Source organism: Modicisalibacter xianhensis (assembly GCF_900113605.1).
Classification (GTDB): domain Bacteria; phylum Pseudomonadota; class Gammaproteobacteria; order Pseudomonadales; family Halomonadaceae; genus Modicisalibacter; species Modicisalibacter xianhensis.
Genome location: NZ_FOPY01000006.1, coordinates 203,582 through 260,191 on the forward strand (window position 1 = coordinate 203,582; position 56,610 = coordinate 260,191).

At 63.0% G+C, this 56,610-nt stretch carries 51 protein-coding genes, 2 tRNA genes, 1 other RNA gene and 1 pseudogene (2 of these 55 only partly in view); 36 read left to right on the top strand and 19 right to left on the bottom strand.

Going from position 1 to position 56,610, the window contains the following annotated elements; translation table 11 throughout:
• A protein-coding gene (gene yihA, locus BM194_RS08940) for a ribosome biogenesis GTP-binding protein YihA/YsxC (protein ID WP_092845862.1) crosses the window boundary here: on the top strand, positions 1-425 show its 3' portion. 244 nt of this gene lie to the left of the window's left edge; only the last 425 of its 669 coding nucleotides appear in the window; its start codon lies beyond the left edge, outside the window; it ends in the stop codon at positions 423-425.
• Here the strand turns inward: yihA and BM194_RS08945 are convergent.
• From BM194_RS08945 to argH, 7 genes and pseudogenes are all read right to left on the bottom strand, one after another.
• Positions 402-1,154: an HAD family hydrolase gene (locus BM194_RS08945; RefSeq protein ID WP_092845864.1), complete on the bottom strand. Its 753-nt coding sequence runs from the start codon at positions 1,152-1,154 to the stop codon at positions 402-404. The genes yihA and BM194_RS08945 overlap by 24 nt on opposite strands.
• A 10-nt stretch (positions 1,155-1,164) precedes the next feature.
• A complete protein-coding gene (locus tag BM194_RS08950) occupies positions 1,165-2,073 on the bottom strand; it encodes a tyrosine recombinase XerC (RefSeq protein ID WP_092845866.1) in 909 nt (302 codons plus the stop codon).
• Between the two features lie 13 nt (positions 2,074-2,086).
• The gene (locus BM194_RS08955) at positions 2,087-2,803 is read right to left on the bottom strand and encodes a DUF484 family protein (RefSeq protein ID WP_092845868.1); all 717 of its coding nucleotides are present in this window, start codon (positions 2,801-2,803) and stop codon (positions 2,087-2,089) included.
• Between the two features lie 28 nt (positions 2,804-2,831).
• Complete coding sequence (gene dapF, locus BM194_RS08960) at positions 2,832-3,665, bottom strand: diaminopimelate epimerase (RefSeq protein ID WP_092845870.1); 834 nt, start codon at positions 3,663-3,665, stop codon at positions 2,832-2,834.
• Entirely contained in the window at positions 3,665-4,933 is a 1,269-nt protein-coding gene (lysA, locus tag BM194_RS08965) for a diaminopimelate decarboxylase (RefSeq protein WP_092845872.1), read from the bottom strand. The genes dapF and lysA overlap by 1 nt, the downstream gene beginning before the upstream one ends.
• A 104-nt stretch (positions 4,934-5,037) precedes the next feature.
• Positions 5,038-5,145: pseudogene (gene lptM, locus BM194_RS21120) on the bottom strand (LPS translocon maturation chaperone LptM); the annotation flags it as partial.
• A 1-nt stretch (position 5,146) separates the two neighbouring features.
• Positions 5,147-6,550, bottom strand: coding sequence for an argininosuccinate lyase (gene argH / locus BM194_RS08975; RefSeq protein ID WP_092845876.1), 1,404 nt, complete (start codon positions 6,548-6,550; stop codon positions 5,147-5,149).
• 201 nt (positions 6,551-6,751) lie between these two features.
• Between argH and hemC the strand changes: the two genes are divergently transcribed.
• The 5 genes from hemC to BM194_RS09000 all read left to right on the top strand — a co-directional run bounded on the left by hemC (position 6,752) and on the right by BM194_RS09000 (position 12,741).
• On the top strand, positions 6,752-7,687 hold the full coding sequence (gene hemC, locus BM194_RS08980) for a hydroxymethylbilane synthase (protein WP_092845878.1): 936 nt from the start codon (positions 6,752-6,754) through the stop codon (positions 7,685-7,687).
• Positions 7,687-8,478 (top strand): uroporphyrinogen-III synthase, encoded by a 792-nt coding sequence (locus tag BM194_RS08985; protein ID WP_092845879.1) that lies wholly within the window; start codon positions 7,687-7,689, stop codon positions 8,476-8,478. The genes hemC and BM194_RS08985 overlap by 1 nt, the downstream gene beginning before the upstream one ends.
• A gap of 6 nt (positions 8,479-8,484) precedes the next feature.
• Positions 8,485-9,981, top strand: coding sequence for a uroporphyrinogen-III C-methyltransferase (locus BM194_RS08990; protein WP_092845881.1), 1,497 nt, complete (start codon positions 8,485-8,487; stop codon positions 9,979-9,981).
• On the top strand, positions 9,978-11,201 hold the full coding sequence (locus tag BM194_RS08995) for a heme biosynthesis HemY N-terminal domain-containing protein (RefSeq protein ID WP_092845883.1): 1,224 nt from the start codon (positions 9,978-9,980) through the stop codon (positions 11,199-11,201). Before BM194_RS08990 ends, BM194_RS08995 begins: the two co-directional genes overlap by 4 nt.
• Before the next feature lie 175 nt (positions 11,202-11,376).
• Entirely contained in the window at positions 11,377-12,741 is a 1,365-nt protein-coding gene (locus BM194_RS09000) for an NCS2 family permease (protein WP_092845885.1), read from the top strand.
• Between the two features lie 70 nt (positions 12,742-12,811).
• Here the strand turns inward: BM194_RS09000 and ybiO are convergent, their stop codons facing one another.
• On the bottom strand, positions 12,812-15,118 hold the full coding sequence (gene ybiO, locus BM194_RS09005; protein WP_244890922.1) for a mechanosensitive channel protein: 2,307 nt from the start codon (positions 15,116-15,118) through the stop codon (positions 12,812-12,814).
• Positions 15,119-15,423: 305 nt separating this feature from the next.
• Between ybiO and BM194_RS09010 the strand changes: the two genes are divergently transcribed.
• The gene (locus BM194_RS09010) at positions 15,424-15,627 is read left to right on the top strand and encodes a hypothetical protein (RefSeq protein ID WP_092845889.1); all 204 of its coding nucleotides are present in this window, start codon (positions 15,424-15,426) and stop codon (positions 15,625-15,627) included.
• Between the two features lie 251 nt (positions 15,628-15,878).
• Complete coding sequence (locus tag BM194_RS09015) at positions 15,879-16,091, top strand: hypothetical protein (RefSeq protein WP_092845891.1); 213 nt, start codon at positions 15,879-15,881, stop codon at positions 16,089-16,091.
• 323 nt (positions 16,092-16,414) lie between these two features.
• On the opposite strand, the gene BM194_RS09020 is transcribed toward BM194_RS09015, so the two are convergent.
• Positions 16,415-17,383 carry a LysR family transcriptional regulator gene (locus tag BM194_RS09020; RefSeq protein WP_092845893.1) on the bottom strand — a complete coding sequence of 323 codons (969 nt, stop codon included), beginning with the start codon at positions 17,381-17,383 and terminating at the stop codon, positions 16,415-16,417.
• A 126-nt stretch (positions 17,384-17,509) separates the two neighbouring features.
• Here BM194_RS09020 and BM194_RS09025 point away from each other — a divergent pair, with 126 nt between their 5' ends.
• On the top strand, positions 17,510-18,451 hold the full coding sequence (locus tag BM194_RS09025; protein WP_092845895.1) for a sodium-dependent bicarbonate transport family permease: 942 nt from the start codon (positions 17,510-17,512) through the stop codon (positions 18,449-18,451).
• Positions 18,452-18,811: 360 nt separating this feature from the next.
• Here BM194_RS09025 and BM194_RS09030 read toward each other — a convergent pair whose 3' ends face one another.
• On the bottom strand, positions 18,812-19,612 hold the full coding sequence (locus tag BM194_RS09030) for a methyltransferase domain-containing protein (RefSeq protein WP_092845897.1): 801 nt from the start codon (positions 19,610-19,612) through the stop codon (positions 18,812-18,814).
• 197 nt (positions 19,613-19,809) lie between these two features.
• Between BM194_RS09030 and BM194_RS09035 the strand changes: the two genes are divergently transcribed.
• The gene (locus tag BM194_RS09035; RefSeq protein WP_092845899.1) at positions 19,810-20,862 is read left to right on the top strand and encodes an AraC family transcriptional regulator; all 1,053 of its coding nucleotides are present in this window, start codon (positions 19,810-19,812) and stop codon (positions 20,860-20,862) included.
• A 131-nt stretch (positions 20,863-20,993) separates the two neighbouring features.
• On the opposite strand, the gene ssrA is transcribed toward BM194_RS09035, so the two are convergent.
• Together ssrA and smpB are read right to left on the bottom strand one after the other, a co-directional pair.
• Positions 20,994-21,373, bottom strand: a transfer-messenger RNA (tmRNA) gene (gene ssrA, locus BM194_RS09040).
• A gap of 59 nt (positions 21,374-21,432) precedes the next feature.
• Positions 21,433-21,909 carry an SsrA-binding protein SmpB gene (gene smpB, locus BM194_RS09045; RefSeq protein WP_092845901.1) on the bottom strand — a complete coding sequence of 159 codons (477 nt, stop codon included), beginning with the start codon at positions 21,907-21,909 and terminating at the stop codon, positions 21,433-21,435.
• A 186-nt stretch (positions 21,910-22,095) separates the two neighbouring features.
• Between smpB and BM194_RS09050 the strand changes: the two genes are divergently transcribed.
• Both BM194_RS09050 and BM194_RS09055 read left to right on the top strand, forming a co-directional pair.
• Positions 22,096-22,530: a type II toxin-antitoxin system RatA family toxin gene (locus BM194_RS09050; protein ID WP_092845903.1), complete on the top strand. Its 435-nt coding sequence runs from the start codon at positions 22,096-22,098 to the stop codon at positions 22,528-22,530.
• On the top strand, positions 22,520-22,858 hold the full coding sequence (locus BM194_RS09055; RefSeq protein ID WP_092845905.1) for an RnfH family protein: 339 nt from the start codon (positions 22,520-22,522) through the stop codon (positions 22,856-22,858). The genes BM194_RS09050 and BM194_RS09055 overlap by 11 nt, the downstream gene beginning before the upstream one ends.
• Positions 22,859-22,878: 20 nt before the next feature.
• On the opposite strand, the gene BM194_RS09060 is transcribed toward BM194_RS09055, so the two are convergent.
• On the bottom strand, positions 22,879-23,316 hold the full coding sequence (locus tag BM194_RS09060; protein ID WP_092845907.1) for an outer membrane protein assembly factor BamE: 438 nt from the start codon (positions 23,314-23,316) through the stop codon (positions 22,879-22,881).
• A 74-nt stretch (positions 23,317-23,390) separates the two neighbouring features.
• Here BM194_RS09060 and fur point away from each other — a divergent pair, with 74 nt between their 5' ends.
• On the top strand, positions 23,391-23,852 hold the full coding sequence (fur, locus tag BM194_RS09065; RefSeq protein WP_092845909.1) for a ferric iron uptake transcriptional regulator: 462 nt from the start codon (positions 23,391-23,393) through the stop codon (positions 23,850-23,852).
• A 76-nt stretch (positions 23,853-23,928) separates the two neighbouring features.
• Here fur and recN read toward each other — a convergent pair whose 3' ends face one another.
• Positions 23,929-25,602 (bottom strand): DNA repair protein RecN, encoded by a 1,674-nt coding sequence (gene recN / locus BM194_RS09070; protein ID WP_092845911.1) that lies wholly within the window; start codon positions 25,600-25,602, stop codon positions 23,929-23,931.
• Between the two features lie 201 nt (positions 25,603-25,803).
• Between recN and grpE the strand changes: the two genes are divergently transcribed.
• The 4 genes from grpE to BM194_RS09090 all read left to right on the top strand — a co-directional run bounded on the left by grpE (position 25,804) and on the right by BM194_RS09090 (position 30,849).
• On the top strand, positions 25,804-26,442 hold the full coding sequence (gene grpE, locus BM194_RS09075; protein ID WP_092845913.1) for a nucleotide exchange factor GrpE: 639 nt from the start codon (positions 25,804-25,806) through the stop codon (positions 26,440-26,442).
• A 119-nt stretch (positions 26,443-26,561) separates the two neighbouring features.
• Positions 26,562-28,496: a molecular chaperone DnaK gene (gene dnaK / locus BM194_RS09080; protein ID WP_092845915.1), complete on the top strand. Its 1,935-nt coding sequence runs from the start codon at positions 26,562-26,564 to the stop codon at positions 28,494-28,496.
• A gap of 90 nt (positions 28,497-28,586) precedes the next feature.
• The gene (dnaJ, locus tag BM194_RS09085) at positions 28,587-29,735 is read left to right on the top strand and encodes a molecular chaperone DnaJ (protein WP_092845917.1); all 1,149 of its coding nucleotides are present in this window, start codon (positions 28,587-28,589) and stop codon (positions 29,733-29,735) included.
• 214 nt (positions 29,736-29,949) lie between these two features.
• Positions 29,950-30,849 (top strand): DMT family transporter, encoded by a 900-nt coding sequence (locus BM194_RS09090; RefSeq protein ID WP_092845919.1) that lies wholly within the window; start codon positions 29,950-29,952, stop codon positions 30,847-30,849.
• On the opposite strand, the gene BM194_RS09095 is transcribed toward BM194_RS09090, so the two are convergent.
• From BM194_RS09095 to BM194_RS09110, 4 genes are all read right to left on the bottom strand, one after another.
• A complete protein-coding gene (locus BM194_RS09095) occupies positions 30,827-31,576 on the bottom strand; it encodes an ABC transporter ATP-binding protein (protein WP_092845921.1) in 750 nt (249 codons plus the stop codon). The two genes, BM194_RS09090 and BM194_RS09095, sit on opposite strands and share 23 nt — an antisense overlap.
• Positions 31,570-32,640, bottom strand: coding sequence for a FecCD family ABC transporter permease (locus BM194_RS09100; protein ID WP_092845923.1), 1,071 nt, complete (start codon positions 32,638-32,640; stop codon positions 31,570-31,572). Before BM194_RS09100 ends, BM194_RS09095 begins: the two co-directional genes overlap by 7 nt.
• Complete coding sequence (locus tag BM194_RS09105) at positions 32,630-33,757, bottom strand: ABC transporter substrate-binding protein (protein ID WP_092845925.1); 1,128 nt, start codon at positions 33,755-33,757, stop codon at positions 32,630-32,632. The genes BM194_RS09100 and BM194_RS09105 overlap by 11 nt, the downstream gene beginning before the upstream one ends.
• A 129-nt stretch (positions 33,758-33,886) precedes the next feature.
• Positions 33,887-34,867 carry an esterase-like activity of phytase family protein gene (locus tag BM194_RS09110; protein WP_177223372.1) on the bottom strand — a complete coding sequence of 327 codons (981 nt, stop codon included), beginning with the start codon at positions 34,865-34,867 and terminating at the stop codon, positions 33,887-33,889.
• Between the two features lie 124 nt (positions 34,868-34,991).
• Between BM194_RS09110 and dapB the strand changes: the two genes are divergently transcribed.
• The 4 genes from dapB to greA all read left to right on the top strand — a co-directional run bounded on the left by dapB (position 34,992) and on the right by greA (position 40,969).
• Positions 34,992-35,813: a 4-hydroxy-tetrahydrodipicolinate reductase gene (gene dapB / locus BM194_RS09115; RefSeq protein ID WP_092845929.1), complete on the top strand. Its 822-nt coding sequence runs from the start codon at positions 34,992-34,994 to the stop codon at positions 35,811-35,813.
• Between the two features lie 251 nt (positions 35,814-36,064).
• Complete coding sequence (gene carA / locus BM194_RS09120) at positions 36,065-37,210, top strand: glutamine-hydrolyzing carbamoyl-phosphate synthase small subunit (protein ID WP_177223373.1); 1,146 nt, start codon at positions 36,065-36,067, stop codon at positions 37,208-37,210.
• Positions 37,211-37,265: 55 nt separating this feature from the next.
• Positions 37,266-40,496, top strand: coding sequence for a carbamoyl-phosphate synthase large subunit (gene carB, locus BM194_RS09125; protein WP_092845933.1), 3,231 nt, complete (start codon positions 37,266-37,268; stop codon positions 40,494-40,496).
• Positions 40,493-40,969, top strand: a complete 477-nt coding sequence (gene greA, locus BM194_RS09130; protein WP_092845935.1) for a transcription elongation factor GreA — start codon at positions 40,493-40,495, stop codon at positions 40,967-40,969. The genes carB and greA overlap by 4 nt, the downstream gene beginning before the upstream one ends.
• A 100-nt stretch (positions 40,970-41,069) precedes the next feature.
• On the opposite strand, the gene yhbY is transcribed toward greA, so the two are convergent.
• Entirely contained in the window at positions 41,070-41,396 is a 327-nt protein-coding gene (yhbY, locus tag BM194_RS09135) for a ribosome assembly RNA-binding protein YhbY (protein WP_092845937.1), read from the bottom strand.
• A gap of 210 nt (positions 41,397-41,606) precedes the next feature.
• Between yhbY and rlmE the strand changes: the two genes are divergently transcribed.
• From rlmE to pnp, 15 genes are all read left to right on the top strand, one after another.
• The gene (gene rlmE / locus BM194_RS09140) at positions 41,607-42,236 is read left to right on the top strand and encodes a 23S rRNA (uridine(2552)-2'-O)-methyltransferase RlmE (RefSeq protein WP_092845939.1); all 630 of its coding nucleotides are present in this window, start codon (positions 41,607-41,609) and stop codon (positions 42,234-42,236) included.
• A gap of 88 nt (positions 42,237-42,324) precedes the next feature.
• A complete protein-coding gene (gene ftsH / locus BM194_RS09145) occupies positions 42,325-44,307 on the top strand; it encodes an ATP-dependent zinc metalloprotease FtsH (protein ID WP_092845941.1) in 1,983 nt (660 codons plus the stop codon).
• 85 nt (positions 44,308-44,392) lie between these two features.
• Positions 44,393-45,256, top strand: coding sequence for a dihydropteroate synthase (gene folP / locus BM194_RS09150; RefSeq protein WP_177223374.1), 864 nt, complete (start codon positions 44,393-44,395; stop codon positions 45,254-45,256).
• Positions 45,253-46,602 carry a phosphoglucosamine mutase gene (gene glmM / locus BM194_RS09155; protein ID WP_092845945.1) on the top strand — a complete coding sequence of 450 codons (1,350 nt, stop codon included), beginning with the start codon at positions 45,253-45,255 and terminating at the stop codon, positions 46,600-46,602. Before folP ends, glmM begins: the two co-directional genes overlap by 4 nt.
• A gap of 73 nt (positions 46,603-46,675) precedes the next feature.
• Entirely contained in the window at positions 46,676-47,425 is a 750-nt protein-coding gene (gene tpiA / locus BM194_RS09160) for a triose-phosphate isomerase (RefSeq protein WP_092845947.1), read from the top strand.
• Positions 47,426-47,429: 4 nt separating this feature from the next.
• Positions 47,430-47,789 (top strand): preprotein translocase subunit SecG, encoded by a 360-nt coding sequence (gene secG / locus BM194_RS09165; RefSeq protein ID WP_092845949.1) that lies wholly within the window; start codon positions 47,430-47,432, stop codon positions 47,787-47,789.
• Between the two features lie 92 nt (positions 47,790-47,881).
• A tRNA-Leu gene (locus tag BM194_RS09170) sits at positions 47,882-47,968 on the top strand.
• A gap of 109 nt (positions 47,969-48,077) precedes the next feature.
• Positions 48,078-48,154: transfer RNA gene (locus BM194_RS09175), tRNA-Met, on the top strand.
• A 141-nt stretch (positions 48,155-48,295) separates the two neighbouring features.
• The gene (rimP, locus tag BM194_RS09180; RefSeq protein WP_092845951.1) at positions 48,296-48,760 is read left to right on the top strand and encodes a ribosome maturation factor RimP; all 465 of its coding nucleotides are present in this window, start codon (positions 48,296-48,298) and stop codon (positions 48,758-48,760) included.
• Positions 48,761-48,787: 27 nt separating this feature from the next.
• Positions 48,788-50,281 (top strand): transcription termination factor NusA, encoded by a 1,494-nt coding sequence (nusA, locus tag BM194_RS09185; protein ID WP_092845953.1) that lies wholly within the window; start codon positions 48,788-48,790, stop codon positions 50,279-50,281.
• A gap of 27 nt (positions 50,282-50,308) precedes the next feature.
• Positions 50,309-52,858, top strand: coding sequence for a translation initiation factor IF-2 (infB, locus tag BM194_RS09190; protein ID WP_092845955.1), 2,550 nt, complete (start codon positions 50,309-50,311; stop codon positions 52,856-52,858).
• 24 nt (positions 52,859-52,882) lie between these two features.
• Positions 52,883-53,284, top strand: coding sequence for a 30S ribosome-binding factor RbfA (gene rbfA / locus BM194_RS09195; protein WP_092845957.1), 402 nt, complete (start codon positions 52,883-52,885; stop codon positions 53,282-53,284).
• Positions 53,284-54,231, top strand: a complete 948-nt coding sequence (truB, locus tag BM194_RS09200; protein ID WP_092845959.1) for a tRNA pseudouridine(55) synthase TruB — start codon at positions 53,284-53,286, stop codon at positions 54,229-54,231. Before rbfA ends, truB begins: the two co-directional genes overlap by 1 nt.
• Positions 54,232-54,330: 99 nt before the next feature.
• Complete coding sequence (rpsO, locus tag BM194_RS09205) at positions 54,331-54,600, top strand: 30S ribosomal protein S15 (RefSeq protein ID WP_092845961.1); 270 nt, start codon at positions 54,331-54,333, stop codon at positions 54,598-54,600.
• A gap of 152 nt (positions 54,601-54,752) precedes the next feature.
• A protein-coding gene (gene pnp / locus BM194_RS09210; RefSeq protein ID WP_092845963.1) for a polyribonucleotide nucleotidyltransferase crosses the window boundary here: on the top strand, positions 54,753-56,610 show its 5' portion. 266 nt of this gene lie beyond the right edge of the window; 1,858 of the gene's 2,124 nt are visible here — the first part of the coding sequence; it begins with the start codon at positions 54,753-54,755; the stop codon falls past the right edge of the window.

Genomic DNA, 56,610 nt, shown 5'->3' on the forward strand with positions numbered 1-56,610 from the left:
TCAGCGTGGGCGACGACACGCAGTGCCGCTTGGTCGACCTGCCCGGCTATGGCTTTGCCAAGGTGCCCGAGAAGGTCAAGCTCGAATGGCAGCGCCACTTGGCGGCGTACCTGCAGCGGCGCGAGTCCTTGCAGGGGCTGGTGCTGCTGATGGACGTGCGCCATCCGCTGACCGAGTTCGACGAGATGATGCTGGGCTGGGCCGACGAGCAGGACATGCCCGTGCACATCCTGCTGACCAAGGCCGACAAGCTCAAGCCGGGGGCGGCCAAGAACAGCCTGCTGCAGGTGCGCCGGCGCCTGCGCGAATGGGAAGACCTGGTCAGCGTGCAGCTGTTCTCGGCACTCAAGAAGCAGGGGCTGGACGAGGCCAGGTCGCGCCTGGACGCTTGGCTGGCGCCCTCAGCGGCCGAGCCGCTCGAGTAGCGCTGGCAGTTCCCGCACATGGGCGAGCCGGTAGACGCCGTCGGGTAGTGACGCCGGTCGCTCGTTGCGCTTGTCGATCCAGGCGACGCGCATGCCCAGCCGCCAGGCCGGCAGGACGTCCTCGTTCCACGAATCGCCGACATGCAGCGCTCGCGAGGGCGTGCTGCCCAGGCGGGCCAGCGCCGCCAGAAACGGTCGTGCATCGGGCTTGGGCGTGAGCATCTCCCCCGCGGCGATAATCACCGAAAAGTGATGGGCCAGTTCCAGGCGCCGAAGGTCGGCGTTGCCGTTGGTGATGGCCGCCAGCCCGTAGCGAGAGCGCAGGTCGTCGAGCATCGGCACGACCTCGGGGTAGGGGGTCAGCTCGTGGCGCAAGGTCAGGAAGCGCTCGATGGCCGCCGCCGCCCACAGGTGAGCGGCGCTGCGCGGCAGGCCGAACTCCTCGAGCAATTCGACCAGCGCGCGTTCGCGCAGCCAGGTGAAGTCGCCGCGTCGCAGCGGATGCCGCCGGGCCACGTCCAGGCGGCGCTGCAGATAATGCTCCAGCGTATAGCCCTCGCTGTAGCGGCCCAGCCGGCGTATCGCCTCGTCGACCACGGTCTCGTCGAGCCAGGTGGCCAAGGCGTCGTCGAGCCAGGCATGGTGTTCGTGCTCGGCGCGCTCCATGACCGGGTGGTTGTCCCACAGGGTGTCGTCGAGGTCGAAGGTCAGGGTATCGATCAGTGCCATGGTAGGGGCCTCAGGCAGTCGGGTCGTCACCGGGGGTTCGGCGCTGGCGGCGGGCCCGGGGATGAGCGGCATCGTAGGCGCTGGCCAGGTGCTGCCAGTCGAGCCGGGTGTAGACCTGGGTAGTCGCCAGATTGGCGTGGCCCAGCAGTTCCTGGACGGCGCGAAGGTCCTGGCTGGACTCCAGTAGATGGCTGGCAAACGAGTGGCGCAGGCGGTGCGGGTGCAGGTGTTCCGGCAGGCCTCGGGCAATGGCGCAACCGGCCAGTCGCTGCTGAATGGCGCGATGACCGAGGCGCCGGCCGCGTTGGCCGACGAACAAGGCCGGCTCCTCGGGGCCGGCAAGCTCGCCGCGCACCTCGAGCCAGGCATCCAGTGCCTGGCGCGCACGCTGGCCGAGCGGGACCTGGCGCGGCTTGCTGCCCTTGCCTACTACCCGCACGCGACGTGTGTCGAGGTTGCCGAGATTCAGCGCGGCAAGCTCGGCCAGGCGCAGGCCACAGGAGTAGAACAGTTCGAGCATTGCCTGGTCGCGGATCGCCAGTGGCGTCCCGTCGTGCGGCGTATCGAGAAACCGCGCCAACTGGTCGACGTCCACGGGACGTGGCAGGTGCTGGGGCTGGCGGGGTGTGCGGATCAGCCTGACCGGATTGAGTGACAGCACGCCCTGGCTTACCAGTGCCTCGGCGAAGCGCGCCAGGGCAGCACGACGGCGTGCCAGGCTGCGTGGGGCCAGGCCACGACTGCGCTCCCTGCCCAGAAAACGCCTGACCCAGGCGGCATCCAGCCTCTGCCAGTCGTCGACTCCCTGTTCCGTGAGGTAGGCCTGCAGGGCGTTCAGGTCGCGGCGATAGGCGTCCACCGTGGCCGGGCTGGCCTGCCGGGCCAGCTGGGACAGGAAATGCTCGACGGCGTCATTCATAGATCACCGGCATTCACTGGCCGGGCGTCTGCCGCACCAGCAGGCGGACCACGACATCGCCGAGATATTCGGTGAACAGCGTGTCCAGGCTAGCGCGGAAGTGCTCGGTATCGTGGCTGGCCAGAATCAGGTAGCCGAGGGGCTCGCCCAGGGTCAGGCGCGTCAGCGCGCAGGAACCGGCCTGATTCGGCGGTTCGATATGCGGCAGCAGACGCTGCCAGTCCTTGCGTGACAGGCGCCGGCAGCGGCTGGTGCGGCCATCGAGCAGCGCGGCGAGCCGGGTGCCGGCGGTCTCATCGAGCACGAAGCGCGGCGGCTGAGGGGGCTGCGGCTCACGATCGGTCAGGCTCGGGGCACACCACAGTGCCACCGACTGGGTCCGGAAACGCTCCGAAAGCTGGGTCGCCAAGGCCTGGCCCAGCGCATCGCTGTCCTCGGCCTCGAGCAGCGCCAGGATCAGCTCACGGGTGCGTCGGTACTGCGACTCGTTATGGCGTGCCGACTCGAGCAATTGTTCCAGGCGCCATTCGGCACCCTCGGCCCGTTCGCGCAGATCGAGCACCAGGCGCTCGAGCAGCGAAATCGCGCCCTGGGTTTCCGGGTGCGGGACCTTGAGCTGCTGCAGCAATCCCTCGCGCCCGACAAAGAAGTCGGGATGCCGGGCCAGCCAGCGGGCCACCGCTTCCGGGGACAGCGTCTGACGGGGATCAGGAGCTTGGGCTTGGGACATGATGGTTACCTCATGATCGTGCGGCACTTCAGCCGAGCGGCACTCGACCGTCGAACACCCGCACGGCGGGGCCGGTCATGAACAGGGGCTCGCCGTCGCCGGCCCACTCCAGGGTCAGTGAACCGCCGGGCAACTCGACATCCACCGGGCTTTCCAGCAGGCCCTGGCGAATGCCGCTGGCAACGGCGGCACAGGCGCCAGTGCCGCAGGCCAGCGTCTCGCCTGCACCGCGTTCGTAGACGCGCAGGCGTATGGCGTGACGGGACACGACCTGCATGAAGCCGGCATTGACCCGGCGCGGAAAGCGAGGATGGGACTCGATCGCCGGCCCCAGCCGCTCCACCGGTGCGCTATCCACGTTCTCGACCTGCAGGACGGCATGAGGATTGCCCATCGACACCACGCCGACGCGTAGCGTCTCGCTGTCGACCTCCAGGTCATGCAGCGGGCGATCCTCGGCGGCATCGAAGGGGACTGCGTCCGGGGCAAAGCGCGGCGCACCCATGTTCACGCGTACCCGACCATCGTCCTCGATGACCAGGGTCAACGGGCCGCCCTGAGTCTCGACGCGGATCTCGCGCTTGTGGGTCAGACGCTGATCGCAGACGAAACGCGCGAAGCAGCGCGCCCCGTTGCCACAATTTTCCACTTCGCTGCCATCAGCGTTGTAGATGCGGTAGCGAAAGTCCATGTCCGGGTCGCGCGGCGGCTCGACGACCAGCAACTGGTCGAAGCCAATGCCGAAATGGCGGTCGGCAAGCTGACGGATGCACGCCTCGTCGAAGCGCGCTCGCTGGGTGACCAGATCGACAACCATGAAGTCGTTGCCCAGCCCGTGCATCTTGGTGAAATGCAACAGCATCAGCGCATCTCCGGCAACAGCGTTTCTCCGGCCCACAGGTCCTCGAGACGCTCGCGGCGACGCACCAGGTGCGTACGGTCGCCGTCGACCATGACTTCCGCCGGGCGCGGGCGGCTGTTGTAGTTCGAGGCCATCACGAAGCCGTAGGCTCCCGACGAGCGTACTGCCAGCAAGTCATTGGCCTCCACGGCCAGCTCGCGATCCTTGCCCAGGAAATCGCCGGTCTCGCAGACCGGGCCGACCACGTCATAGGTGGCGGTGTCACGCGGCGCGCGAGTATCGACAGGGATGATCGCCTGCCAGGCCTGGTAGAGCGACGGCCGGATCAGATCGTTCATGCCGGCATCGACGATGGCGAAGTTCTTGGTCTCGCCGGGCTTCAGGTACTCGACGCGAGTCAGCAGTACGCCGGCATTGGCGGCGATCGAGCGACCCGGCTCGAACAGCAGGGTCAGGTTGCGGCTGCTGTCCCAGGCCGAGAGGCGCTCGAGCAGGGCGCGAGCATAGTCGAACGGTGCCGGTGGCGTCTCGCCCTGGTAGGGCACGCCGAGACCGCCACCCAGGTCGAGGTGCTCGATACGGATGCCGCGTTCCTTGAGCCGGTCAAGCAGCACCAGCAGGCGGTCCAGAGCATCGAGGAACGGCGCCAGCTCGGTGAGCTGCGAGCCGATGTGGCAGTCGATGCCCACCGGCTCGACGTTGGGCAGGGCCGCGGCGCGTTCGTAGACGTCCAGTGCCTGTTCGATGGCGATGCCGAACTTGTTGGCCTTGAGCCCGGTGGAAATGTATGGGTGGGTGCGGGCGTCGACATCGGGATTGACGCGCAGCGACACTGGGGCGACCTTGCCCAGGCTGGCGGCCACGGCATCCAGGCGCTCCAGTTCCGGCAACGACTCGACGTTGAAGCACTTGATGCCGACCTCCAGCGCGCGGATCATCTCGTCGGCCTGCTTGGCGACACCGGAGAACACCACCTTGGCCGGGTCGCCGCCGGCGGCCAGCACACGCTCGAGCTCGCCCTGCGAGACGATGTCGAAGCCGGCGCCGAGCCGTGCAAGCAGGTTCAGCACCGCCAGGTTGGAGTTGGCCTTGACTGCATAGCAGATCAGGTGCGGGTGGCTGCCCAGCGCTTCGGCATAGGCGCGGTAGTGGCGTTCGAGCGTAGCCCGTGAATAGACGTAGCAGGGGGTGCCGAAACGCTCGGCCACCTGGGCTAGCGGAACGTCTTCGCTGTAGAGCACGCCGTCGCGATATTCGAAATGGTCCATCGTCATTCCCTGACGCCGGACGATGAAGCGTCGCCGGCGTCTGCGTCGTTGTCTTGGTCAGCGTCGGGCTGCCCGTCATAGGCGGCACCCGTCGGATCGTAGGTCTCTGCGGCCTGCTCATCGCCCGGCAGATAGAGCGGTCCCTTCTGGCCGCAGCCGGCGAGCAGCGTCAACGCCAGCAGCAGGCCGGCCAGTACCGAGCGCGAGCGCATCTTAACCTTCCCCCGTCATGGCCTGCAGAGCGTCGCGGGCGCGCTGCGCGGCGGCGCGGACCTGATCCGGCGCCGTCCCGCCGATGTGGTTGCGTGCCGCTACCGAACCTTCCAGGGTCAGCACCTCGAAGACATCGTCGCCGATGGTGTCCGAGAACTGGCGGAGTTCATCCAGGCTCATCTCGGAAAGGTCCTTCTTCTGGGCGATACCGTAGGCCACGGACTGGCCGACGATCTCGTGAGCGTCGCGGAAGGCCACACCCTTGCGCACCAGATAGTCGGCCAGGTCGGTGGCGGTGGAGAAGCCACGCCGGGCCGCTTCACGCATGTTGTCCGACTTGGCCTCGATGGCCGGGACCATGTCGGCGAACGCCTTGAGGCAGCCCTTGACCGTGTCGAGCGTGTCGAACAGGGGTTCCTTGTCTTCCTGATTGTCCTTGTTGTAGGCCAGCGGCTGCGACTTCATCAGCGTCAGCAGGCCCATCAGGTGGCCGTAGACGCGCCCGGTCTTGCCGCGCACCAGCTCGGGCACGTCGGGGTTCTTCTTCTGCGGCATGATCGAGGAGCCGGTACAGAAACGATCGGGCAGATCGATGAAGTCGAACTGGGCGCTGGTCCATAGCACCAGTTCCTCGCTCATGCGCGACAGGTGCATGAGCAGCAGACTGGCGAGAGCGGCGAACTCAATGGCGAAGTCGCGGTCACTCACCGCATCCAGCGAGTTTTCGGCGGGGCGCTCGAAGCCCAGCAGTTCGGCAGTGACGTGACGGTCGATGGGGTAGGTAGTGCCGGCCAGCGCCGCGGCGCCCAGCGGCATCACGTTGACCCGCTTGCGGCAGTCGCGCAGGCGCTCGTGATCACGAGCGAGCATCTCCTGCCAGGCCAGCAGGTGATGGCCGAAGGTCACCGGCTGGGCCGTCTGCAGGTGGGTGAAACCGGGCATGATGGTGTCGGCTTCGCTGGCGGCCAGCTCGATCAGACCGTGGCGCAGGCGCGTCAGCTCGGCGTCGACGGCGTCGATCTCGTCTCTCAGGTAGAGGCGAATGTCGGTGGCCACCTGGTCGTTGCGCGACCGGCCGGTGTGCAGCTTCTTGCCGGTGATGCCGATCTTCTCGGTCAGGCGTGCCTCGATGTTCATGTGCACATCCTCGAGCTTGACCGACCACGGGAACTCGCCGGCCTCGATCTCGCGCTCGACCTCGGCAAGGCCATCGATGATGGCGTCGCGCTCGTTGGCGGTCAGCACGCCGACCCGCTCGAGCATGGTGGCATGGGCAACCGAGCCGCGGATATCGTGGTGATAGAGGCGACGATCGAAGTCTACCGAGGCGGTGAACTTCTCGACGAAGGCGTCGGTGGGTTCGCTGAAGCGGCCACCCCAGGACTGGTTGGTCTGCTGGCTCATCGGGCGTAAGCGTCCTGCGTTGTCACTGAAAGGGATGAGTGTACCAGAGTCGACGCGGCTGGCGAGGCCGGTCGGGGCCACGTCAGGCGGCGATTTTTCCTTGCTTCACGACTGCTTTATGATGAAAGGCAACGGGCCATGGCAATGGCCGCACCTATGGGTCGGCGCAAACGCCGTCCATTCCATTGCAGGGAGACTGACGTGTCCGCCATCACCAAGCTTCGTATCGCCACTCGCAAGAGCCTGCTCGCCCTGTGGCAGGCCGAATACGTGCGCGACCGCCTCATGGCACTGCACCCGGGTCTCGAGGTGGAACTGGTGGCGATGTCCACCCGGGGCGACAAGATTCTCGATACGCCGCTGGCCAAGGTCGGCGGCAAGGGCCTGTTCGTCAAGGAGCTCGAGGAGGCGATGATCGACGGTCGTGCCGACATTGCCGTGCATTCCATGAAGGACGTGCCGATGCACTTTCCCGAAGGGCTGGGGCTGTCTGTGATCCTGGAAGGTGCCGAGCCCACGGATGCCTTCGTGTCCAACCACTATGCCAGCTTCGACGACCTGCCCAAGGGCGCGCGCGTGGGTACGTCGAGCCTGCGTCGCGGCCTGCAGGTCAGCGAGGCGCGCCCCGACCTGCAGGTGCTCAACCTGCGCGGTAACGTGCAGACCCGGTTGGGCAAGCTCGATGCCGGCGACTTCGATGCCATCATCCTGGCCACGTCCGGACTGCGTCGGCTGGGGCTCGGCGAACGCATCACCATGGAATTGCCGCCGGAAATCTGCTTGCCAGCCTGCGGGCAGGGCGCACTGGGCATCGAGTGCCGGACCGATGCGCCGGAACTGCTTGCGCTGTTGAGACCGCTCGACCACCCCGAGACGGCGACCCGGGTGCGTGCCGAGCGGGCCATGAACACCCGGCTCGAGGGCGGCTGCCAAGTGCCGATTGCCGGACATGCCGTCCTGGAAGGCGATACGCTGTGGCTGCGTGCGCTGGTCGGTATGCCGGATGGCTCCCAGGTGCTGCGCGCCGAGGGCCGTGGCTCGGCCTACGAGCCCGAGGCACTGGGCATACGTGTGGCCGAGGATCTGCTCGACCAAGGGGCCGGCGAGATCCTGGCCAACGTCTACGGCGAGTATTGATGCCGCCGCGCCCCCGTGTCCTGATCACGCGCCCCGGCAAGCGGGCGCAACCGCTGCATCGGGCACTCGAGGCGGCGGGCGCCGAGGCGGTTGCGCTGGAGGCCATGCGTCTGGAGCCGCTGACGGAAACGCCCGAGGTGCGGCAGGCCTGGCTCGACTTCGATCTGTTCCAGCGGGTCGTGGTGGTCAGCCCCTTCGCCGCGGAATGCCTTGCCGATGGGCTCGACCGCTACTGGCCGCAACTGCCGTTGGGTCCGAGTTTCTACGCGGTGGGTGCAGGCACGGCCCAGGTGCTGCACGATATGCTGGGTGTGCGCGTTCACCTGCCGCCGGCCAATGCCGAGGACAACAGCAGTGAGGCACTGCTGCAACTGCCTTCGCTGCAGCGGCTGGATGATCAGCGTGTGTTGCTGGTCGCCGGCGAAGGGGGGCGAACCGTGCTGGCCGACAGCCTTGCCCAGCGGGGAGCAAAGCTGACCCGGTTGGCGTTGTATCGCCGCACCCCGGTTGAGCCTGGCGGGCCGGGCGCGCAGTATCTGGCACAGGGAGATTACTCCGCACTGGTGGTGACGAGCGGCGAATTGCTGGAACATCTGGCAGGATGGTGTTCTGGCAAGGCGTTGAACCAACCGCTAATCGTTTCCAGCCAGCGTTTGGCTACACTGGCCCACACGCTGGGCTATCTGCGTCCACATGTGGCGCAAGGCGCCACACCGGCCGCCCTGACGGCTGCCGTGGCCAACGCGTGTAACCTGGATGGCGCCGATCATGATGATCTTGAAAAGGGCTAGCGACAGATGAGCAAGCAAGAGCACGATCAGGACGAACAACGTGCGCCTTCCGGCGCGGGCAAGGGCGAGTCCCCTGGCGACGCGTCGAAAAAACCGGCTACGGACAAGGGGGCTGCGGCCCAGTCCGGCAATGGCAAGGCTGCGTCGACATCCTCGAATAACGACAAGAGCAAGGCGGCGGAACCTGCCGGAAAAACGGACAGATCCCATGCCAGCCGTCCGGCGACGGACAGTGCCAAGTCCAGGCAGGAAGGCTCGGCAGCACCGGCCAAGGCCCAGGAGGACGGCAAGCCCGGGAAGTCTCAGGACACCAAGCCGGAGCCGGCGAAGACGGGCATTGGTAGCAACGCTGGTACCAGCAAGCCCGGCGACAAGCCCAAGGACACGCCATCCAGGCCGGCCACCCCAGGCACCACCGCTACGTCAGGCAGCGGTAGTGCGGGGACGACAGCCACGCGACCCACGAGTGGCAGTGGCGGTGGGGGTAGCAAGGCCGGTGTCGTCGCGCTGGTCCTGGTCATCCTTTTGCTGCTGGTCGCGGTTATCGCCGGCTGGTGGGCATGGCAGAAGCTACAGGCCCAGCAGTCGCAGCTCTCCCAGGTTTCCCAGGTCCAGAGCAATACCAGTGCCAACGCCGACGCCATCGACGAATTGCGTTCGCAGCTCAGTGGACGCGACCAGCAGCGCCAGCAGGCCGTGCAGGAACTGCGCAACGAGATGCAGCAATATCGTCAGGAGATGAACCAGACGCTCGACGACGTACTGGCGAAGCTGGCCGAGGAGCAGGAAACCAACCCCAACGAGTGGTTATTCTCCGAGGTCGAATATCTGCTGCGTCTGGCCAACCAGCGCTTGCAGCTCGAGCGCGACGTCAACGGCGCGATTTCGCTGTTGCGCACCGCTGACGAGCGTCTGGCAGAGGCCGACAATCCCGCTCTGACCCCGGTACGTCGTGCCATCCAGTCCGAGTTGGGCGAATTGAAATCGGTACCCGACATCGACCGCACTGGCCTCTACCTGCAGCTGATGGCGCAGCAGCAGCAGCTTGCCAAGCTGCCGCTGCAGCAGGATATCGAACAGATTGCCGCCGAGGCAGGCGATACTTCGACGGTCGAGGGCGCCTGGCAGCAGCAGTTGTCGCGTCTGTGGCAGGAAATCAAGGAGCTGGTCGTCGTGCGTCGTCATGACCAGGCCCTGGAAGCCCTGATGACCCCCGAGCAGGAGTCCTACCTGCGCCAGAACGTACGCCTGCAGCTCGAGCAGGCCCAGTTGGCATTGCTCCAGGCCAATCCTGAGCTGTATCGCGCCAGTCTGGAAAAGGCGATCACCCTGATCGAGGGTTACTACGATACCGACAGTGACGGGGTCCAGCAGGTACTGGATACCCTGCGTTCGCTGATGGACAAGACCATCCGCCCCGAGCTGCCTGATATCAGCGAGTCGCTGCAGGCCCTGCGAGACTTCATGACGCGTCGCCAAGGCGGCGGGGGTGGTGAGGCATGAGAAAACTGATACTCATCGTCGTCATCGGCCTGGCCCTGGGGGCTTTGCTGGGCCAACTGATGCAGGCGCTGCCCGGCTACTGGCTGGTGCGTGTCGGCGACACCTCCTTCCAGACCTCGTTCTGGTTTGGCTTGGTGATGCTGTTGGCCCTGTTCGTGGTGCTGCATTTCGTGCTGCGCCTGCTGACGCGCATGCGTCGTCCGGTCAGTCGGCTCAAGGTCTGGAACAGCCGCAACCGCAACCGCAATGCCATGCGGCGTACCGTGCGTGGCCTGGTGGCGCTGGCCGAAGGGCGCTGGAAACGTGCCGAGAAGGCGCTGACCAAGGCGGCTGACGATTCCAGCACCCCGTTGGTCAACTATCTGTCGGCAGCCTTGGCCGCCCACTACCAGGGACGTTACGAGCAGGCCGACACGCTGCTGCGCCGGGCACATAGCAGCACCGAAGGCGCCGACACCGCTGTCGGCATGGTCCAGGCCCAACTGATGCTCGACCGCCAGCAGTTCGAGGAGGCGCTGGCGACGCTGACGCGCCTCGAGAAACAACTGCCCGAGCACCCACAAGTGCTCAAACTGCTCAAGCAGGCCTACCTGAGCGTCAACGACTGGGAAGGCATTCGGCGGCTGATGCCGCGCATGGCCCGTCAGCAGCTGGTCACGCAGGAAGAGCGTCACGAACTCGAGCAGCGTGCCTATCGTGAGCTGATCCTGCAGGCGGCGCGTCACCCCGGCGATGTCGAGCGGGTCCGCAACCTGTGGGCGGACATGCCCGATCACCTGCGTAGCGATGTGGAGCTGGTCGGCCTCTACACCGAGGCGCTGGTGCGTGGCAAGGAGGAAGGCATCGCCGAACGGCTGCTGCGCCATTCCCTCAAGGAGCGTTGGGACAGTCGCCTGGTGCTGCGCTACGGGCTGCTCAACGTCGATCCCGGTCGCCAGCTGGCTTATGCCGAGAAGTGGCTGCAGGAGCGTCCCAACGATCCCGATCTGCTGCTGACCCTGGGCCGTTTGTCGCTACGCAATGCCTACTGGGGCAAGGCGCAGGAATATTTCGAGGCCAGCCAGCGACAGCGCCCCAGCGGTGTGGTATGTGCCGAACTGGCACGGCTGTTCGCCAACCTGGGCGAACACAACAAGAGCCAGCTCTACTATCGCCAGAGCGTCGAGCTGCTCGACAAGTCGCTGCCGGCGTTGCCACAACCCAGCGACAGCAACCGCTAGCCCCGTTCCCTTTGCTCTCCTGGGCGCCGCATGGCGCCCTTTTTTATGCTTGCTGTAGGCACTGCTGCTCTACTTTTGTATACATGTGCCGTCAATCAAGTTGTCCATTTGGTCAGATTTGCCTACCCTGTAGACGAAATCAAACCCCTATCCACAACAATAATGGGATACACCAATGGACCAGAGCCCTTCCGTGCCCTACGACGAGGTGACCCCCGGCGTCCGTGACGAACGCTGGATCGAGCATTACTTCGGCATACGTCGTAGAGGCTCTACACTGCGCACCGAGATGCTTGCCGGTGTTGCCACCTTCCTTGCCGGGATGTACATCATTGTTGTCAATCCGGCCATTCTGAGCGATGCCGGCATTCCTTTCTCGGCGGCGCTGTCGGCCACGGTGATGATCAGCTTCCTCAGCAGTCTCGCCATGGGTTTGTATGCAAGAAATCCGATCCTCGTTGCACCGGGTATGGGGATGAACGCGCTATTCACCTATACCCTGGTGCAGGGCGCCGGCTTGCCCTGGCAGACTGCGCTGGGCTGCGTGTTCTGGTCGGGCGTGATGTTCGCGGTGCTGGCCATGTTCAATGTGCGCAAGGCGATCATCGAGGCGATACCCGACTCGCTACGTTTCGCGATCACCTGTGGTATCGGCCTGTTCATCACCTTCATTGGCTTCAAGAATGCCGGCTTCGTGGTCGCCAACCCGGCCACCCTGGTGTCGCTGGGCAGCCTCGATCCCTCACTGGTCACTTTCTTTCTAGGCATGATGGCGACGGCCATCTTCACGATCCTGCGCTGGAACGGAGCCTTGATACTCGGCATTGCCTTCACCACCCTGCTGGCCCTGCCCATGGGCCGCCTATGGGGTGACGAAGTGCTCGTGCAGTGGAGCGGGCTGGCGGCATGGCCCGACTTCAGTGCTGTCATGCAGGTGGATCTGTGGGGCGCACTCAAGGTCGCCTACCTGCCGTTCATCTTCGTCATGCTGTTTACCAATTTCTTCGATGCGCTGTCCTGCTTCCTGGCACTGTCCGAGTCGGCCGATCTCAAGGACAAGGACGGCAACCCGCGCAATCTCAAGCGCTCGATGACGGTGGATGCCTTCGCCTCGATGATTGCAGCGCCGCTGGGTACCAGTGCCGCACAGACCTTCATCGAATCGGGGGCTGGCGTGTCGCAGGGTGGGCGCACCGGGCTGGTCGCCGTGGTCATTGCGCTGTTGTTCCTGCCGTTTCTGTTCCTCTCGCCGCTACTGTCGCTGGTCCCGGCGATCGCCACGGCACCGGCCCTGATCCTGGTCGGGCTGTTCATGATGTCGCCGATCAGTCAGATCGATTGGAACCGCTTCGATCAGGCCTTTCCTGCCTTCCTGGCGATCATCCTGATGCCGCTGACCTACTCGATCACTCTCGGTATTGCCTTCGGCTTTCTCAGCTTCGTGCTGGTCAAGCTGTGCACCGGGCGGCTGGCCGAGATCAAGCCGGCGATGTGGGTCACGGCGCTGCTCAGCGTGGTGATGCTGGTGACTACCCAGTAGGGCATGTTCTTCCGGGCACAAAAAAGGGGCTGCCGATCCGGCAGCCCCTTTTCACATTCAGGCAACGCGGTCAGCGTGCCTGGGGTGCGTCCACGTCGTCCGAGTCCGGCTTGTCGTGGGACGGGTCGCTGACCCGGTAGGTCTCGGTGTCCGAGGTGGCGGGCTGTTCCGGCTGGGTCTCCACCGCCTGACGACGCTCCTCGGCCAGGCGCAGGTGAGCCGGCGGTGCCGTCCCATCCTTGTTCTCGCCGAAGTACAACGTGGTATGCGGGAACGGAATCTCGATACCCGCAGCGTCGAAGTGGATCTTGACCAGGCGGTTGTAGGCACGGCCCACGCCCCACTGGTCACCCGGCGTGGTCTTGATGATCACGCGGATATTGACCGAACTGTCGGCCAGGGCGGTAACCCCTGCCACGGTGAGCGGCGCCAGGATCTTGTGGCCGTGTTCCTCGCTGGCCTTGAGCTCCTCGAAGGCAGCCTCCAGATGCTCGATGGCGTGATCGATGTTCTCGCGATAGGCAATGCCGTATTCGCCGACGTGGTTACCGAACTCGCGCATGTAGTTGGATACCGTGTCGACGCTGGAGAACGGCACGATGTGATAGGTGCCGGACAGGTCGCGAATGCCCACCGAGCGGATGCTCAGGCGTTCGGCCGTACCGGTGACGCCACCCACCGAGACCACGTCGCCGGTGTTCATAGCATTTTCCACCTGGATGAAGATACCGGTGATGATGTCCTGCACCAGCTTCTGGGCACCGAAGCCGATGGCCAGGCCCAGCACCCCGGCGCCGGCGATCAGCGGTCCGATGTTGATGCCGATCTCGGCCAGCACGATCATGCCGGTCATGGTGATCAGGGTAATGGCCAAGGCGTTGCGGAACAGGCTGAGCAACGTCTTGGCACGGGCAGAAGGCTCGCCGGTGCCGGTCTCGGGGCTCAGGCGGTGCTCGATCAGGCTGGCCAGGGCGATCCACAGCGCGGCTGCCACGACCAGGATGATGATCACGTCGATCAGCTTGCTGACCGTGCCCGAACCAGCGTCGGTGGCGTACCAGGCGGCCAGGTCGAAGATGCCCCAGGCATTCAGCACCAGCAGCACGACGGTAATCAGGATGATGGCGCGAATCACCTTGAGGAAGGTGGGGATGTAAGCGTTCAGCCGCACTTCGAGCTTGGGCAACTTGCGACGCAGATCGTCGGATAGCGTGATGCGCTTGCCGATCAGTTGGGTCAGCACACCGGAGAGCAGCATGCCGATGCCGACAATGATCAAGGTCTGCAGCGTGGCCAGCATGACGCTGGGCAAGGCATCCTCGGGACGCACGATGCTCAGCAGCAACACGACCAGGAAGTAGGCGATGGCAAGCCAATGCCAGAGCTTGGCCAGCAGGTTCAGGGCAACGCGCGAGGCGCCCATGCTGGTTCTGGCGGCACGCGCCTCCAGGGCATGGCGCAGCTTGAGACGATTCTTGAGCACGAAGACCGTGGCATAGACGAACGCCAGCAGCATGACGACCAGCCCGAGGCCGCGACCCAGTGCCGGTGAGAGATAGTAATTGACGATGGGTACTGCAACCAGCATGCCGTAGCCAACGAAGCCGGTCAGCGTGGCCAGCCAGCGGTTCCAGTGTGCGGCTTCCCCGGCAGAGGCCGGCAGCAGGCGTAGTCCCTCGTAGCGGGAGGAGAACAGCATGCGAATCGCGGCCTTGACCAGCTCGATGATCAGGAAGGCGTTGAGGAACAGCGAGGCGCGCGTGGAAAGCTCTCCTGCTTCGCCGATGGCGAAAGTGGCGATGAGGCTACCACCGACGTAGGCCAGGGCTACGACGACGATATCGATCAGCGCGGCAATGGTCACGGCGGCGATGACGCGCAGCAGGGGGCTGCGCCCACTGCCTTGCTGCGACCAGCGGCTGATCTTCGAGAACAAGGGGCGGGCCAGGCTGCGCAGGATCAGGAACGCGGCAAAGGTCGCTATGATCACCAGGGCCAGGTTCAGGGCAGCGCTCGTGATCTCGTCCATGCTGATCCGAGGGCCGGTGTCGGCGCCTGTCGACGTGAAGAGGGCGCCTAGCGCATCGACCAGCAGGGTGAACTGATGGCCCAGATCGCTGGCCACTTCACTGGTGGTTTCGGCCAGTCGCCTGGCCAATGATGCTTCGGCAGGGTTTGGCTCGCCAGCGGCTTCCTGAGCCGCGATCTCGCCAGGGGCCTCGACACTGGTGTCATCACTGGCCAGGGTGCGTAACTGCTCGATCAGGCGCTGGCGGGTGGCATCGTTCTCCAGCAGGTCGGCCAGGGTGGAATAGGCCACGGTGTCGCTGGCGGTATCGCCCGCGGTAGTCTCTGCCTGTTGAGCCAGGGCCGGCATTGCCACCAGGAGCAATATGAGCGCAAGCCAATGACTCAACCGGGCTTTCAGGCGCGGTAGTAACACTACAGACCTCCATGTTGGCGGGATGATGGTCCCGCATTGTCTTGCTGGTTGATGTCAGGGTGAGTTCGGACAGGTGTCGGGACGGCAAGCGGGCCGTACTGCCCCATTAGCATGATACAGACTCTAGTCTGACGGTTTATTCGCGAATAAAAAAGTTTGCTTGTACGCAAGTTGTACAGTCAGCCGTCGTGCGGGAAGGTATAATGCGCTGGTCGCATTGTTTGGAAAAGGACAGCCCAATGCTCAAGGTAACCCTGGATTTGCGCTGCAATGTCTGTGGCGGAGAGCGCTTCATGATTCCCACCCCTAACGATCAGGAACAGGACGTTCGCTGTGCCGATTGTCATGCGTTCAAGTGCTGTAGCGATGCGCTCGAGGAGACGATGGCCAGTGCCAGACGGCGCTTGCCGCATCAGGATCAGTGGGGGTATCTGGCCTCCTGAGTGGCGCTGCCTTTTTTCCTGAAAATGACAAGTGGCAGCGATTGGCCTCCCGGTCGGGTGACCTTTTTGCATGATCGCCCTGCCTGGCAGCCATGTGAGTAGCCTGATTTTTAGCGTCCTCCTCAGTGCAGTAACCCTCGCCTTTTGCCATGAGCCGATTTCATCTCGACGGTTTGGCTTGCCGGTGCCACGCTTGTCATGAAGAAGCCAGAACCACTGGCCGATGAAAGGGAAATATCAAGGGGAATGCCATGAGTGCTGCCGACAGTCGCGCACTGTATGTCTGTCGTCATTGCCAGTGCATGGTCTACATGGATGCACTGACACCTATCAAGCCGCCGTGTCCAACGTGTCTTGCGATCGATTACGATGCTGTCAGCGTGCCTGCCTACACCCAGGCATCGCAGGCCATTACCTATATGCTGACCAGCATCAAGACAAGCTGGCAGCAGGGTGCCCACTGACAGAATGCCTACCAGGCCATCGACTACATGACCTATCGTCGATTTCCTACAAAGCATGCTAACGTGGATTAAACACGGGGCGTCCGTAATTTGGCAGAATGCATATCACGGGGTCACGGAGAGACCTCGCAGGCAAGGAAGCCATACCAGCCAGGACGGCTGATGTACCCAAGGATGCGTGGACAGGATGTCTGCGAAGGGACACAAGGAAAGTGGCGCTCGAAGCGCCCAGAAAGCCCGGCCGCTAGGCCGGGCTTTCTTGCGTCTGGGCCAGAAGTTTCCTGGCGAATTGCCTTGCCACATACCCGCCAACCCTTCCGTGGTCATACTTCGTCTACCGGCTTTTCCAATGTCCCCAGCATGACGTGCAACTCGTTGGCGAGAAATCGCGGTTCCACACATTCGTCGAGATGCCCCGCGGCAAAGCGCAAGAAGCCCAGGGCAGCATGAGACAGGCGCTGGTCGAGGCGGACGATGAACTGCCAGTAGCTTTCTACCGGGAAGTCGCGCACCGGCAAGATCGCCAGATCGGGATGTTCCGGTGGCAGCACGTGTTCGGACAGCACGGCCAGGCCCAGGCCCGCTGCCACCCCCACGCGGATCGCCTCGTTGCTTGCCATCTGCAATGTGGGGCCCAGCGACAGGCCATGTTCCTGCAGCCAGCTCTCGAACAGCATGCGGGTTGCCGACCCGGGTTCACGAAGCAGAAAGCGCTCATCCAGAAGATCATGCATCGCCACTTGCTCCCGCCCGGCGAAACGGTGGGTGTGCGGTGCCACCACGACCAGCGGGTTGCGCAAGAATCGGCCAGCCAAGGCCTGGTCCAGCGACGGTGGGTGGCTGAACACGTAGAGGTCATCGTCCTGATGCTCAAAGCGCGTCAGTACTTGGCGGCGATTGCCGATGTGAAGAGTGACGTTTACCTCGGGAAAGGACTGGCTGAAGGGGCCGAGCAGGCGGGGCAGCACATACTGCGCGGTGCTGACCAGGGCGATGCTGAAGCGCCCCCGCTTGCCGCCGCGTAGCGCTGTCAGATAATCCTGGAAATCATCGAAGCGACCGAGTACCTCGCGGCTGGCCCGATAAAGCTCCCGGCCTGCTTCAGTCGGCATCAGGCGGCCCTGGCTGTTTTGCAGTAGCGATTCGCCCACGGCTTCGGTCAAGCGTCGAAGCTGTTGCGAAACCGTCGGCTGGGTCAGATGAAGCTGACGTGCTTCTTCGCTGACCGAGCCTGTGCGTACTACCGTGGTGAATACTTGCAGAAGCCGGAAGGTAAGATGGCGGACGTTCATTGGCAGTTTCTATGTCGAGTCATAGAGTATTATCCATACTGGATTCGCTAGAAATTTATTAGGGTCAATATATCACGCTCTGCATAATTCGCGGGTTTGCCATTGCCTGCGACAAGAGAGTGATTCATGCCTGATATTGTGGTGATGTTCTTCCTGCTCGGCCTGTTGGCCGGCGTTCTGAAATCCGACCTGGCCATTCCCAAGGCTGCCTACGATACACTGAGCCTACTGCTCATGCTGACCATCGGCCTCAAGGGCGGCATGGCGCTTTACGGCAATCTCGGCTGGTCTGTCGTGCCGGAGCTGTTATCGGTGGCGTCTCTTGGTGCGCTGATCCCGTTGGCGCTGATGCCGGTGCTGCGTCGCGTCGTGCGTCTGTCGCCGGCTGACAGTGCCAGCCTGGCTGCCCACTATGGCTCGGTCAGCGCCGGCACCTTCGCCGTGGCTCTCGCCTTTGCCGAAGGGCGTGGCCTGCCTATCGGTGCGGAGGTCACCCTCTATCTCGTGATGATGGAATTGCCGGCGATCATGGTCGCCATCGCGATTTTCCGCCGATATCGCGGCAAGCATACCGGCGAGGCCATGCAGGGAATCTGGCACGAGACATTGACCAATCGCGGCGTGATACTGCTCGCAGGCGGTGTGGTCATTGGGGCCATGTATGGCCCGGCAGAAGGGGCCAACGTCACCAATCTTCTGACCGGAGCCTTCCATGCCGTGCTGGCCCTGTTTCTGCTTGAGATGGGGCTCACCGCAGCGGGAACCCTGCGTCCCATTCCTTGGCGGCACTGGCGGTTGCTTGCCTTCGCCCTGGCTGCACCGGCTGTGCTTTCCCTGGTGGGCATGTCGGTCGGGGTTATCCTGGGCCTGCCCGCCGGTTCGGTGCTCATCCTGACCGCGCTTGCCGCCAGTGCCTCCTACATTGCCGCACCGGCAGCAATGCGCACGGCCATACCCGAGGCGAATATCGGGCTGGCGATGCTTGCCTCCCTTGGTTTTACCTTTCCGCTGAACGTGATTGTAGGTATCCCGCTCTATCATCAACTGGTTCTGTGGGCTACGGCCTAGGGTCCGTGAGAAAGCTAGTTGTGAATTCGTGGCCGGTATGGCCTGCCAGAGCCATGCCGGTCCGGGGCATCAGCCGGTTGGGCTGTTCCCGGTATGGATTGGAATGCCCCGAAACCGGTATGTGGCCTCTTATATGTTTGTTGCTAACTCACCATTAGCTATTGCTTCCGTCAGCAGAACTAGTGCCCGGGTTGGCTTCAATCGTGAGACGTGGACCAAGAACAAGCACATTAGTCGTAAGATGCAAGCAACCATTCAATTTGTTTGCGACCTTTGCAGCCCCAGCAGAATGCAGTTTACCTGGCCCGTCAATAGCTTATGCCTGGCCTGGTGGTGATTCCTGGAACGCGTTGTCTTGCGTTACGGCGCTTTCTGCGCAGACACAATCAAGGCCGGCATAGTGAAGTCGATCCAGCCATTTTCATGCTGAAAGGGCAGCAGGGATACCTGAGCTTCGCGATCCAGACGGTCGAATTCCTCATCATCAAGTATCCCACCCAGCGTCCATGCGCAGGCGCGTTCTGTGGTGATCAGATCGCTGATGGAGGCAAAGTGTACGTTGCCGTCACGTCTCTCGATTCCTGCCTCGGAAAGTCCGGCATCCAAGCAGAGCATTTGTAGCCGATCCTGATCTCCCAGAATGAACGGGGCGCGAAAGGCGTCGGCGACCGGGGGGCCGAATAGGCGATGCAGCAATTCCACGAGCACAGCGTAGCCAGGCGAGTGGTCCAACGCATCGCAAACGGCAACGGCCAGCTTTCCTCCCGTGCGCAGTACACGCATCATTTCCCGAAGGCCTGCGGCAGGGTCATCGAAGAACATCAGGCCGAATTGACTAACCACACGGTCGAAGCTGGCATCGGGAAAGGGGAGCGCCTCACCTCGACCCTCCCGCCATTCGACAAGAGGATGCTTGAACGCCGCCACGGCTAGCATGTCGGAATTGGGGTCGAGCCCCACCACGCTACCTTGCGCCCCGGCACGTTCAGCCGCTGCGCAGGCGGCAACTCCGGTCCCGCAGGCAACGTCCAGAACCCGGTGTCCGAAGCCTACCGAGGCGGCCTCTGTCATCACGTCTCCCCACTGCTGAAACAGTGCGGGGACGAAAGCCTCCTCGTAGATCTCGGCGGGGGAGAGTGAGTGTTCATGTAATGCTGACATTGTCTGGTCTCCCTTTGCGTCGAGAGAACATATTGAAAGCGGTAATGACCACGACTATTCGTTTCACATGCTGTGGAGCATGGCGGGCTGGGCTTTCCACGCTCTGTCGCTCCTGTTATCCGGCGGGGCTGCAAAGAGACCAGGCCGGACAAGTACACCGAACGCCGACGGCCATGAGGGGAGTCTAGGAGGGCACGATGAACCGTCGCCATGATCAAGGGTCCGGATCGCCCGTCTCGACGTCCGAGACTTTATGGCCAGCGGCGGGTTGCAGAGATGACCCGTTATCCGATGCACTGGAGCATGTCCGGTTGCAGGGCGCCTTGTTCTTTGTCTGGGAGCCGTCATGGCCGTTCGTGACAGCGGTTTCCGATAGCGCAGGACTTCGTCGGGTCATCATGCCTGCCGCCGATCTAATCGTGTCCTATCACATCCTGGTCGAGGGGACGTGTTGGGTATCGGTCGCTGATCAGGAACCTATGTGGCTGGAGACAGGAGATATCCTCGTGATTCCTCACGGCGAGAAGTACGTCATGTCCAGCGTGCCGACACATCCTGACCATTATGCGTACGAGTCGTCTCTTGCTTTCTTTCGCCAGATGGCGGCAGGTGAGCTTCCCTCCGTGGTCGCGGAGGGCGACGGTGTACGGCGAAACAGAATCATCTGTGGCTTTCTCGGCTGCGCGACGCGCCCGTTCAATCCGATATTCGGCGCACTGCCGAGCATGGTTCGTGTGCCGGCTGTCGAGGCCGGCCATGAAGATACCGTTCGGCATATGGTGGATTTCGCTGTGAGAGAGTCTCGCTACAAACAGGAGGGAGGCTTTTGCGTGCTTCTACGGCTCAGTGAACTGTTGTTCGTGGAAATCATCCGCCGCTATCTGGCCCTGGACACTGCGGGAAAGCGAGGGTGGCTGGCCGCCTTGCAGGACCCGGTAGTGGGCCGTGCGCTGCAAGTTCTGCATCGACATCCTGCTGCGTCTTGGACGCTCGGACACCTTGCGCGGGAGGTCGGGACCTCACGCTCCGTGCTTGCCGAGCGCTTCATGCATGAGGTGGGGCTCCCCCCCAAAGAGTATCTAACACGGTGGCGCATGCAGATCGCTGCGCAACAACTGTTAGAGGGCGTGGACAAGGTCTATACCGTTGCCCGGGAGGTCGGCTACGACTCGGAGGCAGCTTTCAGCCGTGCATTCAAGCGCATCGTTGGCACATCGCCTACAGCTTGGCGCGCCCATCGACATGAGTGACAGGGCGGATGCTTCGGCTTGCCGGAAGTCGTCTGGGGCAACTTGCTGCGTTGTGGAGTGTAGCTCGGGCAGGTTAACTAACGGCCAGAAACGAAAAAAGCACCCGCAGGTGCTTGATTCGCAATCATGTTTGGTGGAGGCGGCGGGAATTGAACCCGCGTCCGCCGGTACTCGCTCTTCGGCTCTACATGCTTAGGTCCGTCTTCTGATTTAGCGGCATGAACTCCGACGGGCAGGATTCCATACCGCGATCCTTCTAAGTGTTAACGGTTAACGGGAAGGCGCCGTCAACCGCGATCCTATCAGCTTTAGCTCGTCTCCCCTCCACGATGGATAGGCACATCGCTTTGGGGCCAGGCTAACTACCAGCAGTTTTTAAGCTGCCAGAGCGCCCTGAGCGTAGTTTTCGTCGTTTGCGACTATTTAAATGTGATGTTGGATTTACGAGATACACCACGCTCTCGGCATGCACCTAGGAGGTTGTCACCGGCGTCGAAGCCATGTCGCCCCCGTTGGAACCTGTATATGTTATCAGGTGGGGCCGGGGTATCGCAAGTTCAAGCCCGACTCTTACTTGTTTTCACGCATGATACGTGCCTTCTGGCGATTCCAGTCGCGCTCCTTCTCGGTAGCCCGCTTGTCATGCTGCTTCTTGCCGGTCACCAACGCCAGCTCGCACTTGATCAGGTTCTTCTTCCAGTACAGCTTGAGCGGGACGCAGGTGTGTCCCTTGTCCTGGGTCCGCGAGAAGATCTTGGCGATTTCCTTGCGATGCAACAGCAGCTTGCGAGTCCGTGTCGGGTCGGCCACGACGTGCGTGCTGGCCGTGTTGAGGGGAGTGATGTGGCTACCCAGCAACCAGGCCTCGCCATTCTTGACCAGGATATAGGTATCGGTGAGCTGGGCCTTGCCGGCGCGCATGCTCTTCACTTCCCATCCGGCCAGGGCCAATCCGGCCTCGAAGGTTTCATCGATGTGGTATTCGAAGCGTGCCTTCTTGTTGAGAGCGATGACGTTATCGCCCATCTTGGCTTTTTTCTTGGCCATGAGTCCTCGTGTCTCGTTGTGCCAATGTCCGCCAGGCCTACGATATGAGGTGAGGCATGATATCCTTCAAGGCCTTGGCGTCGAATTTTGCCATGATACGCTTAACGGTGCGTCTACCATAGTGCGCAGGTTGCGCCGGGCCGATACGCTGGCGGGCCCGGTTCATTGAAGACAGCGGAGAGGTGCATGCCAACGGTCAATCGGTCCGCCCTGGTGCGGCATTCCGCCCAAGCCATGTTCGACCTGGTCAATGATTTCGAAAGTTACCCGGAATTTCTTCCCGGCTGTCGGCGAGCCCGGCTCCTCGAGCGGGACCGGGTCCACCTGATAGGGGAGCTGACGCTCGCCAAGGCCGGCGTCGAGCAAAGCTTCACGACACGCAACGACCTGTACGAGCCGGACCGGATCGAGCTGTCTCTGGTGCAGGGGCCATTCAAGCGTCTGAATGGGCAGTGGCTGTTCACGCCGATGGGCGAACACGCCTGCAAGGTCAGCCTGGAGATGAACTTCGAGTTTTCCAACCGCCTGCTGGGGATGGCCTTCGGTAAGCTGTTCAGCCAGGTAGCAGGCCAATTGGTCGATGCCTTCACTCAGCGGGCCGATGAGGTCTATGGCCGCTGAACCCAACGTAACAGGCGAGGCAAAGCCTGCGGCGACCGTGACCGTCGAGGTGGCCTATGCCCTGCCGGATCGCCAGAAGATCGTTACCGTGGCGGTGAAACCCGGCACCACGGCGCGTGACGCCGTGCGACTCGCCGATATGGCTCGCTACTTTCCCGACGTGCCCGAAACTACCTTTACACAGGCGCCGCTCGGCATCTTCGGCAAGCGCCTGCGTGATCCCGAACGACACGAACTGCAAGCCGGCGATCGCGTCGAAATCTACCGGCCACTGCTCATCGACCCCAAGCAGGCGCGCGCCAAGCGCGCCGCCGACACTTCCCGCTAAAGGCTATTCGCAACCGCGCGTCAGAGTGGATCCTCGCCCGTGGTGGGGACGCTCTGCGGCATGGCCGGGGTAGCCGGGCCGCCTTCATCCATGGCCGGGCCGATATCGGTGTCCGTCGAGAGGTTCATGTCGGCCTGCATGTCACCGTAGGTTTCGATGTCCACCAGTTGGTTGCCATCGAAAGTCAGTGTCACGCGGCGTTGCTTGACGTCGCCGTATGCCTCGTCGAGGCGATAGACATAATCCCACTGGTTGGCGTCGAAGGGGGCCGGCAACAGCGGGCTTCCCATCACGTACTGAACTTGCTCACGGCTCATGCCCGGCTGCAGTTGGCTGACCATGTCTTGCGTCACCAGATTGCCCTGGGGCAGGTCACGCTTGTAGACACCGAAGTAGCTGCATCCGCTCACCATCGTGAGGACGAGTGTAAAAGTGACTGTTTTAATCAGATTTTGCATTTGCCCCTATCTTTCACTATCGTTTGCAATTGGTCGATTATACTCGAGTCAATAAGTTACTGCGAAGAGCAACCATGGCCGATAGAAACCAGGAATTACGCAAGGCAGGTCTAAAGGTCACCTTGCCCCGAGTCAAGATACTGCAGATCCTGGAGGCGACTCGCGAAGAAGATCTTCACATGAGTGCCGAGGATGTCTACAAGGCACTTCTCGACGCGGGTGAAGACGTTGGCCTGGCAACAGTGTATCGCGTATTGACCCAGTTCGAATCCGCAGGCTTGGTGGTGCGCCACAATTTCGATGGCGGCCATGCCGTGTTCGAGATGTCCCAGGAAGAGCACCACGACCACATGCTGTGCCTGGAGACTGGCGAGGTCGTCGAGTTCTATGATGCCGAGATCGAGCGTCGCCAGCGCGAACTTGCCGAAGAGCGCGGCTTCGAGCTGGTCGATCATGCCTTGGTACTCTACGTGCGCCCCAAGGGCTCGAATGCCACGCGCCGTCAGGAAGGTGGCGGCGGAGGCCATCGCCGCTGAACGAAGCGTGCGAATTTCAATGAAAAAGCCACGGCGGTTGCCGTGGCTTTTTTTGTGGCTTGAAGGGTGCCGGTCATCAATGGTGCTGATACTGGCTGGCATCCAGCATCTCACGAGCATGGGCCAGGGTACGGTCCGACAGGTGAACGCCACCCAGCATGCGGGCGAGCTCGCGAACGCGGCCGGCCTCGTCGAGCAGGGCCATGTGGGTGAGCGTCACGTCCTCCTTGGCCTGTTTCTCGATGTGGAGATGCTGGTGGGCCTGGGCGGCAACCTGCGGCAGGTGGGTCACGGTCAGCACCTGACCTGACTGGCCCAGGCGCCTCAGCAGTTGCCCGACGATCTCGGCCGTGGCGCCGGAAATGCCGACGTCGACCTCATCGAAGACCAGACTGGGAATCGTGCTGTGACTGGCCGCCACGACCTGGATCGCCAGGCTGATGCGTGACAGCTCCCCGCCCGAGGCGACCTTGGCCAAGGGGCGCGCCGGCTGACCCGGGTTGGCGCTGATCAAGAAGCGCGCCATGTCCATACCGTCCGGCTGGGGCGTCTCCCGGGCCACGACCTCGATCTCGAAACTGGCCTTGCCCATGGCCAGGAAGCCGAGCTGGTCCTGGACTTCCTTGGCGAAGGCAGTCGCCGCCTGGCGGCGAGCCTCGCCGACGGTGCGAGCAAGGGCGCGGTAATCGTCGCGTACCGTCTTGACTTCGGCTGTCAGCGTCTCGAGGTCCTGGTCGCCCCCTTCCAGCGAGTCGAGCTCCGTGCGCAGCTTGCCATGCAGCTCGACCAGTTCCTCGGGCATGACATGATGCTTGCGAGCGATGCGGTGCACTTCGCCGAGGCGCTCTTCGACACTGGCCAGCCGCGCGGGATCGAGCTCGGTGCCGTCGACGAAATGGTGGAGCTCGCGGGCGGCTTCCTCAATCTGGATACGTGCATCGCCCAGCATGGTACAGGCTTCGGCGAGCGGGCCACGACTGGCGCCGGGCAGGTTGCCGAGCCGGGCCAGGGCCTGGTGCAGCAAATTCAGTGCCCCGCCTTCGTCATGATCGCAGCAGTCGGCGGCGAATTGCGCCTCGCGCAAGGTTTCTTCGGCATGGGCGAGCTCCTCCTGCTCCTGCTCCAAGGCTTCGAGCTCACCTTCGCCGAGTGCAAGCTGGTCCAGCTCCTCGACCTGATAGCGCAGCAACTGGCGGCGGGCTTGTATCTCGTCGCTGGTATCGGAGAGTTTCTTCAGCTTGCGGCGTAACCCCTGCCAGTGCCGGTACAGCTCGCCCAGCTCGGCAACGGCACGGGTCTGTCCCGCAAAATCGTCGAGCAGGCGCAGGTGAGTCTCTTCGCGCAGCAGCGCCTGGTGGGCATGCTGGCCATGAATCTCGATGAGGTGCTCGCCAAGCTCCTTGAGATCGCCCACCGTGCATGGCTGGCCATTGATCCATGCCTTGGAGCGGCCGCTGACGGTAATCACGCGGCGCAGCAGGCAATCGTCGCTGGGCAGTTCGCGGGCATCGAGCCAGCCCTGTGCGGCAGGCAGGCCGGAAATGTCGAAGCGGGCCGTGATATCGGCACGCTTGGTGCCGTGGCGTACGCTGCCGGCATCGGCACGTTCCCCCAGGCACAGGCCCAGGGCATCGAGCAGGATCGACTTGCCGGCACCTGTTTCCCCGGTGATGGCAGTCATGCCGCCATGCAGGTCGAGATCGAGTCGGTCGACGATGGCAAAATCGCGAATCGCAAGCTGTACCAGCATGGCCACCTCCGGGCGCGTCTTGGTTCCTGGGCGTCAGGTTTCGCTGTCTGTGCGTTTATACAGTAGTCCATGCCTGGGCTTCAATCACCCTTGTGTCGTATCCGTGTCTGCCCCTTGAGTTCGCCGGCGCTAACCCCATATAGGGGCAAACCGCCAATCAATGCGGCCCGAGTGCCGTTTGACGTTTTTCAGGAGAGCGACATGGCCAAAGATCCACAGACGCGTATGGACGAGGAGCTCGAGCGCAGCGAGCAGGACGCCGAGCCCCAAGCCGAGCCCCTTGAAGGCCAACTCGACGAGACCGGTGCCACCGATCAGCAGGCCATGGCCGACGAGAAGGCGGACGGCACCGATACGCCGGCCGATCCTGAAGCCGAAATCCTGGCGGCCAAGGTCGATGAGCTCGAGCAGGCCCTCGGCGAGGCGAAGGATCAGGCGCTGCGCGCTGCGGCCGAGGCGCAGAACGTGCGTCGCCGCTCTGAGCAAGACGTAGAGAAGGCGCGCAAGTTCGCCCTCGAGAAGTTCGTCAAGGAACTGCTGCCCGTGGTCGACAGCCTGGAGAAGGCGCTCGAGTCGATGGGCGAGGATGCCAGCGAGGCGCATCGCGAAGGTGTGTCGATGACGCTGAAGCTGCAACTCGACACCCTGGCCAAGTTCGGTGTCGAGCCCGTTGAGCCACAAGGCGAGCCTTTCGACCCGCAGTATCACGAAGCCATGGCCATGGTGCCCAACCCGGACCTGGAGCCCAACACCGTCATGGACGTGATGCAGAAGGGCTACCTGCTCAATGGCCGTCTCGTTCGTCCGGCCATGGTGGTGGTCAGCCAGGCGGCGAAATAGTCAATTGTCAGGGGAGCGGCCCTTCAGCCCTTGAAAGGTTCGGTCGAGTCCCCACATAGACGACAAAGACGCGGCGAAAGCCGCAATGAACAGGCAAGCAACGAATCTTCGAGGTGATTATGGGACGCATCATCGGTATTGATCTGGGGACAACCAACTCCTGTGTCGCCGTGCTCGACGGCGACAAGCCTAAAGTCATCGAGAACGCCGAAGGCGCACGCACCACGCCGTCGATCATCGCCTACACCGACGACGGTGAGACGCTGGTCGGCCAGGCGGCCAAGCGCCAGGCGGTGACCAACCCGAGCAACACCCTTTACGCGATCAAGCGCCTGATCGGTCGTCGCTTCAAGGACGACGTGGTGCAGAAGGACATCAAGATGGTGCCCTACAAGATCGCGGAAGCCGACAACGGTGACGCCTGGGTCGAGGTCAAGGGCAAGAAGCTGGCACCGCCGCAGGTCAGCGCCGAAGTGCTGAAGAAAATGAAGAAGACGGCCGAAGACTACCTGGGTGAAACCGTCACCGAGGCGGTCATCACCGTGCCGGCTTACTTCAACGACTCGCAGCGCCAGGCCACCAAGGATGCCGGTCGCATTGCCGGTCTCGAGGTCAAGCGCATCATCAACGAGCCGACTGCGGCTGCGCTGGCCTACGGCATGGACAAGGCGCGTGGCGACAAGACTATCGCCGTATACGACCTGGGTGGCGGTACCTTCGATATCTCGATCATCGAAGTGGCCGACGTCGACGGCGAGACCCAGTTCGAGGTGCTGGCCACCAACGGCGACACCTTCCTGGGCGGTGAAGACTTCGACCTCAAGCTGATCAACTACCTGGTCGATCAATTCAAGGCCGACAGCGGTATCGACCTGTCTGGCGACAACCTGGCCATGCAGCGCCTCAAGGAAGCTGCCGAGAAGGCCAAGATCGAGCTGTCCAGCGCGCAGCAGACCGAGGTCAACCTGCCGTACATCACGGCCGACAACACCGGTCCCAAGCACCTGAACGTCAAGATCACCCGCGCCAAGCTCGAGTCGCTGGTCGAGGATCTGGTCAAGCAGTCGCTGGGACCGTGCAAGACCGCCCTGGCCGATGCCGGTCTCTCCAATGCCGAGATCGACGACGTCATTCTGGTCGGTGGTCAGACCCGCATGCCGCTGGTGCAATCCAAGGTGGCCGAATTCTTCGGCAAGGATGCACGCAAGGACGTCAACCCGGACGAGGCCGTGGCCATCGGTGCGGCGATCCAGGGCGGCGTGCTGGGCGGTGACGTCAAGGACGTGCTGCTGCTCGACGTGACTCCGCTGACGCTGGGTATCGAAACGCTGGGTGGCGTGATGACCCCGCTGATCGAGAAGAACACCACCATCCCGACCAAGAAGACCCAGACCTTCTCGACCGCGGATGACAACCAGACGGCCGTGACCATCCATGTCCTGCAGGGTGAGCGCAAGCAGTCGAGCGGCAACAAGTCGCTGGGTCGCTTCGACCTGGCCGACATTCCGCCGGCGCCGCGTGGCGTGCCGCAGATCGAGGTGGCGTTCGACCTCGATGCCAACGGTATCCTCAACGTGTCCGCCAAGGACAAGGCAACCGGCAAGGAACAGTCGATCGTCATCAAGGCCTCCAGCGGTCTCTCCGACGACGAGATCGAGCAGATGGTTCGCGATGCCGAGGCGCACGCCGCCGAGGACCAGAAGTTCGAGGAAATGGTGCAGCTGCGCAACCAGGCCGACGGCATGATCCACGCCGCGCGCAAGACCCTCGACGAGGCGGGCGACAAGGCCAGCGCCGAGGACAAGGAAAAGATCGAAAGCGCCATCAAGGAGCTCGAGGAAGCGCTCCAGGGCGACGACCAGGAGGCCATCCAGGCCAAGCTGGACGCCCTGACCGAAGCCTCCGGTAGCCTGGCGCAGAAGATGTACGCCGAGCAGTCCGAATCCGCTCAGGGTGGAGCCCAGGGCGGTGCCCAGGCCGACGGCGCCAAGCAGGAAGACGATGTGGTCGACGCCGAGTATGAAGAAGTCAACGACGACCAGAAAAAGCAGTAACCACAACGTCTGACACGGTAACGGCGGCGCGGGGGCAAACGACTCCCGCGTCGCTGTTTCCGTGGACCCGACACGGAGGCGGACAGATCCATGTCCAAGCGTGACTACTACGAGGTACTGGGCGTCGAGCGCAGTGCCGACCAGAAAGAGATCAAGAAGGCCTACCGGCGCCTGGCCCAGAAATACCATCCGGACCGCAATCCGGACGACGACACCTCGGCGGAGAAGTTCCGCGAGGTGTCCGAAGCGTATGAAGTCCTCACCGACAGCGAGAAGCGCGCTGCCTACGACCAGTTCGGCCATGCCGGTGTCGACGGACAGGCCGGCGGCTTCGGAGGCGGCGGCTTCGGCGGTGCCGGGGCCGGTGGCTTCAGCGACATCTTCGGCGATGTCTTCGGCGACATCTTCGGTGGCGGCGGCGGTGCCCGGCGCAACCCCAATGCGCCACAGCGCGGTGCCGACCTGCGCTACAACCTCGAGCTCGATCTTGAGGATGCAGTCACCGGCACTACCGTCGACATCCGTGTACCACGCCATGTGGAATGCGGCCATTGCGATGGCAACGGCGCTGAGCCCGGTTCCAGCAAGGAAACTTGCCCGACCTGTCATGGCATGGGCCAGGTGCGCATGCAGCAGGGCTTTTTCGCCGTGCAGCAGACTTGCCCGACCTGTCACGGTCGCGGCGAGGTCATCAAGGTGCCGTGCCGCGAATGTCGTGGCGAGGGGCGCGTACGGGAGACTCGGACCCTGTCGGTGAAGATTCCCGCTGGCGTAGATACCGGCGATCGCATCCGCCTCAACAACGAGGGCGAAGCGGGCGCCAACGGCGGACCACCGGGCGATCTCTACGTTCAGGTGGCCATCAAGTCGCACCCGATCTTCGAGCGCGACGGCCGCCATCTGCACTGCGAAGTGCCGATCAACTTCATCGATGCGGCCCTGGGCGGCGAGCTGGAAGTGCCGACGCTGGAAGGCCGGGTGAAACTCAAGATTCCGCCCGAGACCCAGACCGGCAAGCTGTTCCGCCTGCGCGGCAAGGGTGTCAAGCCGGTGCGCGGCGGCCCGCCAGGCGACCTGCTGTGCAAGGTCGTGCTGGAAACCCCGGTCAACCTGACCGAGCACCAGAAAGACCTGCTGCGCCAGTTCCAGGACAGCTTGGGCAACAGCAATACCCACTCGCCCAAGAAGGATGGCTGGTTCGACGGCGTGAAGAAGTTCTTCGAGGACATGAAGCCGTAAGGCTGCATCTTCGGCGGAGTGGCCGAGGCCCCGCGCTCCCCAGGGAGGCGGGGCCTTGTCGTGTCCGGCGGCAGGCTAAGCGTCGTGTTAACGGGGCGCAGGATACGGAAATCCTTCACGTCAGCGGTGTATCATGTCCGGCCGATTTCCAATGCCAAGGCTCGCGGCAGCGCCAGATGCTCGTCATGTTCGCATAAAGCAACCAAGGATCTACATGGACAACGTCACGGATCGGCCATTGGCCGGTATCCTGCTCCGGCTGCTGTCGGGCATCCTGTTCACGGGGATGATGGTATGCGTGAAGGCGGTGAGTACAGAGGTGCCGCTGGGGCAGACCGTGTTTTTCCGCTCGGCCTTCGCGCTGCTGCCCATCGTGATCTTCATGGCCTGGCGGCGGGAGTTCCCTAGGGCCCTGGCCACGCGCCGGCCGTTGGGGCATCTGGTGCGCTCGGGGCTGGGGGCGGCGGCGATGTTCGCCTCCTTCGCTGCGGTGGCGCGGCTACCGGTGGCTGAAGCGACGCTGTTGGCGCAGTTGTCTCCGGTGGCCATGGCCGTGGGTGGCGTGGTGCTGCTCGGCGAGCGCTTCACCCGGCATCGGGCGGTGGCGTTCGCCTTGGTGCTGGCGGGCGTGGTGGCCTTGGTGGCGCCGGACCTGGGCGACAATCAGGATCAGGGGCGCGTGCTGGGCTACGGGCTGGGTGTGCTGGCCGCGCTACTGACAGCGGGAGCGCTGGTGACGGTACGGCGCATCTCACGCACCGAGACGGCGGCCTCCATCGCTTTCTACTTCGTGCTGGTCACGGCGCTGGCCGGACTGGCCACCTTGCCGCTGGGCTGGGTGGCCGTGTCCGGCGAGACGCTGGCACTGCTGGTGCTGGCGGGGTTGTTCGGCGGGGCAGCGCACATCTGCATGACGCTGGCGCTGCGCTACGCCGAGGTTTCGCGCCTGGCGCCTTTCGAGTACGTGGCGCTGATCTGGCCGGTGCTGGCCGACCTGATGATCTTTGGACTGGCACCGTCCCATGGCTTTCTGGTAGCACTGCCCTTGGTGCTTGGCGGGGCGGGCCTGGCGGCGCTGGAGGGGCGCCGCTTCAGACGGCCCCTTCGACAATGAGTTGGGGCAGGCCGCGAGAACAGGGCTCGATGCGGGCCTCGACCTGATAGACACGCCGCAGGAGATCGGGAGTCACCACCTGATCGGTGGGGCCGCAGGTGATGAGCCGGCCGCGCTCGAGGACCATGGCCTGATCGGTGAAGCGCAGGGCATGGCCAAGGTCGTGCAGGGCGGCCATGATCAGCATCTGCCGTTCCTCTGCCAGACGGCGCAGGATCGTCAGCAGGCCGAGCTGGCGATTGAGATCGAGTGCGGAGGTGGGCTCGTCGAGCAGCAGGATTTCGGGCTCCTGCACCAAGGCCTGGGCGGCGCTCAGCAATTGCCGCTGGCCGCCACTGAGGTTGCCGATGTCGCGTTCGCCGAGGGCGGCGATCCCCAGTTCCTCGAGGGCCCGGTCGACATGGGCCAGGTCCTCGTTCTGTACCTTCATCCCGCGCCCCTGCATGCGCGCCAGCAGCACCGCCTCGTAGACGCTGAGCACGGCACTGGCGCCGGTGTCCTGCGGCATGTAGGCCACCGGAGTCGCCGTGCGTGCGCCGGTGATCCTGACATGGCCGCCGCCCTTGAGCATGCCGAAGATACGACGGAACAGGGTCGATTTACCGGCAGCGTTGGGGCCCAGCAGCGCCACGACCTGACCGCCCTGGAACTCGGGCGTGGACACCTCGGAGAGTATTTCCTGGCGACCGTAACTCGCCGATACGCGGTCGAGCTGAAGCGTTACCATGCGGATTTCCGGTGACTGAGGACGAGAAAGAGGAAAAACGGAATGCCCACCAGTGAGGTGATGATCCCGATCGGGATGACCGTGCCGGGAATGATGACCTTCGACAGGACCGAGCCGATGGACAGCAACAGCGCCCCGCAGATCGCCGAGCCGGGCAGGAAGAAGCGCTGATCTTCCCCGAGCAGGAGGCGCGCGATGTGCGGCCCCACCAGTCCGATGAACCCGATGGTACCCACGAAGGCAACGGCGATGGCGGCGAGCAATGACACGAGCGCCAGGACCTCGAGGCGTATCCTGCGGGGGTTGACGCCCATGGAGGCCGCCTTGGTGTCGCCCAGGCGCATGGCAGTCAGCGCCCAGCCATGACGCACCAGCAGTGGAATCACGGCCAGCAGGATACCGAACGTGACCCAGAACTTGGGCCATGTCGCCTTGGTCAGGCTGCCCATGGTCCAGAAGACCACGGCTGCCACGGCCTGCTGGCTGGCGAAGAACTGAATCAGTCCCATCAGCGCGTTGAAGATGAAGACCATGGCGATCCCCAGCAGCACGATCGTCTCGATCGTCACCCCGCGCCTGAGACTCAATGCATAGATGAACAGCGACGTCAGCATGGCCATCAAAAACGCATTGATGGGAATCACGTAATCGACGGCGGCAGGAATGAAGATCACGCCGAAGGCTAATCCCAGCGCGGCGCCGAAGCTGGCGCCTGCCGAGATGCCCAGCGTGAAGGGGCTGGCCAGCGGATTGCTGAGGATGGTCTGCATCTGTGCACCGGCGATCGACAGGCTGGCGCCGACCACGAGCGCCATCAGCGCCACGGGCATGCGGATATCCCAGAGGATGACGCGGACCTGCTCGCTGACGGCGTCAGGCATGAAGAGCGCCGCGACGACTTCCTCGAGGCCATAGCGGGCAGGGCCTAGCGCCAGGTCGGTGCACAGGCTCAGGAAAAGCGCCAGCGTCAGGCCGGCAAGAATCAACTGACGGCGCAAGACCAGGGCGCGGTAGTAGGCGCGCCCGCCGAGCAGGCCGGGGTGAACGGAGGCTTCACTGCTCATCGAGCGAGACCCAGTAGCCGGGCTGGTAGTCGACGGGCAAGAAGCGCTCGTGCAGTTCCTTCATCGTGGCCTCGGGGTCGAGGTCACCGAAGAGCTCGGGGTGGAACCACTTGGCCAGTTGCTGTACGGCCACGAAATAGTAGGGGCTGTTGTAGAACTGGTGCCAAATGGCGTGGAAGTTGTCGTTCTCAACGGCCTTGATACCGGTCATGGCAGTGCGTTCCGTCAGGGCGTCGAGCTTGGCGCGGGCTGCCTCCGGATCGGCTCCCGGGCCGACACCGACCCAGGCGCCGCCGGGGACATAGGCGTCCCAGTGGCCGCCGGTCACTACCACATGGTCGGGGTTGGCGGAAATGATCTGCTCGGGGCTCAGCGTGCCGAACGTGGCGGGAATGATATCGGCGGCAATGTTGTTGCCACCGGCAAGCTCGACGTACTCGCCGAAATTGCCATCACCGAAGCTCATGCAACAATCTTCCGAGTAACCGCCGGCCCGGTCCACGAACACGTCGGGGCGGTCGGGATTCGTATTGTCGATGACGTCCGTGACGCGCTTCATCTGAGCTTCGGAAAAATCGATGAAGGCCTCGGCCCTTTCTTCCTCACCCAGGAGTTGGCCCATGAGCCGCATTGACGGCGTGGTGTGCTGGAGCGGGTCTTCGCGGAAGTCGACATAGACGATGGGGATCCCCAGCTTGGCCAGCTTGTCGTCATAGCTGGCTTCCTCGGTGGCCGCCTTGGCCTCGATGTTCATGAAGACCACATCGGGCTGGAGCGCCGCGGCCTGTTCCACGTCGAACGTGCCATCCTTGAAACCACCGAACGTGGGCAGTGTCTTCAATGACGGAAACTGGTCGGCATACTGCGCATAATTGTCCGGATCGGCTTGTGAAAAGTCCTCGCGCCAGCCCACGACGCGTGCAAAGGGATCTTCCGGCTCGAGCACGCTGAGAAGGTAGATCTGCCGCCCCTCGCCAAGGATGATGCGATCCACCGGGGCATCGACGGTGACCTCCCGGCCGGCGATGTCGGTCACGGTGAGTTCCTTGGCCGGTGCGCTCGCGCAGACCAGAGCAAGAAGTGAGCCACTGACGATGCTGAACAGTTTATGGGCCATGTTTGCTGTATTACCTGCAATGCGTGAGGTGAAGGGCCGGGAGCGCGCCGTCAGCCAGCCTGGGCCCGCAGATGCATTCGCGTTGGCGGCATTGCATGGTCATATCGGCTGGCAAGAAATGTCGGGAGATTAATGCGGATTATTCTTGTTTTCAAGGAAAGGCGGCAGTTCGAAGCAGCTCAGTAGGGTTTCCTGAATCAGGCTGAAATTGTCGTCGCTGACCATCAGGTAGCGGTTGTCGCCAAGCCGTGTCAGCCCCTCGAAGTTATCCAGCCGCCAGCCCTCGCCGGTGGACAGCCGAACAAGCGTGTGCGCCGAGGCCGTGCCGTCGTCGTTCAGCTGGACTTCGCGCAGACTGATGACCAGTGGGGACGGGGGTGCAAAGGCGCGCTCCAGCGCCAGCAGGCCATCGCCATGCGTTTCCAGGGCGGTCAGTGCGCTGCCCGAGGCCTCTGCCAGGGGATAGGTCCATTCCTGGCCGGTGTCCATCGCGAACAGGCGGGTGGTCTTTTCCGGCATGCCGGAAGGCGGGCTTTCCAGACCGACGATCACGCCATGTACCGGATGCCTGCCGAGTGCCTCGGCGCCACGGTTATCCTCGGCACCGCGCAGCCCGCGGAAGTAGAGCGGCTGGCCTGCCGGGGTGCCGTTGGGGTAGAAGCGTTGCAGGCGATGATCGCGTTCGAAGCCGATCAGCAGGGCGGAATCGCCTCGTACGCCGTTATTGCCCCGTTGGACGATCAGCGCTTCGGCATCGGCCGCTTTCTCGCCAAGCGCGTGCCCCTCGGCGTCGCGCAGCACATAGGTCTTGAGCGGCTCCAGGCCGGCCAGCTCGTTGCCTTCGAAGACGGGGCGAGTGCGATGCAGCCAGCCGCGATCCGAGATCAGGTAGAGCAACTGCTCGTCGGCATCCCAGGCCAGGTCGGAAAGGCCGCCCGTCGGCGTGTCGTCCTGCCAGCGCCCCGGCAGCTCGAGGGTGCCGCACCAGTTGATACCGGCCGGCTGCGTATCGACATTGGGCGTGACCAGGCGGGTGCGGTGGGTATCGCGTGCGCAGCCCGCCAGCAACAGGAGCAGAATCATCGGCAGCAACAAGCCCTGGCGTCGCATGGCGTCTCCTCGGTCGTTGGGTCCCTTCGAGCCTACGTCATCGGGGCAGCGTCTGCATGACAGACGCCCAGGCTCCACGTTGGTATACTTGCCCGATTCATCAGAACAAGGCGCAGGAGTCCGCATGAGCCCCACTTCCCCTCGCATTGCCATCGTCGGTGTTGCCGGCCGCATGGGCCGCACGCTGGTCGCAGCCGTCGAGCAGGATGCCCAGGCCAGGCTGGCGGCCGGGATCGTCGAGCCCGGCAGTTCGCTGGCGGGCGCCGATGTCGGTGAGCTGGCCGGACTCGGCAAGCTGGGCGTGGCGGCCAGCGACTCGCTGGAAGCCGTGGTCGACAATTTTGACGTGTTGATCGACTTCACCGCGCCGCAGGTCACCCTGGCCAACCTGGCGTTCTGTGCCGAGCATGGCAAGCGCATCGTCATCGGTACCACGGGGCTCAGTGGCGACGAGCTCGCTCAACTGGATGACTACAAGGCCCAGGTACCGATGGTCTTCGCGCCCAACATGAGCGTGGGCGTGAATCTTACGCTCAAGCTGTTGCAGACGGCGGCAAAGGCGCTGGGCGACGAGGGCTACGATATCGAGGTGATCGAGGCGCATCACCGCCACAAGGTCGACGCGCCTTCCGGCACGGCGCTGAAGATGGGCGAGGTGGTTGCCGAGTCGCTGGGTCGTACCCTCAAGGAGCACGGCGTGTTCGCCCGTGAAGGACAGTGCGGACCGCGTTCGGACAATGAGATCGGCTTTGCCACGGTGCGTGCCGGGGATATCGTTGGCGAACACACCGTGATGTTTGCCACCGAGGGTGAGCGCATCGAGATCACCCACAAGGCCTCGAGTCGCATGACCTTCGCCAAGGGCGCGGTGCGCGCGGCGCGCTGGGTGGCCGAACGATCGCCCGGACGCTACGACATGCAGGACGTGCTGGACATCAAGGGGTAGTCGCGGCGCGACGAATCCTGTAAACTCCAGCCAATTTGGCCGGGGTAAGGCAGCAGGCAGGCCCTCATGTGCCGAGCAGAACAACAAGCGGGATGAAACCGGTCTTTTCTCAGGTTTCGTCCCGCTTTTTTACGACCTGTACGTATGACGAATCCGGCGTTTCGTCAGGTCCATCATGCGGAAGGCCCCTCAGGCAGCCCGGCGAAAGCGGGGCGGCATACAGTCTTAGAAAAGCAGTGGAGGACGTTGCGTTGAACAGACCCGCGATACTGGCCTTGGAAGATGGCAGCGTATTTCATGGCAGCGCCATCGGCGCCGATGGACAGACCAGCGGTGAGGTGGTGTTCAATACGGCCATGACCGGGTATCAGGAAATCCTCACAGATCCCTCCTACGCACGCCAGATCGTCACCCTGACCTACCCGCACATCGGCAACACCGGCGTGAACGCCGAGGACGTGGAGTCCGATCGTATCTACGTGGCGGGCCTGGTGATTCGCGACCTGCCGTTGCTGGCCAGCAACTTCCGCAGCGAACAGACCCTCGATGCCTACCTGAAGAGCCAGAACATTCTGGGCATCGCCGATATCGATACCCGCCGTCTGACGCGCATCCTGCGCGACAAGGGCGCCCAGAATGGCGCGATCCTGGCCGGTGCCGACGCCGAAGGCGAGGACGCCGTCGAGCGCGCGCTGGCCGTGGCGCGTGACTTCCCCGGCCTGAAGGGCATGGATTTGGCCAAGGAGGTCTCCTGCAAGGCGACCTACGAGTGGAGCCAGGGCGAGTGGGCGCTGGGTGCCGGCTACGCCGATGCCGCCGCCAGCGAGCGCCCGTACCATGTCGTGGCCTACGACTACGGGGTCAAGTACAACATCCTGCGCATGCTGGCCGAGCGCGGCTGCCGCCTGACCGTGGTGCCGGCGCAGACCTCGGCCAGCGAGGTGCTGGCGATGAATCCCGACGGCGTTTTCCTGGCCAACGGCCCGGGCGACCCCGAGCCCTGCGACTACGCGATCACGGCGATCCGCGAGATTCTTGAGACCGATCTGCCCGTGTTCGGTATCTGCCTGGGCCACCAGTTGCTGGCGCTGGCCTCCGGCGCCAGGACGGTGAAGATGAACCACGGTCACCATGGTGCCAATCACCCGGTCCAGGACCTGGACACCGGTCACGTCATGATCACCAGCCAGAACCACGGCTTCGCCGCCGACGAGACCAGCCTGCCGCCGACGCTGCGCGCCACGCACCGCTCGCTGTTCGACGGCACCCTGCAGGGCATCGAGCGTACCGATCGTCCGGCATTCAGCTTCCAGGGCCATCCCGAGGCGAGTCCCGGGCCGCGCGACGTGTCGCCGCTGTTCGATCGCTTCGTGCGGATGATGCAGGAACGCCGCTGAGCCTCCATCGCCGTCATCCAGACCTGTTTTCACCGAATTAGCCGCGGGAATCGTCATGCCCAAACGTACCGACATCCAGAGCATCCTGATCATCGGCGCCGGCCCCATCGTCATCGGCCAGGCGTGCGAGTTCGACTACTCCGGCGCCCAGGCCTGCAAGGCCCTGCGTGAAGAGGGTTACCGGGTCATCCTGGTCAACTCCAACCCGGCCACCATCATGACCGATCCGGTCATGGCCGATGCCACCTACATCGAGCCGATTACCTGGCAGGCGGTGGAGAAGATCATCGAGAAGGAGCGCCCCGACGCGCTGTTGCCCACCATGGGCGGCCAGACGGCGCTCAACTGTGCGCTGAATCTCGACAAGCACGGCGTGCTGGCCAAGTACGGCGTGGAAATGATCGGCGCCAATGCCGATGCTATCAACAAGGCCGAAGACCGCGACCTGTTCGACAAGGCGATGAAGAACATCGGCCTCGAGTGCCCCCGGGCCAAGGTTGCGCACACCATGGAAGAGGCCTGGGAAATCCAGGCCGAGCTGGGCTTCCCGACCATCATCCGGCCGTCCTATACCATGGGCGGCTCCGGTGGCGGCGTGGCCTACAACAAGGAAGAGTTCGAGGAGATCTGCCATCGCGGTTTCGAACTTTCCAACAACCATGAGTTGCTGATCGACGAGTCGCTGCTGGGTTGGAAGGAATACGAGATGGAGGTCGTTCGCGATCGCAACGACAACTGCATCATCGTCTGCGCCATCGAGAACTTCGACCCCATGGGCGTGCACACCGGCGACTCCATCACCGTGGCCCCGGCACAGACGCTGACTGACAAGGAATACCAGATCATGCGCGACGCCTCCTTGGCGGTGCTGCGCGAGATCGGCGTCGAGACCGGCGGTTCCAACGTGCAGTTCGGTGTCGACCCGCAGACTGGGCGTATGGTCGTCATCGAGATGAACCCGCGCGTGTCGCGCTCATCGGCACTGGCCTCCAAGGCCACCGGCTTCCCGATCGCCAAGATTGCCGCCAAGCTGGCCGTGGGTTACACCCTGGACGAATTGCAGAACGACATCACCGGCGGCAAGACCCCGGCGTCTTTCGAGCCGTCCATTGATTACGTCGTTACCAAGATTCCGCGCTTTACCTTCGAGAAGTTCCCGCAGGCCAACGACCGCCTGACCACGCAGATGAAGTCGGTCGGTGAGGTGATGGCGATCGGTCGTACCTTCCAGGAGTCGCTGCAGAAAGCGTTGCGCGGACTGGAAACCGGCAATGACGGTCTCGATCCCAAGATCACGGATTTCAGCGACGAGAACCTGGCGCTGATCAAGGGCGAACTGCAGGCCGCCGGGGCGGACCGCATCTTTTTCGTCGCCGACGCCATGCGTGCCGGCATGAGTGTCGACGAGATCTTCACGCTGACCAACATTGATCGCTGGTTCCTGGTCCAGCTCGAGGACCTGATCCTCACCGAGCAGGACGTGGCCAAGCGCTCGCTGGCCGAGCTGGATACCAATACCCTGTTCCGTCTGAAACGCAAGGGTTTCAGTGACGCGCGTCTGGCCAAGCTGCTCGGCGTCTCAGAGAAGGAGTTCCGTCGCGCGCGCCAGAAGCAGGGCATCCGTCCGGTCTACAAGCGTGTCGATACCTGTGCGGCCGAGTTCGCCTCGAATACTGCCTACATGTACTCCACCTACGAGGAGGAGTGCGAGGCCAATCCCAGCGATCGCCAGAAGATCATGGTGCTGGGCGGCGGGCCGAACCGTATCGGTCAGGGTATCGAGTTCGACTACTGCTGCGTGCACGCCGCGCTGGCGATGCGCGAAGATGGCTACGAGACCATCATGGTCAACTGCAACCCGGAGACCGTCTCCACCGATTACGACACCTCCGACCGTCTCTACTTCGAGCCGGTGACCCTGGAGGACGTGCTGGAGATCGCCGACAAGGAGAAGCCGGTCGGTGTGATCGTGCAGTTCGGCGGCCAGACGCCGCTCAAGCTGGCGCGTGAGCTCGAGGCTGCCGGCGTGCCGATCATCGGTACCACGCCGGACGCCATCGACCGCGCCGAAGACCGCGAGCGCTTCCAGCAGATGATCGACAAGCTGGGCCTCAAGCAGCCGCCCAACGCCACGGCACGCAGTTTCGAGGATGCGTTCGTCAAGGCCGAGACGATCGGTTACCCGCTGGTGGTGCGTCCCTCCTACGTGCTCGGCGGACGGGCCATGGAGATCGTCTACAGCGCCGATGAACTGGAGCGCTACATGACTTACGCGGTCAAGGTCTCCAACGACTCGCCGGTGCTGCTCGATCACTTCCTCAATGCTGCGGTCGAGGTCGACATCGATGCCGTCTCCGACGGCCAGCAGGTGGTGATCGGCGGTATCATGCAGCACATCGAGCAGGCCGGTGTGCACTCCGGCGACTCGGCGTGTTCGCTGCCGCCGTATTCGCTGCCCAAGGACGTCCAGGACGAGATGCGCGATCAGGTCAAGCGCATGGCAGTGGAGCTCAACGTGGTGGGTCTGATGAACGTGCAGCTGGCCTGGCAGGATGGCGAAATCTACGTCATCGAGGTCAACCCGCGCGCCTCGCGCACCGTGCCGTTCGTGTCCAAGTGCATCGGCACGTCGCTGGCTCAGATCGCCGCTCGCTGCATGGCCGGCAGCGGCCTGGAAAGCCAGGGCTTCACCAGCGAGGTGATCCCGGGTTACTACAGCGTTAAGGAGGCGGTGTTCCCGTTCAACAAGTTCCCGGGCGTCGACCCGATCCTGTCGCCGGAAATGAAGTCCACCGGCGAGGTGATGGGCAGTGGCTCGACCTTCGCCGAGGCGTTCTACAAGGCGCAGCTCGGCGCTGGCGAGGCGATTCCCAGGCTCGAGGGCGAGCGCACGGCATTCCTGTCGGTCCGTGATCCCGACAAGGCCGGCGTTATCGAGGTCGCGCAAACTTTGCTAGCATTAGGGTTTGATCTGATCGCTACCCGCGGTACTGCCCAGGCGCTCGAGGAGGTCGGCTTGCCGGTCAAGGCCGTCAATAAGGTCTTCGAGGGGCGTCCGCATATCGTCGACATGATCAAGAACGACGACGTGGCCTATATCGTCAACACCACCGAAGGCCGCCAGGCGATCAACGATTCTTCCGTGATCCGTCGCACCGCACTCGCTCACAAGGTGCCCTATGCCACGACACTGGCGGGTGCGCGCGCCGTGTGTATGGCGCTCGAGTACGGCAACGAGATTACCGTGCGGCGGCTTCAGGAATTGCATGCAGGAGCCAGTACATGAACAAGGTCCCGATGACCGTCGTAGGCGAGCAGCGCCTGCGTGAGGAGCTGAACCAGCTCAAGGGAGTGGAACGTCCTCGGGTGATCAATGCCATCGCCGAAGCGCGTGAGCACGGCGACCTCAAGGAGAACGCCGAATACCATGCGGCGCGCGAGCAGCAGGGATTCATCGAAGGGCGTATCCAGGAGATCGAGTCCAAGCTGTCCTTGGCACAGGTGATCGATGTCACCAAGATGCCCAAGACCGGCAAGGTGATCTTCGGCGTGACGGTCGAACTGATCAACCTGGATAACGACGAGGAAGTGCGTTATCAGATCGTCGGCGAGGACGAGGCCGACATCAAGGCAGGCAAGATCTCGGTGACCTCACCGATCGCCCGCGCGCTGATCGGCAAGGAGGAAGGGGATGTGGCGCTGGTGCGCACCCCCGGCGGTGAAGTGGAGTACGAGATCTCGAACGTCGAGCATCTCTGAGCGCAAGCCGGCCGTAAAGTAACGAAAGCCCGCGACAAAATGTTGCGGGCTTTCGTGTATGCATCATGGACCGGTCGCGTCAGCGAAGTTCTGCAGGGGGTCAGTGCCGCCCGTGGTGCGCCTCGAAGCGCTTGACATTGGACAGCTTGGGGTTGGCCTTGGGATTGCGGCGGTAGAGCAGCGCCATCTTGCCGATCACCTGGACGACCTCGGCGCGCGCGTCGGCGGCCAGTTCGTCGATGGCCTGGCGGCGAATCTCGCGGTCGCCTACGGCCAGCTTGATCTTGATCAGTTCATGGTCGCTCAGTGCGCGGTCGAGCTCGGCCATGACGCCTTCCGACAGGCCGTTCTCCGAAACCGTGACCACCGGATTAAGGTGATGGCCGATGCTGCGAAATGCTTTCTTTTGTGCCTGTGACAAGCTCATGGTATCGTGGCTGTTCCCGGTTGGCGTGCATTGCTTGGGCGGCGGACGCCGCGATGATACGAACGCCGCAGCGGCTGAACGCGCCATGGTACGGCGAAAGTCGATTGATGCAAAGCGCCGCTTTTATCGTAGAGTCATGACCATGGCGTACCGGGTACCTTCCATTGCCATTCCAGTCCGGGACCTGTCCCGAACGTATCAGGTGAATTCGTGGCTCGAACGTCCTCCAGCAAGAGCAGCGCAGGCTGGCTCAAGGAACATTTCGACGATCAGTATGTCCAGCGTTCTTGGCAGGACGGCTACCGCTCACGGGCCAGCTACAAGCTTCTCGAGATCGACGCCAAGGACAAGCTGTTCAAGCCGGGCATGACCGTCATCGACCTGGGGGCTGCGCCGGGCGGCTGGAGTCAGATCGCTGCCGACAAGGTGGGTCCCTCGGGCGTGGTTATCGCCTCGGACATCCTCGAGATGGATGCCTTGGCCGGGGTCGATTTCATCCAGGGCGACTTTACCGAAGACGCCGTGCTGAACGCCATACTCGGCGCACTTGGCGAACGTCCCGTGGATTTGATCATCTCGGACATGGCGCCCAACATGAGTGGCATGGCGGCCATCGATCAGCCTCAGGCCATGTATCTCGTGGAGTTGGCGCTCGACCTGGCGCGGCAGACGCTCAGGCCCGGCGGGCACTTCCTGGCCAAGGTGTTTCAGGGCGAAGGTTTCGATGAGTTCCTCAAGGAGCTGCGCGGCAGCTTCACTCGGGTGGTCACACGCAAGCCGGAGGCATCACGCGCACGTTCCCGCGAAGTCTATCTGCTCGCGGAAGGATTCAAGGGCTAAGCTTGCAAACATGGTTGAACGCCCCCACGTGGTGTAGTGTCAAACATGGGCACGCTTGGCAGTCAGATTATGCAATGAGGGTATTGCCTTGAACGACATGGCGAAGAACCTGATTCTTTGGTTGGTCATCGCAGCGGTTCTGCTGACGGTGTTCAACAACTTCAGCGTCGATAACACGACGCAGACGATGAACTATTCGCAGTTCGTCGAACAGGTCCAGGACGGGCAGGTCCGGACGGTCACCATCGATGGTTACACCATCTCCGGTGAGCGTCAGGACGGCTCGCAGTTCCAGACCATTCGCCCGGCGGCCCAGGATCCCAAACTGATGGATGACCTGCTGGCCAACGATGTCAATGTGATCGGCAAGAAGCCCGAGGAGCAGAGCCTGTGGACGCGGCTGCTGATCGCCAGTTTCCCGATCCTGATCATCCTGGCGATCTTCCTGTTCTTCATGCGTCAGATGCAGGGCGGTGGTGCCGGCAAGGGCGGACCGATGAGCTTCGGCAAGTCCAAGGCCAAGCTGCTCACCCAGGATCAGGTCAAGACCACCTTTGCCGATGTCGCCGGCTGCGACGAAGCCAAGGAAGAAGTCGAGGAACTGGTCGACTTCCTCAAGGACCCCAGTAAGTTCCAGCGTCTGGGCGGCCAGATACCGCGCGGCGTGCTGATGGTGGGGCCGCCGGGGACCGGTAAGACGCTGCTCGCCAAGGCCATCGCCGGCGAGGCCAAGGTGCCTTTCTTTACCATCTCGGGCTCCGACTTCGTCGAGATGTTCGTGGGTGTCGGTGCTTCCCGTGTGCGCGACATGTTCGAGCAGGCCAAAAAGCAGGCACCCTGTATCATCTTCATTGACGAAATCGATGCAGTGGGTCGTCACCGTGGCTCCGGCATGGGTGGCGGTCACGATGAGCGCGAACAGACGTTGAACCAGTTGCTCGTCGAGATGGACGGCTTCGAGGCCAATGATGGCATCATCGTCATCGCTGCTACCAACCGTCCTGACGTGCTCGACCCCGCACTGCTGCGTCCGGGTCGTTTCGACCGCCAGGTTACCGTCGGCCTGCCCGACATCCGTGGCCGTGAACATATTCTTGGTGTTCACCTGCGCAAGGTGCCACTCGGTGAGGACGTCAAGCCGAGCTTGATCGCCCGCGGTACGCCAGGCTTCTCCGGCGCTGACCTGGCCAACCTGGTCAACGAGGCTGCCCTGTTCGCCGCGCGCCGTAACCGCCGCTTGGTGGGCATGGAGGAGCTCGAGCTGGCCAAGGACAAGATTCTTATGGGCGCCGAGCGCAAGTCCATGGTCATGACCGAGAAGGAAAAGCTCAACACGGCTTACCACGAGTCCGGTCACGCGATCATCGGCCTGCTGATGCCCGAGCATGACCCGGTCTACAAGGTCACGATCATCCCGCGCGGTCGTGCCCTGGGTGTCACCATGTTCCTGCCGGAAGAGGATCGCTACAGCTTCTCCCGCCAGCAGATTCTCAGCCAGATCTGCTCACTGTTCGGCGGCCGTATTGCCGAAGAGATGACGTTGGGGCCGAACGGGGTCACTACCGGTGCGTCCAACGATATCAAGCGCGCTACCGAACTGGCCCACAACATGGTGGCCAAGTGGGGCCTGTCGGCGGAAATGGGGCCGATCATGTACGACGAGGACGAGTCCCACCAGTTCCTCGGCGGTCCTGGCCAGGGCGGTGGCAAGCTCAAGTCGGGCGAGACCACGACGCGTCTCGACAAGGAAGTGCGCCGTATCATCGACGAGTGCTACAACCAGGCCAAGCAGCTGCTGGAAGAAAACCGCGGCAAGCTGGACATGATGGCCGAAGCGCTGATGCAGTACGAGACCATCGACGCCGACCAGCTCAAGGACATCATGGAGGGCCGCAAGCCACGCCCGCCGAAGGACTGGGACGACAACGACTCGGGTCGGGGTGCGCCGGTCAGCGAGCAGCCGAGTGCTCAGGGGCGCCCGGATCCGGGTTCCGATGCGGATGACGGCGAAGAAGATGACGATCGTACACGGCGTCCCTCCGACCCCTTGGGTGGTCCGGCCGGACAGTAACCTCATCAACGAAACCAAGCTAGGCGCCCTGCGGGGCGCCTAGTGCCTTCAGGAAAGCGTACCTTCCCCGCCAACGGGTTCAAGAATGACAGAGTTTCCCTCCAGCGCCGTCCTGCAATGCGGCCGGCACTCCCTTGATCTATCTCGTCCCCGTGTCATGGGGATTCTCAACGCCACGCCGGACTCCTTTTCCGACGGTGGAAACTATACTTCGACCGATGCCGCGTTGCGCCATGCCGAGCATATGCTCGGCGAAGGTGCGACGATCATCGACGTGGGCGGCGAGTCGACCCGGCCCGGTGCAGAGCCGGTCTCGCTGCAGGAAGAGTTGGATCGCGTGGCGCCGGTCGTCGAGCGCCTGGTCGATGAGTTCGATGCGTTGGTGTCCGTGGATACCAGCTCGCCCGAGGTCATGCGCGAAGTCGCCCGCCTGGGGGCCGGCATGATCAATGACGTACGCTCCCTGCAGCGTCCTGGCGCGCTCGATGCGGCGGCGGCCAGCCGATTGCCGGTATGCGTGATGCACATGTTGGGAGAGCCTGGCGATATGCAGCGCAGCCCGTACTATGACCAACCGGTGGAAGACGCCGTGACGGCATTTCTCGCCGATCGGGTGGCAGCTTGCGAGGCGGCCGGCATCGCCCGTGAACGCCTGCTCGTCGATCCAGGGTTCGGTTTCGCCAAGACCGTCGAACATAACCTGCGTCTGCTCAAGCGCATGGATGCCCTGGCGCGCCTGGCGCTGCCGGTGCTGGTCGGCATGTCGCGCAAGAGCATGATCGGCAAGGTCCTCGATCGTCCCGTCGAGGAGCGCCTGCCGGGAGGATTGGCACTTGTGGCACTGGCGGTGGAGCGCGGTGCCCGTATCGTTCGCGTGCACGACGTCGGCCCCAGCGTGGACGCGGTGAACATGACCTGGGCCGTGCTACAGGAAGGCGCAAACCAATGACACGACGCTATTTCGGTACCGATGGTATTCGCGGCACGGTCGGAGAGTACCCGATCACCGCCGATTTCATGCTCAAGCTGGGTTGGGCCATGGGGCGTGTGCTGGACAAGCAGCGCGGGCGCGCCAAGGTGTTGATCGGCAAGGACACTCGCATATCGGGCTACATGTTCGAGTCGGCCCTGGAGGCCGGGCTGTCGGCGGCGGGAGTTGATGTCTCCCTGCTTGGCCCGATGCCCACGCCGGGTATTGCCTATCTGACACGCACGTTCCGGGCCGATGCCGGTATCGTGATTTCCGCCTCGCACAACGCCTATCAGGACAATGGCATCAAGTTCTTCTCGGCCGAGGGCGCCAAATTGCCCGATGAGATCGAGATGCGCATCGAGGATGAACTCGAGAAGCCGCTGGAAACGGTGCCGGCCGACCGGCTCGGCAAGGCGGTGCGCATCAACGATGCCGCCGGTCGCTATATCGAGTTCTGCAAGTCCACCGTGCCGCATCGCCTATCTCTGCATGGCCTGAAGATCGTTCTCGACTGTGCCCACGGGGCGACCTATCACATCGCGCCCAATGTGTTCCGCGAGCTAGGGGCGCAGGTGAGCCTGGTCGGGGCGGATCCCGATGGCTTGAACATCAACTATCGTGTCGGCTCCACGCATCCGGCCTCGCTGCGGGCTGCCGTGATCGAGCGTGGTGCCGACCTGGGCATCGCCTTCGATGGCGATGGTGACCGGGTCATTCTGGTGGATGCCGACGGGCGCGAGGTGGATGGCGACGATATCCTCTACCTGATTGCCAGGGATCGGCACTCGCGAGGCGAGTTGGGCGGTGGCGTGGTCGGTACGCTGATGAGCAACTTCGGCCTGGCGGCTGCGCTGGAAGCCCTGGCGATTCCTTTCGAGCGCGCCAAGGTGGGTGATCGTTACGTCATGGAGCGGCTCGCGGCCAACGGCTGGCAGCTCGGCGGCGAGTCGTCCGGGCACATCGTGTGCGGGCATGTGCAGTCCACCGGTGACGGGATCGTCTCGGCTCTGCAGGTGCTGTCCATCATGGTCAGCCAGGGACAGTCGCTTGCAGCGCTTCTCAGGGACTTCGAGAAGGCGCCGCAGGCGCTAGTCAATGTGCGTCTGACGCCGGGTACCGACAAGCAGGCCCTGCTGGAAAGCGAGCCGCTCAGGAATTCGGTGGCTGCCGTGGAAGAGGAACTCAATGGCAGTGGCCGTGTGCTGCTGCGTCCGTCGGGGACCGAGCCGCTGATTCGGGTCATGGTCGAGGGCCGGCCGCGCTTCGACGTGACTGCCCTGGCGCAGCGTATTGCCGCTGATGTCGAACGCCTGATGAACTGAAGGTGTGGCCCGCGGTTGTCTTGATCGGGGCGCTCCTATAACATTTCGCACCACTTTGAGAAAGGGATTTGTCATGCGCATGCCGCTGATCGCCGGGAACTGGAAGATGAATGGCTCTTTGGAGCTGGTCGAACAGTTCGGACGGGCCTTTGCCGAGACGGGGCTTCCCCCCTCGGTGGAAGTGGCACTGATTCCTCCGGCGCCCTTCCTGGCAGCAATGCAGGCGGCCCTGGCCGGTTCCCCGGTCGCGCTGGGGGCGCAGACGCTCAATCCGGAACCCGAGGGAGCGCATACCGGCGAAGTCAGTGCGGCGATGCTCGGCGAGTTCGACGTGCGTTATGTGCTGGTCGGCCACTCTGAGCGTCGCTCGATGTACCATGAGGACGACGCGGCAGTACTGGCGCGGGTCAAGGCGGCACTGGCAGCCGGGCTGGTCCCGGTGTTGTGTGTCGGTGAGACGCTCGAGCAGCGTGAGGCGGGGCAGACCGAAGCGGTAGTGCTGGGGCAGGTCGAGGCAGTCCTGGATGCCCTGGACGGGAAGCAGCGCGCCCGCCTGGTGATCGCCTACGAGCCGGTCTGGGCGATTGGTACCGGTCGCACTGCAACACCGCAGCAGGCCCAGGAAGTGCATGCCGCGATCCGTGCGCGCCTGGGCGAGTATGACAGCGAACTGGCGGCTCAACTGCGCCTTCTCTATGGCGGTAGCATGAAGGCCGACAATGCCGCCGATCTGCTTGCCGAGCCGGATATCGACGGCGGGCTCATCGGCGGTGCATCGCTCAAGACCAACGAATTTCTAGCCATATGTCAGTCAGCAGGTTGAAAACATGCAAATTGCGATTCTTATGATTCACGTGGTCATCGCCATCGCACTGGTCGCGCTCGTCCTGCTGCAGCAGGGCAAGGGCGCCGAGGCCGGTGCAGCGTTCGGTGGTGGTGCCTCACAGACGGTCTTCGGCTCACGCGGAAGCGGCGGCTTCCTGGCCAAGTTGACCGGTGCCTTGGCGGCGGCGTTTTTCGCCACCTCGTTGGCGCTGGCCTACTTCGCTTCCCAGGCCGGCGATGCGCCCGAGCAGGGCATTCCCGATGCCGAAGTCATCGAGCAGCGTAATGCCGCACCGACACTTGACGATGGTGCGCAAAGTATGGATAATTCTGCGCCAGCGCTAGAGGAGAGCGGAGAGTGATTTCCACGCCTCAATCGTAGTGCGGGTCGGTTTTTTGATTGTCCGGCCCACGGGTGGAAAGGTGTTGCAATGCCTGACCCTCGTCCCCTGATGCCGAAGTGGTGGAATTGGTAGACACGCTATCTTGAGGGGGTAGTGACCTTATGGTCGTGGGGGTTCAAGTCCCCCCTTCGGCACCATCTGAAGATTGCCTGGTTGGCAGGCGTTCAGAAGCACGATTGGCACGATGTGGCGATGCGCTTTCCTTGACCGAGAGGCGAGCGAGTTCCTATAATCGCCAAGCTATGATGCGGGGTGGAGCAGTCTGGTAGCTCGTCGGGCTCATAACCCGAAGGTCGTCGGTTCAAATCCGGCCCCCGCTACCAAGTTTTATGTGAAAGGCCCCTTCCTCAGAAGGGGCTTTTTGTTAGCGGTCCGTTCCGCTGGCACCAACGCCAATCAGCCACCTAGCTTTTCCCTTACTCCCGGTCAGGTGCCTGATGCAACTGCTGTAGGAGCCTTCGTCTGTGGCTAGCAACAAGAACGCTGCGCTGGAAGCGCTGATCGAGCCGGTGGTAACCGCCATGGGTTTCGAGCTCTGGGGCATCGAACACCTGTCTCAGGGCAAGCATTCACGTCTGGTGATCTACATTGACAGCCCTGAGGGGATTACCGTCGACCACTGTGCCGATGTCAGTCGCCAGGTCAGCGGCATTCTGGATGTCGAGGACCCGATACCCGGTCAGTACCAGCTCGAGGTGTCTTCGCCGGGTATGGATCGACCGCTTTTTACCCTGGCGCAGTTCGAGCGCTACAAGGGGAATACCGTGTCGTTGCGCCTGCGTGCTCCCTTCGAGGGCCGGCGCAAGTTCAAGGGGCTGCTGGCCGGTATCGACGGCGACGAGGTGCTATTGCACCTTGACGGCGAGGAATACTGCTTTCCCATCGATAGTATCGATCAGGCGCGGGTGGTCCCGCAGTTCGATGCATAAGAACTGTTTTCTGGCGAGGCTTTAGGAATGAGCAAAGAGATTCTGCTGGTCGTTGATGCGATCTCGAACGAGAAGGGCGTGCCCCGTGAGGTAATCTTCGAAGCGGTCGAGTCTGCACTGGCCAGTGCGTCGCGCAAGCGTTTCGAAGGCCAGGAGGTCAGTGTCCGCGTCAAGATCGATCGCTCGACCGGCGACTACGAGACATTCCGCCGCTGGGTGGTGATCGAGGACGACGAGTTCGAGAATCCGGATGCCGAGATCAAGCAGTCGTTTGCCGAGCAGCGCGACCCGCCCTTGACCTTGGGCGATGTGGTCGAGGAGCGCATCGAGAATGCCGCATTCGGTCGTATCGCCGCGCAGACCGCCAAGCAGGTCATCGTGCAGAAGGTCCGCGAGGCCGAGCGGGCCCAGATCGTGCGCCACTATGCCGAGCGTGAAGGCGAACTGGTTGCCGGTACGGTCAAGAAGACGACACGCGATGGCCTGATCATCGACCTGGGTGACAATGCCGAAGCGTTCCTGCCACGCAGCGAGATGATTCCCGGCGAGCGCTACCGCATGAACGAGCGCGTACGCGCCCTGCTGTGGAAGGTCGACCCGGAGGCGCGCGGCTCGCAGCTGATCCTGTCACGTACGCGTCCCGAGTTGATCATAGAGTTGTTCAAGATCGAGGTGCCGGAAATCGCCGAGCAGCTCATCGAGATCAAGGGGGCGGCACGCGATCCCGGTTCCCGGGCCAAGATCGCCGTCAAGACCAACGACAAGCGCATCGACCCGGTCGGAGCGTGTGTCGGCATGCGCGGATCGCGTGTGCAAGCGGTGTCCAACGAACTGCAGAATGAGCGCGTGGACATTATCCTGTGGGACGACAACCCGGCGCAGTTGGTCATCAACGCCATGGCGCCTGCCGATGTCGCTTCCATTCTCGTCGACGAGGACACCCACTCGATGGATGTCGCCGTTGCCGAAGACAATCTCGCCCAGGCCATCGGTCGCAGCGGCCAGAACGTACGCTTGGCCAGTGAGTTGACGGGGTGGGCGCTCAACGTGATGACCGAGGACGAAGCCGAGGGCAAGCGCGAACAAGAGATCGATAGCCTGATCGAGTACTTCATCAATCATCTCGAGATCGACGAGGAGTTGGCTCGGGTACTGGTCGAAGAAGGCTTTACCTCTCTCGAGGAACTGGCCTATGTGCCCATCGAGGAGATGCTGGAGATCGAAGAATTCGATGAAGACCTGATAGAAGAACTGCGCGCACGCGCTAAAGACGAGCTGTTGAACCTGGCAATCGCTTCCGAGGAAGTCCTGGATGGCGCCCAGCCCGCCGAGGATCTGCTCGAGATGGACGGGATGGATCGACACCTGGCCTTTATTCTGGCCAGCCGTGGCATCGTCACCATGGAAGATCTTGCCGAGCAGTCCATCGATGATCTCAAGGACATCGAGGACGTTGATGAAGAGCGCGCCGCGGCATTGATCATGACCGCCCGTGCGCCCTGGTTCGAGAGTGAACAGTAACTAGGTCACGGGCTCAGGAGGGTCGTAATGTCAGAAATGACAGTTAAAGATTTCGCAGTCAAGGTGGGGCGAGAGACTTCCCGCCTTCTGGAACAGATGAAAGATGCGGGTCTCCCGCACAAGAACGAAGGCGATGCCGTGTCCGAAGAGGACAAGCAGCGGCTGCTCGAGCACCTCACCAAGAGTCATGGCGGTGGCGAGCGCGCGCCCAAGAACCGCATCACCCTGACGCGCAAGACCAAGAGTCGCATCAAGAGCGGCGACCGGGGCAAGACCATTGAGGTGCAGGTTCGCAAGAAGCGTACCTACGTCAAGCGCGACGAGGAAGAGGCGGCGGCGAAGCCCGAGCCGGTCGAGCAGGGGCCGCGCCAGCTGGTCGGCGACATGGCCGACACGCAGGCGCGTGCACAGGCAGAAGAGGCACGCGCTGCAGAGGTGCGTGCGGCTGAAGCTGAAGAGGTGGCCAAGCAGGAAGCCGAGCGCAAGGCGGCCGAAGAGAAGGCCGAGCAGCAGAAGCGCAAGGCGCCCGAGCCCGAGATCCCGACCGAACTCGAGTTGCCGGATGACAGCGGCAGTAGCGAAGAGCCGGTCGTCGAGGCGCCGCTCAAGGAGCCGCGCAGCGACAACCGCCGTGCCAACCCGAAGAAGGCTGCAGCCAAGAAGGGACGCCACGACACCAGTCGTGATGAAGAGCGCGAAGAGCGCAGCGAGCGCCGGCGTGGCAGTGGCAAGAAGGTCAAGCGTGCCGAACGGCGCGGTTCTCGGCGCGGCGGTCGTGACAGCGGCGGCGGCAAGCACGGCTTCCAGAAGCCGACGCAGCCGATCGTGCGCGAAGTGGCGATTCCCGAGTCGATCAGCGTCGCCGACCTGGCCGACAAGATGGCGATCAAGGCCAACGAAGTCATCAAGGCCATGTTCACCATGGGCGCGGCGGTGACCATCAACCAGACCATCGACCAGGACACGGCAGCTATCGTGGTCGAGGAAATGGGCCACAAGCCCAAGCTGGTCAAGGACGATGCGCTGGAGACCGAAGTGCTCGAGGGCATCTCCTACGAAGGCGAGGAGATCACGCGTGCGCCGGTCGTGACCGTGATGGGTCACGTCGACCACGGTAAGACCTCGCTGCTCGACTACATCCGTCGTACCAAGGTGGCCACCGGCGAAGCGGGTGGTATCACTCAGCACATCGGTGCCTATCACGTCGAGCACGAGACGGGCGACATCACGTTCCTCGATACGCCCGGGCACGCGGCGTTTACCGCCATGCGTGCACGCGGCGCCCAGGCAACCGACGTGGTCATCCTGGTGGTGGCCGCCGACGACGGTGTCATGCCGCAGACTATCGAGGCCGTCGAGCACGCCAAGGCGGCCGAAGTGCCGCTGGTGGTCGCGGTCAACAAGATCGACAAGCAGGGTGCCGATCCGGATCGCGTCAAGAACGAACTCTCGCAGCATGGCGTGATTTCGGAAGAGTGGGGCGGCGATACCCAGTTCGTCCACGTGTCGGCGAAGACCGGCGAAGGCATCGATGCACTGCTTGAAGCCGTGCTGTTGGTTTCCGAGGTTCTCGAGCTCAAGGCGGTTCCCGATGCCCCGGCCAAGGGCGTGGTTGTCGAGTCGCGCCTCGACAAGGGACGCGGTCCGGTAGCTACCGTGCTGGTCCAGAACGGGACGCTGCGGCGTGGCGATATCGTGCTGGCCGGTTTGCACTATGGTCGCGTACGTGCGCTGACCAACGAACTTGGCAAGCAGGTCGAGTCGGTCGGCCCGGCCATGCCGGTCGAGATTCAGGGCCTGGATGGCACGCCGGAAGCCGGTGAGGACTTCATGGTGCTGGCCGACGAGAAGAAGGCGCGCGAAGTCGCCAACTTCCGTCAGGGCAAGTACCGTGAGGTGCGCCTGGCACGCCAGCAGAAGGCCAAGCTGGAGAACATGTTCTCGCAGATGGGCCAAGACGAGGTGGCCAAGGTCAACATCGTGCTCAAGGCCGACGTACAGGGCTCGCTGGAAGCCATCCGCGGTGCACTGGAAGAGCTGTCCACCGACGAAGTGCAGGTTGCCGTAGTGTCGTCCGGGGTCGGTGGTATCACCGGGACCGACGCCAACCTGGCACTGGCCAGTGACGCCATCGTGGTCGGCTTCAACGTGCGTGCCGATGCCGCCGCTCGCGAAATCATCGAGCGCGAAGGACTGGATCTGCGCTACTACAGCGTCATCTACCAGCTCATCGACGAGGTCAAGCAGGCCATGAGCGGCATGCTGGCACCGGAGTGGAAGGAAGAAATCGTCGGTGTGGCCGAAGTGCGCGACGTCTTCAAGGCACCCAAGATTGGTGCGGTGGCCGGCTGTATGGTCGTCGAGGGCACCGTCTACCGCAACAAGCGAATTCGTGTACTGCGCGAAAACGTGGTCATCTACGAGGGCGAGCTGGAGTCTCTGCGTCGCTTCAAGGATGACGTCAACGAAGTGCGCAACGGCATGGAGTGCGGTATCGGCGTCAAGAACTACAACGACGTCCAGGTCGGCGACAAGATCGAGGTCTTCGACCAGATCAGGGTCGAGCGCAGCCTGTAACGCGCCGACAAGGAGAGCGAGCCGATGCGCGAGTTCAAGCGTACCGACCGGGTGGCCGACCAGCTCCAGCAGGAGCTGGCGGTACTCATCCAGCGCGAGATCAAGGATCCGCGCCTGGGCATGGTGACGGTGAGTGGCGTCAATGTCAGCCGCGATCTGGGCTATGCCGACGTCTACGTCACCTTGCTGGGAGACGACGACGCCGAGCGCATCAAGGAAAACCTGGCGGTGCTCAAGCGCGCCGCCGGCTTCCTGCGCAGCCAGATTGCCCAGCGTATCAAGCTGCGTCATGTGCCGGAACTGCGCTTTCATTACGATGAAAGTGTGGCGCGTGGACACAAGTTGTCGTCGCTGATCGATCAGGCGGTCGAATCCGACCGTGCGCGTAGCGGCAATGACGACACATCCTCCGAGGACGAGCGCTGATGGCGCGACGCCGCCGCGGATTGCCCGTCAATGGTGTATTGTTGCTCGACAAGCCACAGGGCATGTCGAGCAACTTTGCCTTGCAACGCGCACGCCGCCTCTTGCAGGCGCAGAAGGCGGGGCACACCGGGACGCTGGACCCGATGGCCACTGGCTTGTTGCCGGTGTGCTTCGGTGAAGCGACCAAATTTTCCTCGCACCTGCTGGAATCGGACAAGGTTTACCGGACCCGGGTACGCCTGGGTGAGACCACCGATACCGGCGATGCCGAGGGTACCGTCGTCGAGCGTCGCCCGGTCGAGCCGTTCAGCGAGGCCGATCTCGAAGATGTACTGGCCCGTTTTCGCGGCGTGATCGAGCAGGTGCCGCCGATGTATTCGGCGCTCAAGCATCAGGGGCGCCCGCTCTACGAACTGGCCCGTCAGGGCAAGTCGATTGAGCGTGCACCACGACGTGTGACGGTTTATGATACGCGCCTTCTGTCCAGCGACACCGAGGGGTTCGACCTCGAGGTGGCCTGCAGCAAGGGCACTTATATTCGCACCCTGGCCGAGGATATCGGTCATGCGTTAGGGTGTGGCGCCCATATCACTGCCCTGCGGCGACTGAAAACCGGTCCCTTCGGTGCGACTGCCCTGAAGGACACGGTATCTGACGTGGGGGAGAAAATGCTGACGCTGGAGCAGATCGAGGCCCGGGAGGACCAGGCATCTCGGGAAGCGTTGTTGCTGCCCATGGATATCCTGGTATCGTACCTGCCGCGGCTCGATGTGGATGACGCCGCGGCCGACCGGCTGCTGCATGGCCAGCGCGCCAGCATCGATACGACCGGCCTGGCGAAGGACGGTCTGGCAAGATTGTACCGCAACCAGGCGTTTCTGGGTCTGGTTGCTGTCACGGCGACGGGCGAAATCGCACCGCGTCGCCTGGTCGCTACCGCAGGGTAGCGGCGCGGTCGCCGTTCGCGGCGACTCCACCATGGAGACTGCAAATATGCGTGGTCTCCGACATTCATCGTTTAGGCATATTGCTTACTGGAGAGACAGATGGCACTTACTGCTGAAAAGAAGGCTGAAATCGTCAAGGAATACGGACGTGGTGACAACGACACCGGTTCCCCCGAAGTTCAGGTTGCCCTGCTGACCGCCAATATCGATGGCCTGCAGGATCACTTCAAGACCAACAAGCAGGACCACCATTCGCGTCGTGGCCTGATCCGCATGGTCAACCAGCGCCGCAAGCTGCTCGACTATCTCAAGCGCAAGGATCTCGAGCGCTATCAGTCGCTGATCCAGCGCCTGGGCCTGCGTCGCTAAGACCGCGCCAACGCAAGACCTTCGAACAAGCAACCCCTCGGGGTTGCTTGTTCTTTTATGGGCCACCGGTAGCTCTTGACCCCGTGAACTCCTAAAATGGTCGCCGAGTCAAAAGGCCCGAACATGAAACAGACAAGTTGAAGGAAGTCACCGTGAATCCGGTCAAGAAAACATTCCAGTACGGTCAGAGCACCGTCACCCTAGAAACCGGGCGTGTTGCCCGCCAGGCCACCGGTGCCGTTCAGGTCACCATGGACGGCGCAGTGGTACTGTGTACCGTCGTGGCCAAGAAGGAGACGAAGCCGGGTCAGGATTTCTTCCCGCTGTCGGTCCATTACCAGGAAAGAACCTACTCGGTAGGCAAGATCCCCGGTGGCTTCTTCAAGCGCGAAGGGCGTCCGACCGAGAAAGAGACGCTGACCTCACGCCTGATCGATCGCCCGATCCGCCCCTTGTTTCCCAAGGGCTTCATGAATGAAGTGCAGGTCATTTGTACCGTGCTGTCCGCTGATCGCAACCAGGACCCGGACATTGCCGCCATGATTGGTACGTCTGCCGCCCTGGCGATCTCCGGCGTACCTTTCAACGGCCCGATCGGCGCCGCACGCGTGGCCTTCACCGAAGATCGTGGTTACTTCCTCAACCCGACGGTCGAGGAACTGCAGACCTCCGAACTCGACATGGTCGTGGCCGGTACCGAGAAGGCCGTGTTGATGGTCGAGTCCGAAGCCAAGGAATTGCTCGAGGATGAGATGCTGGGCGCCGTGCTTTACGGCCACCAGGAAATGCAGACCGTCATCGAAGCCATCAAGGAGCTTGCCAGCGAAGCTGCCAAGCCCAGGTGGGACTGGCAGCCGGCACCGGAAAACACGGCGCTAAAAGATGCCGTGACCGAGGCCTTCGAAGCCAAGGTCGGTGATGCCTATCGCATCACCGACAAGATGGCGCGTCAGGATGCGCTGGCAGCACTCAAGGCCGAGGCGGTCGAGCAACTGGCCGGCAGTGAAGAAAGCAAATACTCCCCTGACGAAGTCGGTGCAGCCTTTGCCAGCCTCGAGAAGCGGGTGGTGCGTGGTCGTGTGGTCGCGGGTGAACCGCGTATCGATGGGCGCGACAGCAAGACCGTTCGTCCGCTGGACATCGAGGTTGGCGTACTGCCGCGTACGCATGGCTCCGCACTGTTCACGCGTGGCGAGACCCAGGCCATGGTCATTGCCACCTTGGGTACACTGCGTGATGCCCAGTTGATCGAATCGCTGGAAGGCGAGCGCAAGGACCGGTTCCTGCTGCACTATAACTTTCCTCCCTACAGCGTGGGCGAGGCCGGCTTCATCGGCAGTCCCAAGCGTCGCGAGATCGGTCATGGACGATTGGCGCGTCGTGGGGTGCAGGCCATGCTGCCCAGCGAAGATGAATTCCCGTACACCATCCGTGTGGTATCCGAGATCACCGAGTCCAACGGCTCAAGCTCCATGGCCTCAGTGTGCGGTTCGTCACTGGCCCTGATGGACGCTGGCGTACCCCTCAAGGCACCGGTGGCGGGTATCGCCATGGGATTGGTCAAGGACGACAGTGGCTTTGCCGTGCTGACCGACATTCTGGGTGACGAGGACCACCTCGGTGACATGGACTTCAAGGTGGCCGGTTCTGCCGACGGCGTGACCGCACTGCAGATGGACATCAAGATCGAGGGCATCAACGAGGAAATCATGGAGACTGCGTTGCAGCAGGCCCATGATGCCCGCCTGCATATCCTGGCTGAGATGAACCAGGTAATCGCCCAGAGTCGTGCGGAAATCTCTTCCAACGCGCCGTCCATGGCGACCATCAAGATCGATCCCGAGAAGATTCGCGATGTCATCGGCAAGGGCGGTGCGACGATCCGCAAGATCTGCGAAGACACCGGCGCCTCCATTGATCTCGACGACGACGGTACCGTACGTATCTACGCCGACGACAAGGCCGCTGCCAAGCGTGCCATCGATACGGTGCTCGGTATCACCGCCGAAG

Bases quoted from the DNA above. Each gene is read 5' to 3' on its own strand.
- BM194_RS08995 (WP_092845883.1), top strand. From the start codon at position 9,978: ATGAGAAAACTGATACTCATCGTCGTCATCGGCCTGGCCCTGGGGGCT.
- tpiA (WP_092845947.1), top strand. From the start codon at position 46,676: ATGCGCATGCCGCTGATCGCCGGGAACTGGAAGATGAATGGCTCTTTG.
- yhbY (WP_092845937.1), bottom strand. From the start codon at position 41,396: ATGAGCTTGTCACAGGCACAAAAGAAAGCATTTCGCAGCATCGGCCAT.
- fur (WP_092845909.1), top strand. From the start codon at position 23,391: ATGGCCGATAGAAACCAGGAATTACGCAAGGCAGGTCTAAAGGTCACC.
- carB (WP_092845933.1), top strand. From the start codon at position 37,266: ATGCCCAAACGTACCGACATCCAGAGCATCCTGATCATCGGCGCCGGC.
- rbfA (WP_092845957.1), top strand. From the start codon at position 52,883: ATGCGCGAGTTCAAGCGTACCGACCGGGTGGCCGACCAGCTCCAGCAG.
- BM194_RS08985 (WP_092845879.1), top strand. From the start codon at position 7,687: ATGCCGCCGCGCCCCCGTGTCCTGATCACGCGCCCCGGCAAGCGGGCG.
- BM194_RS09000 (WP_092845885.1), top strand. From the start codon at position 11,377: ATGGACCAGAGCCCTTCCGTGCCCTACGACGAGGTGACCCCCGGCGTC.
- ybiO (WP_244890922.1), bottom strand. From the start codon at position 15,118: ATGCCGGCCCTGGCTCAACAGGCAGAGACTACCGCGGGCGATACCGCC.
- BM194_RS09050 (WP_092845903.1), top strand. From the start codon at position 22,096: ATGCCAACGGTCAATCGGTCCGCCCTGGTGCGGCATTCCGCCCAAGCC.
- rpsO (WP_092845961.1), top strand. From the start codon at position 54,331: ATGGCACTTACTGCTGAAAAGAAGGCTGAAATCGTCAAGGAATACGGA.
- BM194_RS09095 (WP_092845921.1), bottom strand. From the start codon at position 31,576: ATGGTAACGCTTCAGCTCGACCGCGTATCGGCGAGTTACGGTCGCCAG.
- BM194_RS09100 (WP_092845923.1), bottom strand. From the start codon at position 32,640: ATGAGCAGTGAAGCCTCCGTTCACCCCGGCCTGCTCGGCGGGCGCGCC.
- dnaK (WP_092845915.1), top strand. From the start codon at position 26,562: ATGGGACGCATCATCGGTATTGATCTGGGGACAACCAACTCCTGTGTC.
- BM194_RS08955 (WP_092845868.1), bottom strand. From the start codon at position 2,803: ATGTCCCAAGCCCAAGCTCCTGATCCCCGTCAGACGCTGTCCCCGGAA.
- BM194_RS08950 (WP_092845866.1), bottom strand. From the start codon at position 2,073: ATGAATGACGCCGTCGAGCATTTCCTGTCCCAGCTGGCCCGGCAGGCC.
- argH (WP_092845876.1), bottom strand. From the start codon at position 6,550: ATGAGCCAGCAGACCAACCAGTCCTGGGGTGGCCGCTTCAGCGAACCC.
- BM194_RS08945 (WP_092845864.1), bottom strand. From the start codon at position 1,154: ATGGCACTGATCGATACCCTGACCTTCGACCTCGACGACACCCTGTGG.
- BM194_RS09025 (WP_092845895.1), top strand. From the start codon at position 17,510: ATGCCTGATATTGTGGTGATGTTCTTCCTGCTCGGCCTGTTGGCCGGC.
- BM194_RS09055 (WP_092845905.1), top strand. From the start codon at position 22,520: ATGGCCGCTGAACCCAACGTAACAGGCGAGGCAAAGCCTGCGGCGACC.
- greA (WP_092845935.1), top strand. From the start codon at position 40,493: ATGAACAAGGTCCCGATGACCGTCGTAGGCGAGCAGCGCCTGCGTGAG.
- truB (WP_092845959.1), top strand. From the start codon at position 53,284: ATGGCGCGACGCCGCCGCGGATTGCCCGTCAATGGTGTATTGTTGCTC.
- BM194_RS09010 (WP_092845889.1), top strand. From the start codon at position 15,424: ATGCTCAAGGTAACCCTGGATTTGCGCTGCAATGTCTGTGGCGGAGAG.
- infB (WP_092845955.1), top strand. From the start codon at position 50,309: ATGTCAGAAATGACAGTTAAAGATTTCGCAGTCAAGGTGGGGCGAGAG.
- lysA (WP_092845872.1), bottom strand. From the start codon at position 4,933: ATGGACCATTTCGAATATCGCGACGGCGTGCTCTACAGCGAAGACGTT.
- dapF (WP_092845870.1), bottom strand. From the start codon at position 3,665: ATGCTGTTGCATTTCACCAAGATGCACGGGCTGGGCAACGACTTCATG.
- BM194_RS08990 (WP_092845881.1), top strand. From the start codon at position 8,485: ATGAGCAAGCAAGAGCACGATCAGGACGAACAACGTGCGCCTTCCGGC.
- BM194_RS09060 (WP_092845907.1), bottom strand. From the start codon at position 23,316: ATGCAAAATCTGATTAAAACAGTCACTTTTACACTCGTCCTCACGATG.
- BM194_RS09105 (WP_092845925.1), bottom strand. From the start codon at position 33,757: ATGGCCCATAAACTGTTCAGCATCGTCAGTGGCTCACTTCTTGCTCTG.
- folP (WP_177223374.1), top strand. From the start codon at position 44,393: ATGACAGAGTTTCCCTCCAGCGCCGTCCTGCAATGCGGCCGGCACTCC.
- dnaJ (WP_092845917.1), top strand. From the start codon at position 28,587: ATGTCCAAGCGTGACTACTACGAGGTACTGGGCGTCGAGCGCAGTGCC.
- BM194_RS09015 (WP_092845891.1), top strand. From the start codon at position 15,879: ATGAGTGCTGCCGACAGTCGCGCACTGTATGTCTGTCGTCATTGCCAG.
- secG (WP_092845949.1), top strand. From the start codon at position 47,430: ATGCAAATTGCGATTCTTATGATTCACGTGGTCATCGCCATCGCACTG.
- BM194_RS09030 (WP_092845897.1), bottom strand. From the start codon at position 19,612: ATGTCAGCATTACATGAACACTCACTCTCCCCCGCCGAGATCTACGAG.
- glmM (WP_092845945.1), top strand. From the start codon at position 45,253: ATGACACGACGCTATTTCGGTACCGATGGTATTCGCGGCACGGTCGGA.
- recN (WP_092845911.1), bottom strand. From the start codon at position 25,602: ATGCTGGTACAGCTTGCGATTCGCGATTTTGCCATCGTCGACCGACTC.
- smpB (WP_092845901.1), bottom strand. From the start codon at position 21,909: ATGGCCAAGAAAAAAGCCAAGATGGGCGATAACGTCATCGCTCTCAAC.
- BM194_RS09090 (WP_092845919.1), top strand. From the start codon at position 29,950: ATGGACAACGTCACGGATCGGCCATTGGCCGGTATCCTGCTCCGGCTG.
- dapB (WP_092845929.1), top strand. From the start codon at position 34,992: ATGAGCCCCACTTCCCCTCGCATTGCCATCGTCGGTGTTGCCGGCCGC.
- BM194_RS09110 (WP_177223372.1), bottom strand. From the start codon at position 34,867: ATGCGACGCCAGGGCTTGTTGCTGCCGATGATTCTGCTCCTGTTGCTG.
- nusA (WP_092845953.1), top strand. From the start codon at position 48,788: ATGAGCAAAGAGATTCTGCTGGTCGTTGATGCGATCTCGAACGAGAAG.
- BM194_RS09020 (WP_092845893.1), bottom strand. From the start codon at position 17,383: ATGAACGTCCGCCATCTTACCTTCCGGCTTCTGCAAGTATTCACCACG.
- grpE (WP_092845913.1), top strand. From the start codon at position 25,804: ATGGCCAAAGATCCACAGACGCGTATGGACGAGGAGCTCGAGCGCAGC.
- BM194_RS09035 (WP_092845899.1), top strand. From the start codon at position 19,810: ATGAACCGTCGCCATGATCAAGGGTCCGGATCGCCCGTCTCGACGTCC.